Source organism: Pseudoduganella sp. R-34 (assembly GCF_049904655.1).
Classification (GTDB): domain Bacteria; phylum Pseudomonadota; class Gammaproteobacteria; order Burkholderiales; family Burkholderiaceae_D; genus Rugamonas.
In genome coordinates, this window is record NZ_CP184572.1 from 2540130 (window position 1) to 2596188 (window position 56059).

The 56059-nt window shown below is 61.3% G+C and carries 52 protein-coding genes, 1 other RNA gene and 1 riboswitch (1 of these 54 running past the window's edge); of the genes, 34 read left to right on the plus strand and 19 right to left on the minus strand.

All coding sequences use genetic code 11. From position 1 onward, the window contains the following. The 6 genes from tolB to ACN9MW_RS11695 form a co-directional block, all read right to left on the minus strand. Window positions 1–608, minus strand: partial view of a Tol-Pal system beta propeller repeat protein TolB gene (gene tolB, locus ACN9MW_RS11670; protein ID WP_426170870.1) — the beginning only. 655 nt of this gene lie to the left of the window's left edge; only the first 608 of its 1263 coding nucleotides appear in the window; the start codon lies at window positions 606–608; its stop codon lies beyond the left edge, outside the window. Next, a complete protein-coding gene (locus tag ACN9MW_RS11675) occupies window positions 608–1462 on the minus strand; it encodes an energy transducer TonB (protein ID WP_426170872.1) in 855 nt (284 codons plus the stop codon). The genes tolB and ACN9MW_RS11675 overlap by 1 nt, the downstream gene beginning before the upstream one ends. Before the next feature lie 3 nt (window positions 1463–1465). Next, window positions 1466–1906: a biopolymer transporter ExbD gene (locus ACN9MW_RS11680; RefSeq protein WP_426170874.1), complete on the minus strand. Its 441-nt coding sequence runs from the start codon at window positions 1904–1906 to the stop codon at window positions 1466–1468. 15 nt (window positions 1907–1921) lie between these two features. Continuing rightward, complete coding sequence (gene tolQ, locus ACN9MW_RS11685) at window positions 1922–2611, minus strand: protein TolQ (RefSeq protein WP_426170875.1); 690 nt, start codon at window positions 2609–2611, stop codon at window positions 1922–1924. A gap of 18 nt (window positions 2612–2629) precedes the next feature. Beyond that, window positions 2630–3028, minus strand: coding sequence for a tol-pal system-associated acyl-CoA thioesterase (gene ybgC, locus ACN9MW_RS11690; protein ID WP_426170877.1), 399 nt, complete (start codon window positions 3026–3028; stop codon window positions 2630–2632). Between the two features lie 119 nt (window positions 3029–3147). After that, window positions 3148–3891, minus strand: coding sequence for an SDR family NAD(P)-dependent oxidoreductase (locus ACN9MW_RS11695; protein WP_426170879.1), 744 nt, complete (start codon window positions 3889–3891; stop codon window positions 3148–3150). A gap of 235 nt (window positions 3892–4126) precedes the next feature. Continuing rightward, a riboswitch (ZMP/ZTP riboswitch) is annotated at window positions 4127–4237 on the plus strand. A gap of 81 nt (window positions 4238–4318) precedes the next feature. Here ACN9MW_RS11695 and glyA point away from each other — a divergent pair. The 9 genes from glyA to ACN9MW_RS11740 all read left to right on the plus strand — a co-directional run bounded on the left by glyA (window position 4319) and on the right by ACN9MW_RS11740 (window position 10965). Then, window positions 4319–5563 (plus strand): serine hydroxymethyltransferase, encoded by a 1245-nt coding sequence (gene glyA, locus ACN9MW_RS11700; protein WP_426170880.1) that lies wholly within the window; start codon window positions 4319–4321, stop codon window positions 5561–5563. 78 nt (window positions 5564–5641) lie between these two features. Beyond that, window positions 5642–6115 (plus strand): transcriptional regulator NrdR, encoded by a 474-nt coding sequence (gene nrdR, locus ACN9MW_RS11705; protein ID WP_090443505.1) that lies wholly within the window; start codon window positions 5642–5644, stop codon window positions 6113–6115. A 60-nt stretch (window positions 6116–6175) separates the two neighbouring features. Continuing rightward, on the plus strand, window positions 6176–6799 hold the full coding sequence (pilV, locus tag ACN9MW_RS11710; protein ID WP_426170881.1) for a type IV pilus modification protein PilV: 624 nt from the start codon (window positions 6176–6178) through the stop codon (window positions 6797–6799). Continuing rightward, window positions 6796–7671, plus strand: a complete 876-nt coding sequence (locus ACN9MW_RS11715; protein ID WP_426170883.1) for a PilW family protein — start codon at window positions 6796–6798, stop codon at window positions 7669–7671. Before pilV ends, ACN9MW_RS11715 begins: the two co-directional genes overlap by 4 nt. 10 nt (window positions 7672–7681) lie before the next feature. Further along, window positions 7682–8254, plus strand: coding sequence for a pilus assembly PilX family protein (locus tag ACN9MW_RS11720; protein WP_426170884.1), 573 nt, complete (start codon window positions 7682–7684; stop codon window positions 8252–8254). Beyond that, the gene (locus ACN9MW_RS11725; protein ID WP_426170885.1) at window positions 8251–8694 is read left to right on the plus strand and encodes a type IV pilin protein; all 444 of its coding nucleotides are present in this window, start codon (window positions 8251–8253) and stop codon (window positions 8692–8694) included. The genes ACN9MW_RS11720 and ACN9MW_RS11725 overlap by 4 nt, the downstream gene beginning before the upstream one ends. Next, window positions 8622–9248 (plus strand): GspH/FimT family pseudopilin, encoded by a 627-nt coding sequence (locus ACN9MW_RS11730; RefSeq protein WP_426170887.1) that lies wholly within the window; start codon window positions 8622–8624, stop codon window positions 9246–9248. The genes ACN9MW_RS11725 and ACN9MW_RS11730 overlap by 73 nt, the downstream gene beginning before the upstream one ends. Beyond that, window positions 9245–10342, plus strand: coding sequence for a bifunctional diaminohydroxyphosphoribosylaminopyrimidine deaminase/5-amino-6-(5-phosphoribosylamino)uracil reductase RibD (gene ribD / locus ACN9MW_RS11735; RefSeq protein WP_426172175.1), 1098 nt, complete (start codon window positions 9245–9247; stop codon window positions 10340–10342). The genes ACN9MW_RS11730 and ribD overlap by 4 nt, the downstream gene beginning before the upstream one ends. A gap of 8 nt (window positions 10343–10350) precedes the next feature. Then, on the plus strand, window positions 10351–10965 hold the full coding sequence (locus ACN9MW_RS11740) for a riboflavin synthase (protein WP_426170888.1): 615 nt from the start codon (window positions 10351–10353) through the stop codon (window positions 10963–10965). A 225-nt stretch (window positions 10966–11190) separates the two neighbouring features. Here ACN9MW_RS11740 and ACN9MW_RS11745 read toward each other — a convergent pair whose 3' ends face one another. Further along, window positions 11191–11340: a hypothetical protein gene (locus ACN9MW_RS11745; protein ID WP_426170889.1), complete on the minus strand. Its 150-nt coding sequence runs from the start codon at window positions 11338–11340 to the stop codon at window positions 11191–11193. Between the two features lie 131 nt (window positions 11341–11471). On the opposite strand from ACN9MW_RS11745, the gene ACN9MW_RS11750 reads away from it, so the two are divergent. After that, window positions 11472–14411, plus strand: coding sequence for a sensor histidine kinase (locus tag ACN9MW_RS11750; protein ID WP_426170890.1), 2940 nt, complete (start codon window positions 11472–11474; stop codon window positions 14409–14411). Window positions 14412–14619: 208 nt separating this feature from the next. On the opposite strand, the gene ACN9MW_RS11755 is transcribed toward ACN9MW_RS11750, so the two are convergent. The 3 genes from ACN9MW_RS11755 to ACN9MW_RS11765 form a co-directional block, all read right to left on the minus strand. Further along, window positions 14620–14949 carry a type II toxin-antitoxin system RelE/ParE family toxin gene (locus ACN9MW_RS11755; protein WP_426170892.1) on the minus strand — a complete coding sequence of 110 codons (330 nt, stop codon included), beginning with the start codon at window positions 14947–14949 and terminating at the stop codon, window positions 14620–14622. Window positions 14950–14980: 31 nt separating this feature from the next. Further along, window positions 14981–15694, minus strand: a complete 714-nt coding sequence (locus ACN9MW_RS11760) for an SDR family oxidoreductase (RefSeq protein ID WP_426170894.1) — start codon at window positions 15692–15694, stop codon at window positions 14981–14983. A gap of 151 nt (window positions 15695–15845) precedes the next feature. Then, the gene (locus ACN9MW_RS11765; RefSeq protein ID WP_426170896.1) at window positions 15846–16268 is read right to left on the minus strand and encodes an OsmC family protein; all 423 of its coding nucleotides are present in this window, start codon (window positions 16266–16268) and stop codon (window positions 15846–15848) included. A gap of 144 nt (window positions 16269–16412) precedes the next feature. Here ACN9MW_RS11765 and ribBA point away from each other — a divergent pair, with 144 nt between their 5' ends. Genes ribBA through nusB form a run of 3 tightly spaced genes read left to right on the plus strand, consistent with a single transcriptional unit; the run spans window position 16413 to window position 18539 of the window. After that, the gene (gene ribBA, locus ACN9MW_RS11770; protein ID WP_426170898.1) at window positions 16413–17522 is read left to right on the plus strand and encodes a bifunctional 3,4-dihydroxy-2-butanone-4-phosphate synthase/GTP cyclohydrolase II; all 1110 of its coding nucleotides are present in this window, start codon (window positions 16413–16415) and stop codon (window positions 17520–17522) included. A 37-nt stretch (window positions 17523–17559) separates the two neighbouring features. Next, window positions 17560–18048, plus strand: coding sequence for a 6,7-dimethyl-8-ribityllumazine synthase (gene ribH, locus ACN9MW_RS11775; RefSeq protein ID WP_057263414.1), 489 nt, complete (start codon window positions 17560–17562; stop codon window positions 18046–18048). A 20-nt stretch (window positions 18049–18068) separates the two neighbouring features. Then, window positions 18069–18539, plus strand: coding sequence for a transcription antitermination factor NusB (gene nusB, locus ACN9MW_RS11780; RefSeq protein WP_426170900.1), 471 nt, complete (start codon window positions 18069–18071; stop codon window positions 18537–18539). Here nusB and ACN9MW_RS11785 read toward each other — a convergent pair. Next, complete coding sequence (locus tag ACN9MW_RS11785) at window positions 18536–19246, minus strand: hypothetical protein (protein ID WP_426170901.1); 711 nt, start codon at window positions 19244–19246, stop codon at window positions 18536–18538. The two genes, nusB and ACN9MW_RS11785, sit on opposite strands and share 4 nt — an antisense overlap. A 69-nt stretch (window positions 19247–19315) precedes the next feature. Further along, on the minus strand, window positions 19316–20245 hold the full coding sequence (locus ACN9MW_RS11790; RefSeq protein ID WP_426170902.1) for a transglycosylase SLT domain-containing protein: 930 nt from the start codon (window positions 20243–20245) through the stop codon (window positions 19316–19318). Between the two features lie 477 nt (window positions 20246–20722). Between ACN9MW_RS11790 and ubiD the strand changes: the two genes are divergently transcribed. Both ubiD and ffs read left to right on the plus strand, forming a co-directional pair. Next, window positions 20723–22207 carry a 4-hydroxy-3-polyprenylbenzoate decarboxylase gene (gene ubiD, locus ACN9MW_RS11795; protein WP_426170903.1) on the plus strand — a complete coding sequence of 495 codons (1485 nt, stop codon included), beginning with the start codon at window positions 20723–20725 and terminating at the stop codon, window positions 22205–22207. Window positions 22208–22223: 16 nt separating this feature from the next. Continuing rightward, an RNA gene (gene ffs, locus ACN9MW_RS11800) (signal recognition particle sRNA small type) lies at window positions 22224–22322 on the plus strand. On the opposite strand, the gene ACN9MW_RS11805 is transcribed toward ffs, so the two are convergent. Then, entirely contained in the window at window positions 22309–22452 is a 144-nt protein-coding gene (locus tag ACN9MW_RS11805) for a hypothetical protein (RefSeq protein ID WP_426170905.1), read from the minus strand. The two genes, ffs and ACN9MW_RS11805, sit on opposite strands and share 14 nt — an antisense overlap. Window positions 22453–22548: 96 nt before the next feature. Here ACN9MW_RS11805 and dnaX point away from each other — a divergent pair, with 96 nt between their 5' ends. The 4 genes from dnaX to recR are packed head-to-tail and all read left to right on the plus strand — an operon-like array spanning window position 22549 to window position 26309. Beyond that, a complete protein-coding gene (gene dnaX / locus ACN9MW_RS11810; protein WP_426170906.1) occupies window positions 22549–25050 on the plus strand; it encodes a DNA polymerase III subunit gamma/tau in 2502 nt (833 codons plus the stop codon). 37 nt (window positions 25051–25087) lie between these two features. Next, window positions 25088–25414, plus strand: coding sequence for a YbaB/EbfC family nucleoid-associated protein (locus ACN9MW_RS11815; protein WP_130313213.1), 327 nt, complete (start codon window positions 25088–25090; stop codon window positions 25412–25414). A 9-nt stretch (window positions 25415–25423) separates the two neighbouring features. Beyond that, window positions 25424–25714: a YciI family protein gene (locus ACN9MW_RS11820; RefSeq protein WP_426170909.1), complete on the plus strand. Its 291-nt coding sequence runs from the start codon at window positions 25424–25426 to the stop codon at window positions 25712–25714. A 4-nt stretch (window positions 25715–25718) separates the two neighbouring features. Next, entirely contained in the window at window positions 25719–26309 is a 591-nt protein-coding gene (gene recR, locus ACN9MW_RS11825; protein ID WP_426170911.1) for a recombination mediator RecR, read from the plus strand. Between the two features lie 9 nt (window positions 26310–26318). Here the strand turns inward: recR and ACN9MW_RS11830 are convergent, their stop codons facing one another. The 4 genes from ACN9MW_RS11830 to ACN9MW_RS11845 all read right to left on the minus strand — a co-directional run bounded on the left by ACN9MW_RS11830 (window position 26319) and on the right by ACN9MW_RS11845 (window position 33709). Beyond that, window positions 26319–28406: a putative bifunctional diguanylate cyclase/phosphodiesterase gene (locus ACN9MW_RS11830; protein WP_426170913.1), complete on the minus strand. Its 2088-nt coding sequence runs from the start codon at window positions 28404–28406 to the stop codon at window positions 26319–26321. A gap of 4 nt (window positions 28407–28410) precedes the next feature. Further along, complete coding sequence (locus ACN9MW_RS11835; protein WP_426170915.1) at window positions 28411–31359, minus strand: response regulator; 2949 nt, start codon at window positions 31357–31359, stop codon at window positions 28411–28413. An 84-nt stretch (window positions 31360–31443) separates the two neighbouring features. After that, entirely contained in the window at window positions 31444–31644 is a 201-nt protein-coding gene (locus tag ACN9MW_RS11840; RefSeq protein ID WP_130313223.1) for a YbdD/YjiX family protein, read from the minus strand. A gap of 4 nt (window positions 31645–31648) precedes the next feature. Beyond that, the gene (locus ACN9MW_RS11845) at window positions 31649–33709 is read right to left on the minus strand and encodes a carbon starvation CstA family protein (RefSeq protein ID WP_426170917.1); all 2061 of its coding nucleotides are present in this window, start codon (window positions 33707–33709) and stop codon (window positions 31649–31651) included. Window positions 33710–33838: 129 nt separating this feature from the next. On the opposite strand from ACN9MW_RS11845, the gene ACN9MW_RS11850 reads away from it, so the two are divergent. The 15 genes from ACN9MW_RS11850 (at window position 33839) to ACN9MW_RS11920 (ending at window position 53542) form a co-directional block, all read left to right on the plus strand. Continuing rightward, window positions 33839–35200, plus strand: coding sequence for a cache domain-containing protein (locus ACN9MW_RS11850; RefSeq protein ID WP_426170919.1), 1362 nt, complete (start codon window positions 33839–33841; stop codon window positions 35198–35200). Then, window positions 35197–35826 carry a response regulator gene (locus ACN9MW_RS11855; RefSeq protein WP_426170921.1) on the plus strand — a complete coding sequence of 210 codons (630 nt, stop codon included), beginning with the start codon at window positions 35197–35199 and terminating at the stop codon, window positions 35824–35826. Before ACN9MW_RS11850 ends, ACN9MW_RS11855 begins: the two co-directional genes overlap by 4 nt. Window positions 35827–36119: 293 nt before the next feature. Then, window positions 36120–37058, plus strand: coding sequence for an HDOD domain-containing protein (locus tag ACN9MW_RS11860; RefSeq protein WP_426170923.1), 939 nt, complete (start codon window positions 36120–36122; stop codon window positions 37056–37058). Window positions 37059–37060: 2 nt separating this feature from the next. Beyond that, entirely contained in the window at window positions 37061–39118 is a 2058-nt protein-coding gene (locus ACN9MW_RS11865) for a putative bifunctional diguanylate cyclase/phosphodiesterase (RefSeq protein WP_426170924.1), read from the plus strand. A 2-nt stretch (window positions 39119–39120) separates the two neighbouring features. Then, window positions 39121–39918: a substrate-binding periplasmic protein gene (locus tag ACN9MW_RS11870; protein ID WP_426170926.1), complete on the plus strand. Its 798-nt coding sequence runs from the start codon at window positions 39121–39123 to the stop codon at window positions 39916–39918. 122 nt (window positions 39919–40040) lie between these two features. Beyond that, window positions 40041–41435, plus strand: coding sequence for a DUF6861 domain-containing protein (locus tag ACN9MW_RS11875; protein WP_426170927.1), 1395 nt, complete (start codon window positions 40041–40043; stop codon window positions 41433–41435). Between the two features lie 11 nt (window positions 41436–41446). Continuing rightward, window positions 41447–42073, plus strand: coding sequence for a GAD-like domain-containing protein (locus ACN9MW_RS11880; RefSeq protein ID WP_426170928.1), 627 nt, complete (start codon window positions 41447–41449; stop codon window positions 42071–42073). Window positions 42074–42077: 4 nt separating this feature from the next. Next, the gene (locus ACN9MW_RS11885; protein ID WP_426172177.1) at window positions 42078–42689 is read left to right on the plus strand and encodes a GAD-like domain-containing protein; all 612 of its coding nucleotides are present in this window, start codon (window positions 42078–42080) and stop codon (window positions 42687–42689) included. Between the two features lie 34 nt (window positions 42690–42723). Then, window positions 42724–43335 carry a GAD-like domain-containing protein gene (locus tag ACN9MW_RS11890; RefSeq protein ID WP_426170929.1) on the plus strand — a complete coding sequence of 204 codons (612 nt, stop codon included), beginning with the start codon at window positions 42724–42726 and terminating at the stop codon, window positions 43333–43335. Between the two features lie 15 nt (window positions 43336–43350). Next, on the plus strand, window positions 43351–43977 hold the full coding sequence (locus ACN9MW_RS11895) for a GAD-like domain-containing protein (protein ID WP_426170931.1): 627 nt from the start codon (window positions 43351–43353) through the stop codon (window positions 43975–43977). A 1-nt stretch (window position 43978) separates the two neighbouring features. Beyond that, on the plus strand, window positions 43979–44587 hold the full coding sequence (locus ACN9MW_RS11900) for a GAD-like domain-containing protein (protein WP_426170932.1): 609 nt from the start codon (window positions 43979–43981) through the stop codon (window positions 44585–44587). After that, window positions 44584–45198 carry a GAD-like domain-containing protein gene (locus ACN9MW_RS11905; RefSeq protein ID WP_426170933.1) on the plus strand — a complete coding sequence of 205 codons (615 nt, stop codon included), beginning with the start codon at window positions 44584–44586 and terminating at the stop codon, window positions 45196–45198. Before ACN9MW_RS11900 ends, ACN9MW_RS11905 begins: the two co-directional genes overlap by 4 nt. 103 nt (window positions 45199–45301) lie before the next feature. Next, window positions 45302–47479, plus strand: a complete 2178-nt coding sequence (locus ACN9MW_RS11910) for a WD40/YVTN/BNR-like repeat-containing protein (protein ID WP_426170934.1) — start codon at window positions 45302–45304, stop codon at window positions 47477–47479. A gap of 166 nt (window positions 47480–47645) precedes the next feature. Then, window positions 47646–50657, plus strand: a complete 3012-nt coding sequence (locus ACN9MW_RS11915; RefSeq protein ID WP_426170936.1) for a TonB-dependent receptor — start codon at window positions 47646–47648, stop codon at window positions 50655–50657. Window positions 50658–50671: 14 nt separating this feature from the next. Beyond that, a complete protein-coding gene (locus ACN9MW_RS11920; protein WP_426170938.1) occupies window positions 50672–53542 on the plus strand; it encodes a TIM-barrel domain-containing protein in 2871 nt (956 codons plus the stop codon). A gap of 19 nt (window positions 53543–53561) precedes the next feature. Here the strand turns inward: ACN9MW_RS11920 and ACN9MW_RS11925 are convergent, their stop codons facing one another. Next, window positions 53562–55184, minus strand: coding sequence for an alpha/beta hydrolase (locus tag ACN9MW_RS11925; RefSeq protein WP_426170940.1), 1623 nt, complete (start codon window positions 55182–55184; stop codon window positions 53562–53564). A gap of 261 nt (window positions 55185–55445) precedes the next feature. Continuing rightward, a complete protein-coding gene (locus ACN9MW_RS11930) occupies window positions 55446–56036 on the minus strand; it encodes an addiction module antidote protein (RefSeq protein WP_426170942.1) in 591 nt (196 codons plus the stop codon). Window positions 56037–56059: the final 23 nt, after the last annotated feature.

The following is a 56059-nucleotide window of genomic DNA, read 5'->3' on the forward strand; positions in this document are numbered from 1 at the left end:
GCGACCTTGGTGCCGTCAGGCGACCACGATGGCGAGATGATTGGTTCGCTCGAGGTCAGGGCCGGGATCACGTTCTCGCCGTCGGCGTCAGCCACTTCCAGGCGGTACTGGCGGCCTTGCTGGACCACGTAGGCGATGCGGGTCGAGAACACGCCCTTGAAGCCGGTCAGCTTTTCATAGATGTCGTCCGCCAGCTTGTGCGCTGCCAGGCGGCCATACTGGTTCGGTACCTGTGTTCTCAGGGCCGACAGGTCCTTGCCCAGGGTGGAGATCAGGCGGTACTGCACTTCGAACGAACCATTCCCGGCTGGCTGCACGGCGCAAGCGGCCAGTGCGTCGACGCCGAGCGACTTCAAGCCGGTGGCATCGACCTGCATCAGGTTAGTGGTCGGCGTAACGTCGATGACCTTGAACATGCCGCTGCGGATCAGGTCAGCCTTGATAATTTCCGAGATCTGGGCCGGTGCCGCTGCTTCATTGGCGCATGGGCCGATGGCAACCGGGATCTGGTTGCTGCCGACACCGGAAATTTCGACGCGCAGTTGCGCCTGGGCCGACAGCGCAAACGCCGCGCCGGCCGCTACGAACATCAATTTAGCTTTGTTCATCAAGGTACGTCCTTCAAATTGAACACGAGTTCAAGCTCGCGCGCCACCGTGCCGTCATCGCGTTTCGGCAGGGGCGAGGCCTTATAAATCGCATTCTCCACCGCAGTGTCATACGCAGCTACACCGCTGCTTTTCGTTTTCTTCACGGACATGACTTCGCCGCTAGGAAGCTGGCTGACCATGAACCTTGCCTCGATATCCTGCTTGGCGCCAGGATAGTCGATGCGGCCCATGATCTTGGTGCGCAGCTTTGCGACATAGCCCTTGTCCAGGTTAGGCGCGGTTGAACGTGCCGCCGTTCCGGTGGAGCCTGCAGCTGCCGAACCCATGATGCGCTGCATTTCTGCAGCACGGGCTTTGGCAGCTTTTTCCTTCTCTTTCAGTTCCGCCAGTTTTTTGGCTTTTTCTTTTTCCAGCTTATCCAGCTTGTCTTGCTTGTCCTGCTGCTCGGCCAGACGCTTTTTCTCATCTTCGAGCTTTTTCTTTTGCTCGGCGATCTTCTGTTCGAGCTCTTTCTTCTCTTTTTCTTTCTTCTTCTGCAGCGCGATCTCAGGATCAGGCTGCACTGGCTTCACCACTTCCGGTGGCGGAGGCGGCGTCGGCTCAGGCTCGCGCGCAGGCGGCTCTGGTTCAGGCTGCGGCTCCGGTTCAGGCGCTTTAGGTGCGGCCATCTGCGTGGTCATGTCCCAGATTTCGGCGTCGACGCCGACCGGGTCGTTGTTCCACCGAATACCGACCCACAGGAACGCAAACAGCACGCAGTGCATCGCCAGCGCGAGCGCAAACGCGCGCGTGCCGCCGTGCCGCTTCGGCACGCGATACGGTCCGCCTGCATTTGCCATCGTCATTGCCATGCCTTACTTCGTTGCCAAGCCAACGCGGTTAATCCCCATCTTCTTCGCTTCGGAAATCAATTGGATCACATCGTTGTACTTGCTTTCCTTGTCGCCGGCGATCAGCACCGGATACTCGGGATATTTTTCGTGCAGGGTGCGCAGCTTGCGCACCAGCGCATCGCGGTTCGGTTCGGTTTCCGGCGCCTCGGCCGACTTGCCGGCAACGCCGATCGACAGCGAGCCGTTCGGTTTCACTTGCACCTGGATAAAGGCGTCCGGCGGGCGTGATGCTTTTTCAGCGCTCGGCAGGTCGATTGAGCTTGGGTTGTTCGAGGTCGGCATCACCATGAAGATGATCAGCAGGCAGAGCATCACGTCGATATAAGGCACGACGTTGATCTCGGACTTCAGCTTGCGGCCGCCGCGGCTGCCGCGCATGCTGCTGGAGAAGGAAGAAGCCATCTTCAGTTTCGCCTTTCAACGGGACTGGCGCTGCAGGATGTTCGAGAATTCTTCAACGAAGCTCTCGAAGCGGATCGCCAGGCGGTCAATATCGTGCGAGAAGCGGTTGTACGCCACCACGGCTGGAATAGCTGCGAACAGGCCGATAGCAGTGGCGATCAGCGCTTCGGCAATGCCGGGCGCCACAGCCGACAACGTCGCCTGCTGCACGTTGGCCAGGCCGCGGAAGGCGTTCATGATGCCCCACACGGTACCGAGCAGGCCGATGTAAGGGGAAACGGAACCGACCGAAGCCAGGAAGGCCAGGTGCGCTTCCAGTGCATCCATCTCACGCTGGAAAGCAGCGCGCATGGCGCGGCGCGCGCCGTCCAGCACGTCGCCCATATTCATGTCGCGGCTGGAAGCTGCAGCCTGTTTGCCCTTGATGAATTCACCCATGCCTGCCTCGAAGATGCGGGCCAGTGCGCCGCTGTTGGCGCGGTTGCTGCCTGCGCTGGCATGCAGGGCGTGCAGGTTGCCGCCGGCCCAGAAGGTTTTCTCGAATTCGATGGTCTGATTGCGCGCACCGCGCACATCAAACAGCTTCTTGAAGATATAGGTCCAGCTGATAACGGAAACCGCAAGCAGCAGCGCCATGATCAACTGAACGATCAGGTGTGCGTTGGTGATGAGGGCGATGAAGGAAAGGTCTTGGGTGACGTTCATTGTTTCTCAATCTAATTATTATGCGCGCATGCGGGCCGCAACGGCATCAGGCACGGCGCGTGGGCGCAGGGCCGAGTCGACGCAGCCTACTTTTACGTGGGCAGTATTTAAGAGGCGGTCGCCGCACCACGCCTCCTGTACAAACTGGATCGAAGCGCGGCCCAGTTTATCAATACGAAGCGTCAATTTTATTACATCGTCTAGTCGCGCTGGCGCGTGGTAGTCCGCGCTGACATTTTTGACAACAAACATGGCGTCGTGCTCACGCAGGAGGATATCCTGGTTAACGCCGAGGGAGCGCAACCACTCAGTGCGTGCGCGCTCGAAGAACTTCAAATAGTTCGCGTAATAGACAATTCCGCCGGCGTCCGTGTCTTCGTAATAAACACGGACATCCCAGGTGAACTCAGACGACATAGATAGAAGAGCTACTAAGTGAGAATCGGCAACATTTTACGCCAAATGAATCAGCGACAAGGCATTTTGCACAATCTCGTAACAATTGCTTACGGTTTTCCCTTATATGGGGCGGCATTTTAGCCGCGTTTGATCGCGAATGGCGAGAATCCTTGGCAGGTTGGCATCAATTCGATGGAATTTACATTAATGTGTTGCGGCAATGTTGCAATCCAGAAAGCCGTGTTGGCGATATCGTCGGCGGTCAGCGGGGTGGTGCCTTCGTAAACCTTGGCTGCGGCAGCGTCGTCTTTCAGGCGCACGTTAGAAAATTCGGTGCCGCCGCACAGGCCGGGGGCGATATTGGTAGCGCGCACACCGGTGCCGATCAGGTCGGCGCGCAGGTTCAGCGTGAATTGTTCGACGAAGGCCTTGGTGGCGCCGTACACATTGCCGCCGGGATAAGGGTAGGCGCCAGCGACGGAGCCGAGGTTGATGATGGTGCCGCGGCCGCGTTCGACCATGCCTGGCAGCAGGGCACGCGTGATGGTGACCAGGCCGGTGCAGTTGGTGGCAATCATGGTTTCCCAGTCTTCCAGGTCGGCTTCGTGGGCGCCTTTGATGCCGAGGGCGAGGCCGGCGTTATTAATCAGGACGTCGACTTCTTTCCAGTCGGCGGGCAAGGACGCCAGGGCTGCGTGGATCGCGCCTTTGTCGGTGACGTCGAGCTTGACCGGCAGCAGGTTCGGGCCGAGTTCGGCGGCCAGGGCTTCCAGGCGCTCGGCGCGGCGGCCGGCGGCGATGACCTTGTGGCCGTTCTTCACGAAAACACGCGCCATCGCGGCGCCAAAACCAGCGGTTGCGCCGGTAACTAACACGATCATGGTCGAACTCCCAATGTTAACTTGGGGGATTCTAACGCCAAACCGGTAAGGCGGGGTCAGACCCGCAGGGTCAGACCCCTGTGCGCCGAAGCCCCACGCCGTAGAGCAGAGGGTGCCTGACCCTGCGGGTCAGGCACCGGTTTACCGGTTTTAGGCCGAATAACCCCCGAAATCCGCCGAATCCGGCCAAACGATTGCCGGATCTGGCCACTTAATCTACAATCTTGGCTCCATTACTGTCTCACGTAACTGGCGAAAAACTAGCTGGCGCTTGCGCTGCTGGTGAGAGGTGGGCAACCACCGGGGAACGTGAGATCTCAAACAGCCGTTCGCCTGGGCAGCCACGATGGAAACGTGCGTTTCGGCTGCCCTGTCACTTTTTGGCTCCCGATTCGATCCAATCTGCCTTAAAAACTGGAGTAATTTCATGTTCGCAAAAGATCACACCCTCGCCAACGTTGACGCGGAGCTGTTTGCCGCTATCCAGAACGAGAACAAGCGCCAGCACGACCACATCGAGCTGATCGCTTCTGAGAACTACACCTCGCCAGCCGTAATGGAAGCCCAGGGCTCGCAGCTCACCAATAAATACGCCGAAGGCTATCCTGGCAAGCGCTACTACGGTGGCTGCGAGTACGTGGACGTCGTCGAGCAACTGGCAATCGACCGCGTGAAGCAGCTGTTCGGCGCCGAAGCAGCCAACGTGCAGCCTAACTCCGGTTCCCAGGCTAACCAGGGCGTGTTCTTCGCTGTCCTGAAACCAGGCGACACCATCATGGGCATGTCGCTGGCGGAAGGCGGCCACCTGACCCACGGCATGGCGCTGAACATGTCCGGCAAATGGTTCAACGTCGTTTCCTACGGCCTGACCGCTGAAGAAGACATCGACTACGACGCAATGGAAGCCCTGGCCAAGGAACACAAGCCTAAGCTGATCATCGCCGGCGCGTCCGCCTTCTCCAAGAAGATCGACTTCGAGCGCTTCGCCAAAGTCGCCAAGGCCGTTGGCGCCTACTTCATGGTCGACATGGCCCACTACGCCGGCCTGATCGCCGCTGGCCTGTATCCGAACCCGGTTCCGCACGCCGACTTCGTGACCTCCACCACCCACAAGTCCCTGCGCGGCCCACGTGGCGGCATCATCCTGATGAAAGCCGAACACGAAAAGATCATCAACTCCGCGATCTTCCCTGGCATCCAGGGCGGCCCGCTGATGCACGTGATCGCCGGCAAGGCAGTGGCCTTCAAGGAAGCCCTGTCCCCTGAATTCAAGGCCTACCAGCAGCAAGTGGTGAAGAACGCCGACGTGCTGGCCAAGACCCTGATCAAGCGCGGCCTGCGCATCGTTTCCGGCGGCACCGAGTCGCACGTGTTCCTGGTCGACCTGCGCGCCAAGAACCTGACCGGCAAGGAAGCGGAAGCGATCCTGGGCCAGGCGCACATGACCTGCAACAAGAACGGCATCCCGAACGACCCGCAGAAGCCATTCGTGACTTCGGGCATCCGCCTGGGTTCGCCAGCCTTCACCACCCGCGGTTTCAAGGAAGCCGAAGCGGAAGAAGTGGGCAACCTGATCGCCGACGTGCTGGATAACCCGCACGATGCAGCAACCATCGAGCGCGTGAAAGCCGCTGTGAAGGTGCTGGCTGACAAATTCCCTGTTTACGCCTAAGCAAGCGGTTGGTACTATCGAGGCGCCGGATCGTAAGGTCCGGCGCTTTTTCATTCAATAATAAGAGACGCTCAATCCATGAAATGCCCGTTCTGCCAGCACGATGATATCCAGGTCCTCGACACCCGCGTGTCGGAGGAAGGGGACGCCATCAAGCGGCGCCGGCGCTGCGTGAACTGCGACAAGCGCTTCACCACCTGGGAGCGGATCGAACTGACCATGCCTTATGTGGTCAAGAAGAACGGCAGCCGCACCGAGTATTCGGCCGACAAGCTGCGCGCCAGCCTGATGCTGGCCTTGCGCAAGCGCCCTGTTGCCGCCGAGTCCGTTGACAAGGCGGTTTCCTCGATCGAAGAAAAGCTGCTGACCAGCGGCCAGCGTGAAGTCGATTCGGTCTTCGTCGGCGAACTCGTCATGGCCGAGCTCAAGCGCCTGGACAAAGTGGCGTATATCCGCTTCGCATCCGTCTACAAGAACTTCGAAGACCTGGCCGAATTCCAGGACGCGATCGAAGAAGTTGGTGACGGTCAAGAGCTCTCTCCCAAGGCTTGATATTTCTCAAACCCGCGAGTCCTCTGCTGACTAATTTGATCAGCAGGGGAGGGCTGTGCCATGCATCGTCCATTTGCTGGGTTCACCATGGTGGAAGTGTTGGTTGCCGTGCTGCTGCTCGCCGTCGGCCTGGTCGGCGCGCTGGCGATGCAGGCCCACGCCATGCGCACTCGACAGGAGTCGAGCCTGCAGACCGAAGCCCTGCAGGCTGCCGCCACGCTTGCTGACCACATCCGCGCGAACGCCGCGCAGTCCTCCGCTTACCTGGGATTCGAATTCGACGCCAGCGATGCCAGCGGCGTTTCCGGCGCACCGGCTTCCTGTGCCGGCGCGCCCTGCGATTCCGGCGCCATGGCGCGGCAAGAGCTGGAAGAGTTCCGCCGTCACCTTGCGGCTGTGCTGCCGCAAGCCCGCGCCGTCATCTGCCGCGACGCCGACACGGCGCCGGGCGGCCAGTTGCAATGGCCATGCTCCGGTGGCGCCGATGCGCCCGTCGTCATCAAGATAGGCTGGCGCTTCCGGCGGCCAGATGGGGCTGCTGCCGGTTTGGCCACCGTTCCAGGCGTTGCTTTGCCCATCGCGCTGGCCGATCCGCCACCCTTGCCCGGCCCACCGCCAGCGGCGCCCGCCCAGCCGGCTCCAAACGATCCGGTTGATCCGCCAGCCGCAGGAGACATGCAATGACAGCACGCCAGCATGGCCTGGCCATGGCCGAAGTCCTCGTCGCGATGGCGCTCAGCCTGTTGGTAGCGTTGGCGGCCGCCTCCCTCCTGCACGCGTCCGATAGCGACTTCCTGCATAACGGCGCCAATACCCGCATTGACGATAGTGGCCGCTTCGCACTGGCAATCATCGGCCAATCCCTGCGGCAGGCGGGCTATCCCGGCGAGCCAGGCGCGGAGGTCGCCGCCGCGCCAACGTCGCCCATGGCCATCGAAGGCCGCGACGCCGCAAGTGTGGCAACCAACGCCGACGGCCTCGGCCCAGCGCTGCCAGCTGTCAACGGCAGCGACGTACTCGCCATTCGCTATGCACCTGCAGCAATCGCCGGCGCGGAGGGCGGCGGCGCCATGCTCAATTGCGCCGGTTTCCCGGCCGACCCAGGCGAATGGGCCTGGAGCATTTTCTACATTGCCCAAGCTGGAGACGGCGTTGCTGAACTTCGCTGCAAATACAAGGGGGAAAACGGTTGGGGCTCGGACGCCGTGGTGCGTGGGGTGGATGCCTTCCACGTGCTATATGGCGTCGATACGGATAGCCCGCGCGACAGTATCCCCAACCTTTACCTGACCGCCAGCGGCATCGATGCCCTCGATGCCGCGCTTCCCGTATCCGAGCGTGCGCTGCGTCCTCATTGGCGCCGCGTCACCAGCGTTCGCATTGCCTTGCTGCTGCACGGTGAGCGCGGTTCGCGTGCGGGCGGCCGGCTTGGCAGCTACGATTTGCTGCCGGGCCTTGACCCGGGCGCACGTATCGACGAAGCCGGTTTGCCGCAGCCGATGCAGCGTCGCGCGCGCCGGCTGTTCACGGCGACGGTCGCCTTGCGCAACCATTAAGGAGAGCACCATGCATGAATACCAGCGTGGCGTCACTCTTCCGGTAACGATGCTGTTGCTGTTCGCCGCCCTGACGATCGGCGCATCGGCCGCACAAATGGCGATGCTGGGCGAGAAGGCCGCCCGCGCTGAACGGGACCGCCTGCTTGCCTTCCAGTCTGCGGAGGATGGATTGATGGATGCAGAACGCGATATCAATGCCGGCCTTGGCCAGCCGCTCGACGTGCCCGCCACGCCGGCGCAGCCCGGGAGCGCGGCTCCCGCCTGGCAAACCGTTGACCTTGCAGGTATCGGAGGTACGGAATACGGCGCGCTGACCGGCGCCGCAATGGAGACAGGGCAGGGCGTGCTGCCATTTCGACGCCCGCGCTACCTCGTGGAGCGCGTCGGGTACACGCCAGCCGGAGCGCCGCCGTCCCACTATTACCGCGTGACGGTAATCGGCTTCGGCACGCGCCCCGGCGCCGAGACCGTGATGCAGGCCAGCTACACGCCCCCGGTACCGGTGCGACGCCACAGCTGGCGTGAAATCATGGATTGGCAGGCGCTGCACGATGCCGCCAGCCGCGAGGAGGAACAATGACCGCGCGCCCATCCGCCGGCGGCACCTTGCTCGGCATGCTGACCACCCTGATCATCATCGGCATTCTCTCGGCCGTGGCGATACCGGTCTGGAGCGAAGCGGTCATCCGCATGCGCCGCAGCGAAGCGCAGGCCGCACTACAAGAGCTGATGCAGCAGCAGGAGCGCCACTTCACGCGGTTTAATAGCTACGCCGCGTTTTCGGCGAATACCGTGAGCGACTTCCGGTGGTGGTCGGGCCGGAACGCCAGGTCCAGCGCTTACGAGCTTGAAGGCAAGGCCTGCGATGGCCAGCAAATCCGCGACTGCATCCAGCTTGTTGCCACGCCCGGCACGCCCAATGTCGACAGCCGATTCAGGGACCCGCAATGCGAACGCCTCATACTCACCAGCAGCGGGCTTCATCTCGCCACCGGGCCTTCCCGCAGCTGCTGGCGCTGAAGTGGGCGACGCGCCAGCAAGCGGGAAGGCGTCCCGGCTTTACGCTGCTGGAGCTGATGATCGTCCTTGCCATCCTCTCCATCCTGTTTGCCACCGCGCTGCCGAACCTGAGCAATATGCTTGCCGGACGCCAGCTGCGCACCGCTTCGGCCGACCTGCTGGCGGCAATCAACGACACCCGTGCCCAGGCCATCGCCCGCCGCCGCGTGGTCACCCTGCTGGCAGAAAGCGGCAATTGGCAACAAGGTTGGCTGATTGTCATCGACGCCAACGCCAACCGCAGCCTGGACGAAGGAGAGGCAATCCTGTCCCGCCACAGAGCCGCGCCCGAGCGCCTGCAGGTAAGGGCCAGGTTCACCGACAACACAGCCCCGGCCTATATTTCATATAATGCAGCAGGACGCAGCTGCCGCGCCGCCCACCCGAATGCCTCCAACTTTGGCACCATCACGCTTGAACTGGCCGGCGCGCAGCGCAATATCAAGATCAATATGCAGGGCAGGGCGCGCTTATGCGATCCCGCCCTGGAACCGGCAACCTGCGCAAGCATATGAATATCAACAGCGACCTCGAAGGCATGCGACTGGCCCTGCAATGGGCAGAAAAAGGGCTGTTCACCACTTCCCCGAACCCGCGCATCGGCTGCGTGATCGTGCGCGACGGCGTCGTGATCGGTGAGGGCGTGACGCAAGCCGCCGGCCAGGACCACGCCGAAGTGCAGGCCCTGAAAGACGCCAAACGCCGCGGCCACGACGTGCGCGGCGCCACCGCCTACGTCACGCTGGAGCCGTGCAGTCACCATGGCCGCACGCCGCCCTGCGCCGACGCGCTGGTGCGCGAAGGACTGGGCCGCGTTGTCGCGGCGATGGAAGACCCTAATCCGCTGGTTGCAGGAAATGGCATGGCGCGACTCTCCGCCGCCGGGATCGAGGTCGCCAGCGGCCTGCTGGCCGACCAGGCCTATGAAATGAACATTGGCTTCTTCCACCGCATGCGCCACGGCCTGCCGTGGGTGCGCATGAAGACCGCTGCCAGCCTGGATGGCATGACCGCCTTGCACAACGGCCAAAGCCAATGGATCACCGGTCCCGAGGCACGCGGCGACGGCCATGCCTGGCGTGCCCGCGCCTGCGCCATCCTGACCGGCATCGGCACGGTGAAAGCCGACGACCCGCAACTGAATGTGCGCGCAGTCGAAACGCCGCGCCAGCCGCGCCGCATCGTGGTCGACAGCAAACTGGAAATCAGCCCGCAAGCGCGCGTGCTGCAAGGCGGCGGAACCTGGATCGTCGCCGCCGGCCATCACCCGGAAAAGGAAGCAATCTTGCGCGACCAAGGCGCCGAGATCATTGTGCTGCCCAACGCGCATGGCAAAGTCGACTTGCCGGAGCTGATGCGCGAGCTTGGCCGCCGGCAGATCAACGAACTGCACGTCGAAGCAGGCGGCAAACTGAATGGCTCCATGATCCGCGAAGGCTGCGTGGACGAACTGCTGGTCTACCTTGCGCCAACCCTGCTGGGCGATGCGCAAGGCATGTTCGCCCTGCCTGCGCTGACTGAGCTCAGCGGCAAGCACAGCCTGAAATTCCACGAGGTTAAGCAAGTCGGCGCCGATTTGCGTATCCTTGCCCGATTCAACCCTCATTAAAGATCACTATGTTTACTGGAATCGTTGCCGCAGTCGGCAAAATCAAAACCGTAACCCCGCTGGAAGGCGGCGCTGATGCAGGCGTGCGCCTGGACGTGGATGCCGGCGGCCTGCCGATGGCCGATGTCGGCCTGGGCGACTCGATCGCCCTGAACGGCGCCTGCATGACCGTGGTGGAAAAGACCGCGACCGGCTTCACCGTCGACGTCTCGCGCGAGAGCCTGAACAAGACCGTCGGCCTGGACACCACCACCGACGTGAACCTGGAAAAAGCCCTGACCCTGGCTGAGCGCCTGGGCGGGCACCTGGTCTCCGGCCACGTCGATGGCCTTGGCGTGGTGCGCAAGTTCGAGCCGGTCGGCGAATCGCACGAACTGGTGATCGAAGCCCCGCGCGACCTGGCGAAATACCTGGCCTACAAAGGTTCGGTGGTGGTGAACGGCGTTTCGCTGACCGTCAACCGCGTTGAAGACAGCGCATCCGGCTGCTCGTTCTCGATCAACCTGATCCCTCACACCATCCAGGTCACCACATTGAAGCACTTGAAGGCCGGCTCCAAGGTCAATCTCGAGATCGACCTGATTGCCCGCTATGTGGAGCGCATGCTGTCGTTGAAATCCTAAATGGATATATCGATTTCATTCGCCAGCCGACCAACAACAGCTCTTGCCGAGCTCTGAGTTGGACCGCTAACGGCCAAAAGCTGCCTGCGGCGAGTGCGTAAATTTTTGGAGCTTTCATGGGGCCGCATCGGGTCAACATCATTAACCTTTTGGACCTTAGCGCATCGCGCAGCGAGCAGCTTGAATACCAAGGATCAGCGCCAGTGAGGCGTTCATAAAGAGCCACTACAGCTCTGTGGGCAGCGTGACCTCATCGGACGCATGATTGTCGATGATCGGCAGGGCGGCGATGAGCATCGAGCTTAGTCGCTGCTGTGCCTTGCCGGCCCGCACCTTGCTGCGCAGGAATCGCGATATTGAACCTGCCTTCGCCATAAGGAACTCCGCAAGAATGGGGGGGCACCGCGGAATGCTACCTTGGGGCGGCCGTTCGCAAAGTTCGTTAAGCCGCGCAATCGCGCTGCACCACGTAAAATGGCGGGTTCGTTACCTGAATTCACCCCCCAATGCGGATATTGCATCTTATTCGGAATGGCCTCATTCTGTTTCTGCTGACTTCGCCGCTGCACTCCGGCGCAGCCACGGCAGGTTTTAGTCCGATTAATCTGCACCATAGGAGCTGGACGGCCAAGGACGGTTCGCCTTCGTCGATTATCGGAATTGCACAAACACCCGACAGGTGGATGTGGGTCGCGTCATTGGGCGGTTTATACCGCTTTGATGGCATCGAGTTCGAACGCTTCACTTCGGGAGGCGGCGCGGGCCCGAGAAGCGATATCTGGGGAATCAGGGTCCTGGAGAACGGCGACCTATGGATAGGGTACCGTTTTGGCGGAGCAAGCGTTTGGCGCGATGGGCGCCTGCGAACCTTTGGCGCCGCAGAGGGGTTTTCCGGAACAAGTGTCTTGGACTTTGCGCAGGATGCGCGTGGACGCGTATGGGCATCCACGGCGCGCGGCTTTCGCGTCTTCGATGGGGAGCATTGGACTTCTGCGGATGAAAGCGAATCAGGCCGCACCGGTTCATGTTTCCTGGCCAAGGACTCCAGCGGCACTATTTGGGCTCGATGTGAAACGGGGGTGTACGCGCTGGCAAAGGGCGCTGATTCGTTTGGCGCGAGAATTCGTCATCTGAGTTTCGGCCGCTTGGCCCTGGCTCCCGACGGAACGCTTTGGGCAACCGGAGGCTCGGCAAATGAACTGATCCCGCTGGGCGGGCCCGGAAAAGACAAGCCTGTTCCGGATTGGCCGCGTCCAAGAGGTGGCAATGGCCCCATGCTGTTTGAACGCGACGGAAAGCATGTCTGGTCTTCTCAGCCAGTTGGAGTAATCCGTCACGGGCCAACCGAAAAAGGCGAACCGTTTGGCGTGGCGAACGGACTGAGTGGAAGCCTGGCCAACTGTTTCTATCAGGATGACGAAGGAAACATCTGGGTCGGCACTGAAAACGGCCTGGACCGCTTCAGGAGAACTGTATTGTCAGGAGTGGCCTTGCCGCCGGCCTATTGGGATGCGGAAGCCATTGTTCCAGGAGAGGACGGAGCCCTGTGGGTCGGCGGCGTGGAGGTGAAGTCGCCCGGTGTTCGCACATTGGGCGCACTCCCGACTCAGAATTCGGCGACCGCAGTGAGTGTCGTCTACAAGGATGGCGCAGATGTCTGGACGGGTGGGCGCGATGGCGTCTGGCACTATGCCGCTGGTATCCGGACGCGTGTTCCTTTGCCCGATTACGTTAACGTGATGCAGTTCCATGCAATCGCCCGGGATACGGAGGGCGGCTTGTGGGTTTCGGCTCGTGGGGCCGGCGTCATACGCTTGAAAGATGGTGCCTGGCAGCGTGGCGGCGGATATCGGGAACTGGAAACGTATGCGAGTTCGATTTCGCGCGATCGTCATGGAAAGATGTGGTTCGGATACCCGAATAATGGCATCCGCATGCTCGACAAGAACACCGTTCGATCGTACGGGGAGGAAGACGGTTTGGCGCTTGGGGCCACCCTGCAAATACTTGACGATGGAAAGCGCGCGTGGGTTGGCGGCTCAGACGGCTTCAATTACTTCGATGGCACCAGGTTCCACCGGCTTGTCGGCGAAGGGGATGATCAGTTCCTCGGAGTGTCGGGAATCGTTGAATATGGCGGATCGCTTTGGCTCAATGGGGCGGCAGGTATCACCGTCATTGCTAACGCTGAACTGGAACGTGCCGCGTCAAACGTGAAGCACCGCATAAGATTCAGGCGCGTCAACCATCTTGATGGCTTGCGCGGTGCGGCAACAAATTCGTTCCCGATACCGACTGCGGTCGCCGGCACTGATGGCAAGCTGTGGTTTTCCACTGCAGCGGGCATCTTCTGGCTGGATGCTAAAAGGCCGATGACAAACAAGATGCCACCGGGAGTTCATGTCAGGGCCATCAACGTGGACGGCGCCAACTTCAAGTGGTCGAAGGATACGGTGACGCCCATCCCGCCGAACCCGGGCCGGTTGCGCATCGACTACACAGCCCTCAGCTTCAGCATGCCGGAGCGCGTGCGATTCCAGTATCGCATAGAGGGTATCGACCGTGACTGGCAAGACGGTGCGGCCGTGCACAGTGCAACGTACACCGGACTCGCTCCCGGGAAGTATCGGTTTCGCGTGCGAGCGGCCAACAATGATGGCGTGCGGAGTGAGGCAGATGCAGTAGCCGACTTCGAGGTACCCCCGGCCTATTACCAATCCATTTGGTTTCGTACTTTAGTCGTGTGCCTGCTGGCGCTTGCCCTATTGGGGATATACAAGCTTCGTGTTACATATGTGGCGCGGCGTGCGGTCGAGGGTTACGCAATCCAGGCGGCTGAAAGGACGCGCATTGCGCGCGACCTGCATGACACTTTGCTGCAAAGCGTGCATGTGCTATCTCTGCGGCTGGCGAAGGTGCTCGATCGCCTGCCAGCGGAGAGCTACGGGCGGGATGAAATTGAACGCTCGCTGTGCCTGGTTGAGGCAGCGCTGCAGGAAGGGCAGGATAAGTTGCATGGATTGCGGCGCGGGCCGGCGTCGGACCTGTTAGGCGAGCTAAGCAGTTCCTTTGCGGCCGAATATCCGCTGTTGCCGTTGAAGTTGTCATGTACTGGCGACGTAAAAGAATTCCAGCCTCCTGTCCGTGAAGAGCTCCGGGCGGTAGCCTTCGAAGCGCTTCGCAACGCCGCGCGGCATTCCGGAGCTTCACAGATTCGTTTTGGCATGGAGTTCGACAACCACGAATTTCGAATGTCGATCATCGACAACGGCAAGGGCCTGCCTGAAGAAGTCGCGTTAGCTGGTTTCAGCAATGGCCGCTGGGGCCTGGTTGGTATGCGTGAGCGCATCGATCAGCTTGGCGCGCAATTGATCGTTGAGAGCATTCCCGGGGAGGGAACGATGATCAAAATCTCGGTAACCGCGACCCGGGCATACGTGGGCTGATCTGTACTGGCGATCAGGCTGATTTTGTAGACGCTGACGGGGGGGGGTTGCGGCGACAGGAGGAAGGCCAGTGCGCAGGTCAGAATGGCAACCAGGAGCGATTCGAACATGCGTGGCAATTTGCCCACGTAAGGGCGAGCCACCTTGACCAGGCGACAGATGGCGACGACAAGACCGGCGGCAATTAGCGCGGCCAACGAAATCTCCCTCATTCCCCGAGCATTGCTAATCGCTCCAACTGGGCCAGGCTTTGGCGATGGAAGGTATCGGCAATTGATTTTGCTGCGATACCACTGCGTCGGGGAAGAAATATGACTGTCGAGCTGTGCCGCTTTGCGACTAAGGTGCGAAGTGCACCGCGTTTGCCATGGCCATGAGTTGCGATGTGCTTCTTGCACAAACCAGGACCGAGGTCGGCTTCGTAAAGGCCGGCCTCGATTTCACAGGCAGCGATGCAAAGCAGGACATCGCCAACTACTTTCCTGGCCCAGCGGTCGAAAGTCTTCGTCTTGAAAACTCTTTTGCAGTCCCTGGGCAAGGGTAGCGCGCAGTGCTACACCTTGTCGCAATCAAGCGGCTGCGCGTGAGGCGGCGATGTAGGCCGGCAGTTCAGCGTTGATGCCCAACTTGACCTGGCGGGTCAGGTCGTCCGCCAGTACTTCTTCCTTGCCTTCGGCCAGAGCGGCAAAGATTTGCGCTGCCACTTCTTCCGGCTTGATCTTCGCGACTTCGTAGCCGGCGGTCATGTCGGTATCCATATAGCCCATGTGGGCGCCGACCACCTGCGTACCTTGTGCGGCCAGTTCGATGCGCAGGCCGTTGGTCAGTGCCCAGGCGGCCGACTTCGACATGCTGTAGGTATTGGTCGGGCCCTGGCTGTACCAGGCCAGCACGGACAGGATGTTGACGATGGCGCCGCCGCCGTTGGCTTTCAGCGTTGGGGCGAAGCCTTTGCTCAGCAGCATAGGGCCGATTACGTTGGTTTCCATTTCGGCGCGGGCCTGTTCGAGGGAGTTGTCGGCCAGGATGCCGCCGGCGCGGACGATGCCGGCGTTATTGATCAGCACACTCACATCTTTGTATTCACGGGTGACGGCGGCGATTTCGTCGTGGTTGGTCACGTCGAGCTGGACCGGGGTGACGCCGGGCAGGGTGACCGATTTCGGGTCGCGGGCGGCGCCGTAGACTTTCTTAGCGCCTGCGGCGAGGGCGGCTTTCGCCAGTTGCTGGCCGAGGCCACGGTTGGCGCCAGTGATGAATACGACGGAATCTTTGATGTTCATGGTGGTTTCCTTGAAGGTTAATGATGACGGTCGTCATCGAATGACTTAATAATAGTGATCGCAATTAAAAAGTTCAAGGGAAATTTTTGGAAACCGGTAAACCAGGGTCAGACCCGAAGGGTCTGACCCTCGCTAAGCGACGGGCGCGGGATTACAGGAGGGTGGTGGTGAGGGTGATGTTCGCTTTGAAGAGCTTGGAGACGGGGCAGCCAAGCTTTGCTTTATTGGCAAGTTCTTCGAACTTGGCCTTGTCGGCTCCGGGGATCTTCGCCTGCAGGTCGAGGTGGATGGCGGAAATCGAGAAGCCGTCGGGCACTTTATCCAGAGTCACTTCGGCCTTGGTTTCCATCTTTTCGGCCGTCAGCCCGGCCTCGCCCAGGATCAGCGACAGGGCCATTGTGAAGCAGCCGGCATGCGCCGCGCCGATCAATTCTTCGGGGTTGGTGCCCGGTTTCCCTTCGAAACGGCTGGAAAAGCCGTATGGCGCCGCCTGCAGTGCGCCGCTTGCCGTGCTGATCGCTCCACGTCCATCCTTGATGCCGCCAGTCCAGACGGCCGAACCGCTAGTCTTCATCACTGCCTCCTTCAGGGTTGAAAAGCAATTCAGTCTAGGCCAAAACTCCTAATGGCGGCGCTCGAGGGGGCGGAAGTGCGCCAAATCCTTTAAAATAGCGGGTTAACAAAGAAACGCTCTGTGCCTCACATCAAAGGAAAAAATATGTCCATTTCCAGCACCGAAGAAATCGTCGCCGAACTGCGCGCCGGTCGTATGGTGATCCTGGTCGATGAAGAAGACCGTGAAAACGAAGGCGACCTGGTGCTGGCCGCCGAGCACGTCACGCCGGAAGCAATCAATTTCATGATCAAGCACGCGCGCGGCCTGGTGTGCCTGACTCTGACCGAAGAGCATTGCAACCAGCTCGACCTGACCATGATGACGGCCAAGAACGGCACTTCGTTCGGCACCAACTTCACCGTGTCGATCGAAGCGGCGGAAGGCGTCACCACCGGTATCTCGGCAGCGGACCGCGCCAAGACCATCCAGGTGGCCGTGGCCAAGGGCGCCAAGCCAAGCGACATCGTGCAGCCGGGCCACATCTTCCCGCTGCGCGCGGTGCCGGGCGGCGTGCTGATGCGCGCTGGACATACCGAAGCCGGCTGCGACCTGACCGCGATGGCTGGCCTGATGCCGGCTTCCGTGATCTGCGAGATCATCAAGGATGATGGCACCATGGCGCGCCTGCCGGAACTGCTGGAATTCGCCAAGGAACATGGCCTGAAGATCGGCACCATCGCCGACCTGATCCACTATCGCAGCCAGAATGAATGCATGGTGGAGCGCATTGCCGAACGTCCGCTGCGCACTGCGCACGGCGACTTCCGCATGATCGCTTTCCGCGACAAACCGAGCGGCTCGGCCCACCTGGCGCTGGTGCATGGCGATATGGCGCCTGGCAAGGAATCGCTGGTGCGCGTGCACCAGCCGGTATCGATCCTGGACCTGCTGGAAACCGAAGCCACCACGCACTCCTGGAACGTGTCGTCCTCGATGAAGGCGATCAAGGCGGCGGAGCAGGGGGTGATGGTGCTGCTGAACTGCGGCGAGACTGCGGAGCAACTGTTCGGCCAGCTGGAAGCGCTGGACAAGAACGTGCGCCCAACCGGCCGCGCCGCCAGCATGGACCTGCGCAGCTACGGCATTGGCGCGCAAATCCTGCGCGATGTAGGCGTGCACAAGATGCAGTTGCTGGCCAGCCCGCGCAAGATGCCTTCGATGACCGGCTTTAACCTTGAAGTCACCGGCTACATGGCCAAACCTGCCGCCTGAAGCGCGGCTTAACCGAAATCCAGAAAAGAGGACCACCATGACCGTAGCAACCTACGAAACCAACCTGTCCGGCGAAAACCTGCGCATCGGCATCGTGCAAGCGCGCTTCAACGAAGACGTTTGCCATGGCCTGCTGTCCGCTTGCCTGCAGGAGCTGAAGAACCTGGGCGTGGAAGATGAAGACATCCTGCACGTGACTGTTCCGGGCGCGCTGGAAATCCCGCTGGTGCTGCAGAAGATGGCCGAATCCAATCAGTTCGACGCCCTGATCGCGCTGGGCGCCGTCATCCGCGGCGAAACCTACCATTTCGAACTGGTGTCCAATGAGTCCGGCGCAGGCGTGACCCGCGTGGGCCTGGACTACAGCATCCCAATCGCCAACGCCATCCTGACCACCGAGAATGACGAGCAGGCGGAAGTCCGCATGGCTGTCAAAGGCGCCGAGGCTGCCCGCTGTGCCGTCGAAATGGCCAACCTGTCGATCGCCCTGGAAGAACTGCACCAGGACCTGGGCGACGACGAGTAATTCAACAAGAAGGTAAGAACATGACTGACAAAATGACGCACGCCAACCCGAGCAAGAACCGCACGCCGCGCCATCGCGCGCGCGAGTTCGCGCTGCAGGGCCTGTACCAGTGGCTGCTGAACAACGAAGACGCGACCAAGGTCGTCAACAACATCCGCGGCGCCCATGGCTTCGACAAGGCGGACGGCGAGTACTTTGCCGACCTGCTGCGCGGCACCATCAAGCAATCGGTCGAGCTGCGTGAAGTGTTCACGCCGCTGGTCGATCGCGGCATTGGCGAACTGTCCCCGATCGAGCACGCGGTGCTGTTGATTGGCGCATATGAGCTGAAGAACCACGTTGAGATTCCATATCGCGTCGTGATCAACGAAGCGGTGGAGCTGACCAAGTCCTTTGGCGGTATCGATGGCCATAAATACGTGAACGGCGTGCTGGACAAGCTGGCGGCCCAACTGCGCGGCGACGAAGTCGCGGCAGACAAGAAGCGTTAATCCCTTCCCCCGGTGCCCGCGGCAGTGGCCGCGGGCCCGTCTTTCAGCACCAGTTGTCCCTTCACCAGCCATGCGGCCGAAAAGGCCATGACCGCAAGAGTCTCCGGCCAGAAGATCGATTGCTGCTGCCCGTTCAGTTCCAGGATCGCTATCCACGCGAATGCCACCGCCATCAGGGCGCCGCAGGCAATGTAGACCTTGTTGCGCGTGCATTTCTGTTGCGTCGGCAGGGAAGGTGTATTGGCGCGGAAGCGGAACGTCACCAGGTAAAACGTCAGTACGAAAAAGGCGGCAACGAAAATGAAGTGGTAGCCCAGCGGGCCATGCGGGGCGTGCAGCAGGGCTGCCACCAGCTTGCTCTCGTCGTCGGGCAGGATGGTGCCGGGTGACCTGAGGACGCCGATCGAGATTTTCATGGGGAAAAGGGCGATGCCGATGGCCGACGCTCCGGCCAGGATGGAAAACCAGCGGTCGCGCCGGTGGCCGGTATCGAAGAACGCCATGACCACTCCGCCCACCACCAGGGCGCCGACGAAGATGTCGCGCGCACTGCTGTAGTAATAGGCACTGATGGAGTTGGTGGTCCAGACCTGGTCCGGCGAGAGGAAGGCGAGCAGGCGCACGCTGACCGGCATCAGGAAGGCGATCCAGCCCACGGTTTGCTGCAAGGCCCGCTCGGAGATGAGCAAGTGGTTTGCGGTCGACATGCCTCCATTCTGCGCCGCGCATAATAAAAAAGCCACCCGAGGGTGGCTTCGTGCGCGGCAGGTGGTCGATTACAGGCCGGCCAGCTGGTCTGCGCTGATCGGCTTGTCAGCCTGGGCCACGGTGGTCGGGGCTTCTTTCGGCTTTGCCGGGGCAGGGGCGGAGGACGCGACCTGCTGCGGCGGGGTAATGTAAGGCACTTTCTTGCCGGCGGAGACTTGCTTCAGGCGCGAGTATTCCGCCAGCACGCGCGAACCATAGCCGTCATCGGTTTCGAAGGCGGCTGCGCCGACGTAGGATTTCAGGCCCGCTTCAACGGAACCGCCCTTGGCCACGTAATCCTTCAGGATCAGGGCGCCGACGCGGATGTTGGCGACCGGGTTCAGCGCAGCCTGCACGCCGCCCATGTCCTGGAATTTGTCGGTGTGGACCTTGGACATCACCTGCATCAGGCCTTGCGCCCCCATCGGGCTTTCCGCGAACGGATTCAGGCCCGACTCGATTGCCATCACGGCCAGGATCAGCAGCGGATCCAGCTTGATTTCGCGAGCGGTAAGGTAGGCGGTAGAGACCAGCATATTGGTCGCATCGCCAGCCACGCGGTAACGCTTGGAGAGCCAGTTGGTAACGGCATCCTGCTGCTTCTTGGAGCCCACCAGGTCTTTGTCCTCGGCGGCAAGCTGCGCTTCGGCAGTGGCGATGACCAGGCCGGCCGGACGCACTGCAGGCGCTTCCATCAGTTCGGACAGCGGAGGCGCCACGACGACTTGTTGAGGCGCTGGCGGCGCGCCGCGCAGGGCCTGGGCCAGATCGGTCGCCAGTTCAGGACGGGCAACCATGGCGCAAGCCATGACCAATGCAGCGATACCCAGGAGGCTCAGCAGAGACTGAGCGGCGGTCAGCAGACCGCGTGCCGAAATGCTCTGCGTGGAAATCCACGCGGCGGGCTGGCGAGCCCACAGGCGGGCGCTATCAAGCAACCCATTGAATCGATTGTTCATTCAGAACTCCCCTGAAATGTAAGAGTCAAAACGCGTCCCCGCCGCGCTAAAACGCGGTCAATTCGACGTGCCATAGTCGTTACATCAGTGTTATCTTCGTCCACCGCCGCACAGGTCGCACGGGACTGGACGCCATCATTGTTTGCTAAAGCTGGCGGGTCTATGGGGCCAGTTGCAACACAACTTTTTCCGGGAGGGAGGCAGACGCCTCGTGAAAAACACTCCTTAAAATGTCTGTGGAGCCCGGATACTCCGTGAATGTAATGAGTGACAACTTAGTTGGCATAAAGGCCATGTCCTCATCAGGTAGGTCAAATTGTAGGAGGGGTATTATATCTAGTCAATACTAACACCGTCGTTCTTTATTACTTTTGAGTATGATTTTCTCGTGAACACATTGACAAAAACCAATAAAATCAACGGCTTGACCAAAAGTGCTCAGACGGCCCGTCGGGAGCAAAAAAATCGTAAAAAAGTATGAAATATCGCGATCTCCGGGATTTTATTTCCCAACTGCAAGCAATGGGCGAACTTAAGCGCACAAGCTTGCCTGTTTCGCCACACCTCGAGATGACGGAAATTTGCGACCGCACCCTGCGTGCCGGCGGACCGGCCATCCTGTTCGAGAAACCGGCCGGTTTCGACATGCCGGTGCTGGGCAACCTGTTCGGCACCCCGCGCCGCGTGGCCCTGGGCATGGGAGCGGACGAAGTCGGCGAACTGCGCAAGATCGGGCATGTGCTGGCACAGTTGAAAGAACCCGAGCCGCCAAAGGGCTTCAAGGACTTGATGGGCCTGGGCTCGCTGGTAAAAGCAGTATGGGACATGTCGCCGAAGGAAATGCGCGGTGCGCCATGCCAGGAGATTGTCTGGGAAGGCAATGACGTAGACCTGGCCCGCCTGCCGATCCAGCATTGCTGGCCAGGCGACGTGGCGCCCCTTATTACATGGGGCCTTGTGATTACCAAGGGGCCGAACAAGAAGCGCCAGAACCTCGGCATCTACCGCCAGCAGGTCTTGGGGCGTAACAAGGTCATCATGCGCTGGCTGGCGCATCGCGGCGGCGCGCTGGACTTTCGCGAGCACTGCATCAAGCATCCGGGCCAGCCATATCCGGTCTGCGTGGCGTTGGGCGCCGATCCTGCAACCATCCTCGGCGCCGTCACGCCAGTGCCGGACAGCTTGTCGGAATATCAGTTTGCGGGCTTGCTGCGCGGCAGCCGCACCGAACTGGTAAAGGCGATCGGCAGCGAGTTGCGCGTGCCTGCTTCGGCCGAGATCGTGCTGGAAGGGCATATCTACCCGGACGAGAAGCATCCGTCGGGCTTCGAGCATGGCCTGGAAGGCCCGTATGGCGACCACACCGGCTATTACAACGAGCAGGACTGGTTCCCGGTCTTTACCATCGACCGCATCACCATGCGGCGCGACCCGATCTACCACTCCACTTATACAGGCAAGCCGCCGGACGAACCGGCTGTGCTGGGCGTGGCGCTGAACGAAGTGTTCGTGCCGTTGCTGCAGAAGCAGTTCAGCGAGATCACCGACTTTTACTTGCCTCCGGAAGGCTGCAGCTACCGCATGGCGGTGGTGCAGATCCGCAAACAGTACGCGGGCCACGCCAAGCGAGTCATGTTCGGCGTGTGGAGCTTCCTGCGCCAGTTCATGTATACCAAGTTCATTATCGTGGTGGACGAGGACGTGAACATCCGCGACTGGAAGGAAGTGATCTGGGCGATAACAACCCGCGTTGACCCGACCCGCGACACCACGCTGGTCGACAATACGCCGATCGATTACCTGGACTTTGCCTCGCCGGTCAGTGGCCTGGGCAGCAAGATGGGCATCGACGCTACCAATAAATGGCCGGGGGAAACCAGCCGGGAATGGGGCACCACGATCGCCATGACGCCCGATGTGAAAGCCCGTGTGGATGATATTTGGCAGCAGCTAGGTTTATAGCCTATAATTGCCGCCGGGCGGGCCCCTGCGCATTGTGGCACGGTTAACCTGGTCAGGTCGGGAACGAAGCAGCCAAAGCTGTTCACCGCAAGTGCCGCAGATCAGGCTCGCCTCCTTGAATTCTTAAAAAGCTGCCAATGGCAGCTTTTTTCATTCTGATTTTCCTTCAGCAGCACAGACTTCAGCGTCGGCGCGTGGGCGGTGCCGGTGCAGGCCAGCAGGGCAGTCAGCAGCAGCTTTCTCATGGTGGTGAGGTTGTAAAAAAGACAAAGTCCGGGCGAAGCCTGGCCAAACGTCTAATGTTGTCCGCAGTGCTTGCTATCTACGGTAAAATTCCGTTCATGTCCTATCAAGTCCTCGCTCGCAAATACCGTCCCCGGAACTTTGAAACGCTCGTCGGCCAGGAGCACGTTGTCCGTGCACTGACCCACGCGTTGCATACCGGTCGCCTGCACCACGCCTACCTGTTTACCGGGACGCGCGGTGTCGGCAAGACGACGCTGTCCCGTATCCTGGCCAAGTCGCTCAATTGCGTCGGCCCGGACGGCAATGGCGGGATCACGGCTACCCCGTGCGGCGTGTGCGAGGCTTGTACCGCGATCGACGGCGGACGCTTTGTCGACTACGTCGAGATGGATGCAGCATCCAACCGCGGCGTCGATGAAATGGCGCAGTTGCTGGAGCAGGCGGTGTACGCGCCGTCCAATGCACGCTTCAAGGTCTATATGATCGACGAGGTGCACATGCTGACCAACCACGCTTTCAATGCGATGCTGAAGACGTTGGAGGAACCGCCTGAGCACATCAAGTTCATCCTGGCGACCACCGATCCGCAAAAGATTCCTGTCACCGTGCTGTCGCGCTGCCTGCAGTTCAATCTGAAGCAGATGCCGCCGGGGCATATCGTCGGCCACCTGGAAAATATCCTGGGCCAGGAAAATGTGGTGTTCGAACAGCCGGCCTTGCGCTTGCTGGCGCAGGGCGCGCACGGCTCGATGCGCGATGCCTTGTCGCTGACCGACCAGGCGATTGCCTACGCCGCCGGCGCTGTCACGCTGGATGCGGTGCAGGGCATGCTGGGCGCTTTGGACCAGTCCTATCTGGTGCGCCTGCTGGACGCACTGGCCAATAAGGATGGCGCGGATTTGATGGCGGTGGCCGACGAGATGGCGACGCGTTCGCTGTCATACAACGGCGCCTTGCAGGACCTGGGCACTTTGCTGCACCGCATTGCGCTGGCGCAGACCGTGCCTTCCGCCGTGCCGGCGGACCTGCCTGAATATAGCGATATCGTGCGCCTGGCTTCCCTGTTCGATGCGGAGGAAGTGCAGCTGTTTTACCAGATCGCCGTGCACGGGCGGAATGAGTTGGGGCTGGCGCCGGATGAATATGCCGGCTTCTCCATGACCCTGTTACGCATGCTTGCCTTTCGGCCCGGCATCGGCGGGGCAGATGGCCAACCGGGCGGCGCCCCGGTAGCGGCTCGTCCAGCCGGTGCGAATCCGGCCCGTGCGGCTGCTGCAGCCGCCATGGCCGCATCGGCAGCAACGGCGGATCGCATGAGTGTTCCGGTTGGCCAACCCGCACCGGCCAGCGCCGCCCCGGCTGCGGCCGTGCCGCCAGCGCCGCCGGTCCAGCAAGTCGCACCCGCTGCCGCAGCGGCTGCAAACGCTGCCAGTGCCTCGCACCTGAGCAGCGTTCCGGCCAGTGCCCCGGCTGTCGCCGCGCAAGCCGCACCAGCGCAGCCAAGCGGTTCGCAGCTTGCCAACGCATCCGCTCCTGCGCCAGTCGCCACGTCGCAAACTGCTGCCGCTGCAGCCCCTGCGCAGCCCGCGCCAGCAGCCGTGGCAGCACCGCAGCCTGCTGCTGCACCTGCCCAGGCTGCAGCTCCTGTGCCGCAGCCAGCGGCTGCCGCCGGCAGCCGCCCGATGAGCCCAGCCAAGATGGCTATCACGGCGGCATTGGAAGCCGCGCGCGCCGCAGCCGCTGCCCGTACCGGCCAGCGCGCGCCGGCGCCAGCACGTCCGGCAGCGCCGCAAGCCGACGCGCCAGCATCGCCGCCTGCAGCGCCAGCCTCCGCGCCGCGCGCAGCGATGTCGCCGGCACCGGCCGCCCAGCCTCCTGCCGCGCCATCGGCACGCCGGGCACCGGCGCCGTGGGAAGACGCCCCGGCGATGCAAGCCAGCGCTCCTTGGGACGACCACGACGGTGCCGCCGCCGTGATGGAAGCCCCGCAGCAAGTGCAGCAGCGCCGCGCTCCTCCAGTGCAGCAGCCGGCGGATGAAGACGAGCTCCCGCCCTGGGTCACCGACTTCTCCGAAGACTCCGCAGTGCCGGCCGGCGCCGACCACATTTCCGGCATGACGCAGGCAGCGCCGCAGCAACGCGCCGCCGCGCCGGCCCAGGCGCCATATGAATATGTCATCACCCCGGTTCCTGAATTGGGCTGGGACGGCAACTGGCCAGCGCTGGCCGCCCACCTGCCGCTGCGCGGCGTGGCGCAGCAGCTGGCAACCCAGGCCGAACTGGTAAGCTGTGCCTTTGACGGCAATATGGCCGTGTTCCGCATCCGCTGCCCGATCGAAACCTGGGCCACCCCGGCCAACGTGGAAAAACTGACCTCCGCCCTGACCGAACGCTTCGGCCGCGCCGCACGGGTCGAGACCGAAATCGGCAAGGCCTGGTACACCACCAGCGTCGAAGCCCAGGTGCACCGCGACAATTGCCAGCGAGCCGCTGAAGAAGCCGTAGCCGCCGATCCATTTATCAAAGCCATGGTGCGCGACTTCGGCGCCTTCGTCGTCCCCGGCTCGATCGTGGCGCCGATGACGCCAGCGCACTAAACCCAATACTCAACACCGAAATTCGGAGAACCACACCATGATGAAGAACCAACTGGCCGGCCTGATGAAGCAAGCGCAAGCCATGCAGGACAACATGAAGAAGGCGCAAGAAGCGCTGGCCCTGATCGAAGTTGAAGGCCAGGCCGGCGCCGGCATGGTGAAGGTCGTCATGACCTGCAAGAACGACGTGAAGCGCGTGTCGATCGACCCATCGCTGCTGGGCGACGACAAGGACATGCTGGAAGACCTGGTAGCCGCCGCCTTCAACGACGCCGTGCGCAAGGCCGAAGCCACCGCTTCGGAAAAAATGAGCGGCCTGACCGCCGGCCTGCCGCTGCCACCCGGCTTCAAGATGCCTTTCTAAACCAACATCATGTTCATCATCACGCTCACGTACCTTAAACCGGCCGAGGAGATCGACAAGCTCCTCGCCGCGCACAGCGAGTACCTGCGCGAGCAATATGCCAACGGCATGTTCCTGATGTCTGGACGCCTGGTGCCGCGCACGGGCGGCATCATCCTTGCCACGGCAGATAGCCGGGCCGATATCGAAGCGGTGATCGAGCTGGACCCGTTCAACGAAGCGGGAGCAGCCAGCTACACGATCACCGAATTCGTGCCGACCAAGACGGCCGACTTCCTGAGCGCGTTCAAGCAATCCTGATCCAATGGCGAAGTCCTTTGAATTCCTGACGGAGGCGCTGCGCCGCCTGCCTGGTGTCGGCCCCAAGTCGGCCCAGCGCATGGCCTTCCACCTGCTGCAGCACGACCGCGAAGGCGCGGCGATGCTGTCGCGCGCCCTGTACCAGGCGGTGGAGCAGGTGCATCACTGCGCGCTGTGCAATACCTTCACCGAAACCGAGATCTGCGACACCTGCGCCGACGAGTCGCGCGACAAGCGCCAGCTATGCGTGGTCGAAACGCCGGCCGACCAGGCGATGATTGAATCCACGCTGACCTACAAGGGCCTGTACTTTGTCCTGATGGGCCGCCTGTCGCCGCTGGACGGCATCGGCCCGAAGGACATCCACCTCGAAAAGCTGCTGGCGCGCGCCGCCGACGGCGTGGTGGAGGAGGTGGTGCTGGCGACCAACTTCACCAACGAAGGCGAGGCCACCGCCCACTACATCAGCGAAATGCTGAAAGCCCGCGGCCTGGCCGTGACGCGCCTGGCGCGCGGCGTGCCCGTTGGCGGCGAGCTCGAATACGTCGACGCCGGCACCATCGCCCGCGCGATGCTGGACCGCCGCAGTACCTGATCGCCGCTGTCAAGTTGACGCGATGCCCGTCGGGCATGCGCCCAGCATCTGGCTGATGGCTTCCTGCGGGGCGGGGCGGCCGAGCAGGTAACCCTGGGCCATGTCGCAACCGTAGTGCTTCAGCAGGTCGAGCTGTTCGGGCGTTTCGACGCCTTCGGCCACCACGATCATCTTCAGGCCGTGCGCCATGGCGATGATGGCGCGCGTGATGGCGGCGTTTTCGCTGTCCTGCGGCAGTCCGCTGATGAAGCTCTTGTCGATCTTCAGGGCGCGCACGTCGAAACGTTTCAGGTAGCTCATGGACGAATAGCCGGTGCCGAAATCGTCGATCGACAGGAATACGCCGATGCCGCGCAACTGTTCCAGCGTGGCCAGCGTGGCGAGGGCGTTGTCCATCAATGTGCCCTCGGTCAGCTCCAGCTCCAGCAGGCCCGGATCGAGCCCGGTATCCTGCAATACCGCCAGCACGATCTGCGCCAGGTTTTCATCCTTGAACTGGCGCGCGGAGAGGTTGACTGCCATGCGGACAGGACGATCGCATTCGCGCTGCCAGGCGCGGGCCTGCCAGCAGGCTGTGCGCAACACCCATTCGCCGATCGGCACGATCAGGCCAGTCTCCTCCGCAAGCGGAATGAACTCCGTGGGAGGGATGATGCCGTGTTCCGGATGGCGCCAGCGTATCAGCGCTTCCACGCCGACGATGCGCGTGGTGGGCACGTCGACCTGGGGTTGGTACAGCAGGTAAAGCTCGTTGTTCTGCAAGGCCTTGCGCAAGCCCACCTCCAGCTTGACGTGGCTCATGATCTGCATCGTGAGCGAGGAGCTGTATAGCTTGGCGTTGTTCTTGCCGCAGTTCTTGGCGTGGTACATGGCGGTGTCGGCGAACTTGAGCAGCGAGGTGCAGTCTTCGCCGTCTTCCGGGTAGAGCGAAATGCCGATACTGGCGGTGACGAAGATTTCATGGCCGTCCAGGTTGAAGGGGCGGCGCATGGCGTCCTTCACGCGATGGGCGACGGCCAGGGCGTCGTCCACGCGCTCGATATCGGGCAGCAGGATCGTGAATTCATCGCCGCCCAGGCGGGCCAGGCTGCTCAAGTGGTCGCTGGGGCGTATGGTTTCGCGCAGGCGCTCGGTGACGATCTGCAGCAGCAGGTCGCCGACATTATGGCCCAGCGTATCGTTGATGCGCTTGAAGGAGTCCAGGTCCATGAACAGGATGGCGAACTTGCGCTGTTCGCGCTGCGAGCGCTCCAGCTCGCGCTCCAGCGTCTCGAGGAATGCCTGGCGATTCGGGATGCCGGTCAGGCTATCGCAATAGGCCAGCTTGCGGATCTGTTCTTCGGTGCGTTTGCGCTCACTGATGTCGCGCACCAGGCCGAGGACCTCGCCCGAGGCTGTGCCGACCAAACGCGCTTCAAAGTGGTGGCTGACGCCGTCGCGCGTCAATTCGTAATCGACCGAGTGCACGGAAGTGGAATGCAGCACGGCCGACAGTTGATCCAGCATGCGGCTTGCGATCGGGGCGGGCAGCACGTCGCGGATGTGGCGCCCCACGCATTCGCGGCTGGCGAAATCGGCCCCAGGCTCATGGCCTTCTTCGTAATCGAGGTAGTAGCCGTCGGCGCTGAGGCGGAAGAAGGTGTCGGGGATCGCGGCCAGCACGGCGCGGTTGTGGGCGTCGGCAATGCGCAGGCGGGCGATGGCATCGCTGGCGCGCAGCACATAGAGCACGCGGTGCCCGAGGATGGGCCAGTTGATCGGCTTGGAGACGAAGTCGGTGGCGCCGGCTTCATAGGCTTGCGTGACTGCGCCCAGGTCGTCGCCGCCGGTGACCATGATGACGGGAACGTGCGATGAGCTTTCCAGCTTGCGGATGGCGCGGCAGACGGAAAAGCCGTCGAGCAGCGGCATGTCGACGTCGAGCAGCACCAGGTCTGGCGCGTTGTCGCGGAAGCTGGCGATGGCCGCACGGCCATCGCTCGCTTCCACGGCGTCGAGCCCGACCTGGGCCAGCATTTCAAGCATCAACAGGCGCATGACGGGATCGTCGTCCGCCACCAGCACGGTGCCGCGTTTGGGTGAATAGAGCGCTGCCATGATTTCATGCTCCCTTCGGCAGAATGAGGCTGAGCGAATGCCGGACTGACTGGAATTCGCGCTCCAGTTGCGCTATCAGGTCTGCCGCACCATCGGTCTGGCCGGTGCGGGCAAGCTGTTCCAGGTCGCGGAACAGCCGGGCCAGCGTATCGGCGCCGACGTTGGCGCTGCTCGATTTCAGGCTGTGGGCGGTCTTGCGGATGGTGTTTGGGTCGCTTTCTGCGACCGCTTCGTGCAAGGCTGCGAGCTGGCGGGGCGTGTCTTGCAGGAAGGTGGCCAGCACGCGCTGCAGCAATGCCTCTCCTTGCCCTGCGCTGAGGGCGCGGATGGCGTCAAGCGCGAGCGGGTTGATGGCTGCGGGCATGGCTTGCAGGGGGGGGCGCACATGGCCTGCATCGGCTGGCTCGGCTGGGGGCGGGGCGTGCGCCTTGTGGTTGCCGACGGCGCTTGCTGGTGGTGCCTGGCCGGACGCGGCGCGCACTGCGAGAGCTACGGATAGCGCGCTGGCGGAGGCGCGGCTGTCCGGGGCCGTGGCCGGCAATGCGGCAGGCGCCGGGCGGGGCAGGGCGATCCACCGGCCAAGCGTATCGGCCAGGGCCTGTTGCGAGAACGGCTTGCTGATGTAATCGTCCATCCCCGCCGCAAGGCAGCGTTCACGGTCCCCTTGCAGGGCGTTGGCGGTGATGGCGACGATAGGCGTGGCGCGTGCGCGGCCGCGCTGCTGCTCCAGCCGGCGGATTTCGGCGGTGGCGGCCATGCCGTCCATCACCGGCATCATGCAGTCCATCAGCACCAGGTCGTAGTCGCCCGCCCGCACGGCCGCCAGCGCCTCCTCGCCGTTGGCAGCGCAGGCCACTTCCATGCCCAGGCCGCGCAGCATGGCCGACGCCACTTCCACATTGACGGGATTATCTTCCGCCAGCAGGGCGCGCGGGCGTTGGCCGAGGCGAGGACGCAGCGAGGCCTGGGACTGCGATGCGCCGCCGTGCGCAGCAGCGCCCACGCCTTCATTGGCCCGCACCGGCGTCACGATGCAGTCGTACAGGTCCGGCTCGCGCACCGGCTTGATAAGCTGGAACGCCACGCCGGCGGCACGGCGCTGCACCTGGTCCGCTGCATTGCGCTCGGAGGCCAGCAAGATCAGGCGGATGCCCGAAATGTCGGGATCGGCCTTGATCTCGGCCGCCAGCGCCAGCCCGCCGATATCGTCCAGCCCCATGTCAAGCAGCGCCACGTCGTAGGGCGTCCCCCGTGCGGCCGCCGCGTGCAGCTCGCGCAAGGCATCGGCGGCGCTTGGTGCGCAATGCCCCTGCAAGTGCCAGCGGCCCAGCAGGCGCTGGAGCGCCAGCGCGCTCTCGGCCTGGCGATCGACCACCAGCGCGCGCAAGCCCTTGGTCGGTTTTTGCTGGAAGCCTGCATCATCCGCGTCCACGCGCCGCTTGTCGAATTGCACGGTGAACCAGAACACCGAACCGCGTCCCAGCGCGTTGTCGACGCCGATCGAGCCTCCCATCAACTCCACCAGCTGCTTGGAAATCGCCAATCCCAGCCCGGTACCGCCATGCTTGCGGGTAGTCGAGCCATCGCCCTGCGAGAACGAGTCGAAAATGTGGGCCCGCGCCTCGCGTGAAACGCCGATGCCGGTATCTTGCACTTCTATGCGCAGGCGCGCCGATTGCGCGTCTTCCTCCGCCACGCGAACCGCCACCTTGATCCGTCCCTGGTCGGTGAACTTGACCGCGTTGCCCAGCAGGTTGACGATCACCTGCCGCAGCCGGTTTGGGTCGCCGCAGATCGCCAGCGGAATATTGTTCGCCACAGCAAACTCCATCTCGATGCCCTTGGCCTGGGCCTGCGGCGCAAACACGTTCTCGATATCGTCAAGGAGTTCGCGCAGGTTGAAGTTGATGTATTCGACGGTCAGCTTGCCCGCTTCAACCTTGGAAAAGTCGAGGATGTCGTTGATGATCACCAGCAGGTGCTCTCCCGAGCGACGCACCATGCTGGTGTAGTGGCGCTGGGTCTCGGTCAGCTCGGTCGCCGCCAGCAGCTCGGCCATGCCCAGCACCCCGTTCATCGGCGTGCGGATTTCGTGCGACATATTGGCCAGGAACGCGCTCTTGGCCTGGCTGGCCGCTTCCGCCGAATCCTTGGCTTTTTCCAGTTGCGCAGTGCGGATGCTGACCTGGCGTTCCAGTTCGCCGCGGTACTGCGCCAGCTTGGTGTCGCGGCTCTCGATCTGCGCCAGCATGCCGTTGAAGCTGTCGATCAGCGTGCCCAGTTCATCGCTGCGCTGGTGCTGCACCTGGGCGTAGGTCTGGCTGCTGCTCACCTTGTCCGCCGCCGCGATCAGCTGCGCAATGGGCGCCGCAATGCCTTCGCGAAAGCGCGCCGACAGCACCAGGGCCAGCCCGAAGGAGGAAACGGTGGCCGCCGCCGTAATGCCAAGGTTGCGCAGGATGCCAAGCCACAGCGAAGCCTGGCCGGCCTCGATCATCACCGCCCCGATCACATGCTGGCGCACCCGCACCGGCCGGTAAAGCCGCAGCAGCGGCGCCCACGGCGGCCCGTCACGCTCGGCCAGTTCGCCCGACGCCAGTTGCCGCAAGCGCGGCGCATCCAGCGCAATGGGCGCCGGTTCGCGCTGGGCAGGGTAGGAGGCAAACAGCCTGCCGTCCCGGTCGAACAGGGCGGCGCGCGTGATGTCGCTCTTGACCGCCAGCGCGGCCAGGGCCTGTTCGGCAGTCGGCCGGTCGGCATAAAGCAGGGAAGAGACGCTGTTGGCGCCGATGACATCAGCCAGCGAGGTTAGCTGCTTGCGCTCCTCGCTGGTGTGGGAAAGGATGGACGCGACGGCGAATGCCACGAACACCAGCAGCAGGGCGCTGCCGGTGGTGAGCACCGAGATGATGGTCAGTTTCTGGCTTAGGCCGGACCGTTCGAAATTGAGCATTTTCGCCGCCGAAGGACGATTCCATCGGGCAAAGAATAAATGCTAAGAATTTCGACACTTTGATCTGGCTCTAACTTCCAGTTACTAGCAGCAGCCACCCCGCTTGCCGGCGCCGCCGTAGCGCGCTTCCTGGCGTTCGCGGAAGAATTCCTCGTAGCTCATCACGGGCTCACCCGGGTGGGTGGTCTCGCGATGGGCGACGTAGGTGTCGTATTCCGGCAGGCCGCACATCAGCCGCATGCTCTGTCCGAGGTAGCGGCCTGCCTTGACGATTTCGCCGAGCATGGCTTTACTTGGCCGCGGCGGCGTATTGGGCCGGGGCTTCGTTGTGGGTCGGGCGGCTGGCGTTCCAGGCAGCCAGCGCGGTGCGCACGCCAAATACCAGTACGCTGACCACGACGATCATGAAGAAGGCTGCCAGGCCTGCATCGAGGTAGTCGTTGAAGATGACCTGCTGCATCTGCTCGATCGACTTGGCCGGGGCCAGCACTTTGCCGTCCGTCAGGGCCGCCTGGTATTTCGCGGCGTGGGCCATGAAGCCGATCTTCGGATTGGCGTCGAAGATCTTCTGCCAGCCGGCGGTCAGGGTGCACAGCAGCAGCCAGATGGTCGGCAGGATGGTGACCCAGGCGTATTTGGCGCGCTTCATCTTGAACAGCACGCAGGTCGCCAGGATCAGCGCAATCGCGGCCAGCATCTGGTTGGCGATGCCGAACAGCGGCCACAGGGTGTTGATGCCGCCCAGCGGATCGACCACGCCCTGGTACAGGAAGTAACCCCAGGCAGCCACGCACAGGCCGGTGGCCAGCAGGCTGGCGAACACGGAGTCGGTGCGTTTCAGCGACGGTGCGAAGGAGCCCAGCAAATCCTGCAGCATGAAGCGGCCGGCGCGGGTGCCCGCATCGACAGCGGTCAGGATGAACAGGGCTTCGAACAGGATGGCGAAGTGGTACCAGAACGCCATCATGGCCTTGCCGCCCACCACGTTGGACAGGATGTGCGCCATGCCCACCGCCAGGGTCGGTGCGCCGCCGGCGCGGGAGATGATGGTGGATTCGCCCACGTCCTTGGCGGTCTGCGTCAGCATTTCAGGCGTGACGTAGAAGCCCCATTGGGAAATCGCCTGCGCTGCAGATTCGGCGGTGGTGCCGAGCAGTGCGGCCGGGCTGTTCATCGCGAAGTACACGCCTGGCTCGATGGTCGAAGCGGCCACCAGCGCCATGATGGCGACGAAGGATTCCATCAGCATCGCACCGTAGCCGATGAAGCGGGCGTGGGTTTCGTTCTCGATCATCTTCGGCGTGGTGCCGGAGGAGATCAGCGCGTGGAAGCCGGACACGGCGCCGCAGGCGATGGTGATGAACAGGAAGGGGAACAGGTTGCCGGACCATACAGGGCCGGTGCCGTCGATGAACTTGGTGATCGACGGCATCTGCAGCATCGGCGCCACGATCAGGATGCCCAGCGCCAGGCCGACAATGGTGCCAATCTTCAGGAAGGTGGACAGGTAGTCGCGCGGCGCCAGCAGCAGCCACACCGGCAGCACGGAAGCGATGAAGCCATAGCCGATCAGCATCCAGGTCAGTTCAGTGCCGGAGAAGGTGAACATCGGCGCGAGGGCAGGGTTTTCCTGCACCCACTGGCCGCCGAAGATGGCCAGCATCAGCAGCACGAAGCCGATCAGCGACACTTCGCCGACGCGGCCGACGCGGATATAGCGGGAGTAGACGCCCATGAACAGCGCAATCGGGATGGTCGCCATCACGGTGAAGGAGCCCCATGGCGAGTGCGCCAGCGCCTTCACCACGATCAGCGCCAGCACGGCCAGGATGATCACCATGATCATGAAGGTGCCCAGCAGCGCGATATTGCCCGGGATCGGGCCCAGTTCGGACTTGATCAGGTCGCCGAGCGAGCGGCCATCGCGGCGGGTGGAAATGAACAGCACCATGAAGTCCTGCACCGCGCCGGCGAACACCACGCCGGCCAGGATCCACAGCATGCCGGGCAGGTAGCCCATCTGCGCCGCCAGCACGGGGCCGACCAGCGGGCCGGCGCCGGCAATCGCGGCGAAGTGGTGGCCGAACAGAACGTTCTTATTGGTTGGCACGTAGTCCAGGCCATCGTTGTACTTATGGGCCGGGGTCAGGCGGTTGGCCTCCAGGCCCATGACGTTTTTGGCAATAAACAGGCTGTAGAAGCGGTACGCGATCAGGTACACGCAAACGGCTGCAATCACCAGCCAGATGGCGCTGACAGGTTCGCCGCGCTTGAGGGCAATCACGCCCAGGGCGCCGGCACCGAGCACCGACATCGCTGCCCAGCCAAGTTTCTTCATAACGGGATTCATCGGGGTCTCCTCCAAGGATGAATGGCCAGTATTCAGGAATTGAATATCTGTCACAAGCGCACCACTACGCAAACGCCGTCCGTATAACTACGTAGGACAAGCGCCCGGCAGCGGGCTTACAATCGCCGCATGAAGCTGCGGCAAAAGTTCCTGTTCCTGGCCATTGCGCCCCTGATCCTGGCCTTGTGCGCGATCGCCGTCGCGGTGCGCTACCAGGCGACGACGCTCGCCCGCCAGCAGCGCGACACCATCCAGCAGGCCTACCTGGCCAGCAAGGAAGCGGAGCTCAAGCACTACGTCACCCTGGCCAATCACTCGATTGCCCACCTGGTCAAATCCGGGCGCAAGGACCAGGCCACGCTGGACGAAGCGAAACGCATCCTGTCGACCCTGAGCTTCGGTGACGATGGTTATTTCTTCGTCTACGACATGCAGGGCAATTCGCTGATGCATCCGCGCCAGCCGGAGCTGGTGGGCCAGAACCTGTTCATGCTGAAGGACCAGGAAGGCAATCCCACCATCCAGCGCCTGCTGGCACGCGCCCGCGAAGGCGGAGGGCTGGAGCGCTACAACTGGGTCAAGCCCTCCACCCACAAGCCGGCGCCCAAGCTTGGTTACGTGATCCCGCTGCCCGAATGGGGCTGGATGCTGGGCACCGGCATCTATCTCGACGACGTCGATGCAGCGCTGGCCAAGGTTGACGCCCAGCAGCGCGGCAACATCCGCAATACCCTGCTGTGGATGGCGGCGATTGCGGCGCTGGCCCTGGTAGCGGTCGGCGTATCGGGCCTGGCGCTGAATATCCGCGAATACCGCGTCGCCGATGCCAAGCTCAAGGTGCTGGCGCAGCGCGTGGTCGAATCGCAGGAAGAGGAGAGGGCGCGCCTGTCGCGCGACCTGCACGACGGCATCAGCCAGTGGCTGGTGTCGATCAAGCTGCAGATCGAGGCCGGCATCATCCGCCTCGGCAACCCCGCGCAACAGGACAAGGCCAAGGCGGCTTTCGAACACACGGCGGAGCAGTTGAACAATGTGCTGGGAGAGGTGCGCCGCATCTCGCACAACCTGCGTCCCGCCATCCTGGACGACCTGGGCCTGGCCGCCGCGCTCGACCACCTGGCCGCCGAATTTCGCGAGCACATCGGCGTCGACGTGGCCTTCATCGCCAACGGCTGCACCGACCGCCTGCCGGACGTGGCGAACACGGTGCTGTTCCGCATTGCGCAGGAGGCGCTGACCAATATCGAGCGCCATGCTGCGGCGACCAGCATCAATATCGGCCTCGAAGGCGATGCCGAAGGCGTCACGCTGCGCATTGCCGACAATGGCAGCGGCTTCGATGCCGAGGGCATCGCCGGCCATCCGAAGCGCGGCATCGGATTACGGAATATGATGGAGCGCATGGAAGCGATCGGCGGCCAGTTCCGCATCGAGTCCTCGCCAGCCGGCACCACGGTGCTGGCGCGTGTAGACAACAAGGGCAAAAAATGAGTGAGCTGCGGACAAGGATCCTGCTGGTAGACGACCACCCCCTCGTACGCGACGGCCTGCGCGCGCGGCTGGAAGCGATGGCCCAGTTCGAAGTAGTAGGCGAGGCAGGCAGCGCCGCCGAGGCGCTGGAAGCTGCCGGCCTGCACAGCCCCGACCTGGTCCTGATGGACATCAATATGCGCGGCACCAATGGCATCGAAGCGACGGCCCTGTTCAAGCGCCAGTACCCGTCGATTGCAGTGCTGATCCTGTCGATGCACGACAAGCTGGAATACGTGACCCAGGCCATCCAGGCAGGCGCCCGCGGCTACGTGCTGAAAGACGCGCCGGGCAAGGATATCGTGGTCGCCATCGAAACCGTGATGGCCGGCGGCATCTACTACAGCGCCAACCTGGCGCAGCAGCTGGCCAAGCCCATGGCGCAGGACAACCATCTCACCACCCGCGAAGCGGAAGTGCTGCGCCACCTCGCCAATGGAGAATCGAACAAGCATATCGCGCGCGAGCTGGACCTCAGCGTGCGCACGGTGGAAACCCACCGCCTCAATATCAAGCGCAAGCTCGGCATCGAGGGACAGGCAGAATTGATCAAGTTTGCGGTACAACACGCACAATTCGACAAATAGAAATTGCTAAATAGCTCAGGAATGTATCGTTGCAGGTACAATCCGGCAATTCGATTGCTCCCTCTATCCCCAAAAAGCTGACTTTTCAGCAATTTCTGTTATATTCCCGGAGTCTTGTAACACAGGGTGTCAGCGGGCGCTCAATGGTTGCTTTACATCAATAAACCATTTACCATTGTTCGTATTGCCACACCGAGATTCCGATGTCTGCGTCAGATCCGAATTCGTTTCCGCTGGTGGGAATCAAGCCTGTCCTGGATACCCAAAACCACTGGGCAGGACTGGCGTTTCAAATGCCGGCAGCGGCTTCGCTGCCCGCGCTGCAATTGCTCCTTGGCTGTCCTGAATCCGAAGCACTGGGTTCGCTCGATTACTACATTCCCCTCGCCGATCCGCTTGCCATCGAGGCCAGCCGGCTCGATGGCCTGCCGCTCGCACGCATCGTATTCACCGTCTCCGCCGCGCAGATGGCCGACAGCGCAGTGCAGCAGCGTTGCAAGCAACTGGCCGAGCGCGGACTGCGCTTGCTGGCCGATGGTGAAGCGGGCGTCGCACCGGCCCAGGCCTGTCTCCGCAGCGAACTGCCGCGCGCGCAGCAGCATGAAGCGGCGCAAGGCGACGGCACCACCCGCAAACGCTTGCTTGCCCTGCTTGGCCTGCTGGCCCGGGACGCCGATTCGCGCGAGCTGGAAATCCTGCTGAAACAGGACCCGGCGCTGTCCTTCCAGTTGCTCAAGCTGGTCAATTCAGCCGCCTTCGCGCCGAACAGCAACCCTATCCACAATTTCGGGCAGGCCATCAACCTGCTGGGCCGCCGCCAACTGCAACGCTGGCTGCAACTGCTGCTGTACGCGCGCCAGCAAGCGGACGGCCCGGCCAATGCCCTGCTGCCGCTGGCTGCCCTGCGCGCCGCGCAAATGGAAGCCCTGTGCAAGCTGCGCGAAGGCGACCGCGATGAGCAGGACATGGCGTTCCTGGTCGGCGTGTTCTCGCTGCTCGACGTATTGCTGGCAATGCCCATGACCGACATCGTATCGGCACTGAACCTCGACCTGGACGTCGTTGCTGCCCTGCTGGACCGCACTGGCGAACTGGGTGAGATGCTGGCGCTGGTGGAAATGCACGAACCGCAGGCGAGCGCGCTGCGCGACGTCGGCATCGACAATGAGACCTATTGGCGCAGCCTGTTGCAGGCCTACCATTGGGCGCTCCAGGTCAGCAGGAACGTGTGAGCATGCCCGCGCAACCGGTTGCCAATTTCCTCGCCAGCAGCGCCGCCGTGTGCGATGCCGTGCTGCGCCTGCGCGGGCACGCGCTGGTGGAGGAGCTTGGCCGCGTCGCGCGCGAGGTCACCGGCAGCCCGCACGGCCGCTACGTGCCGCGCGACATGACGCCGGCCACCGGCCTGCCGGGATGGGAAAGCGGCTTGTCGCAGCTGATCCAGTTCGACAGCCAGTATTTCGGCCGCTTTGAAGTATCCGGTCTCGCATCCTATACCGACGCCAACCGGCAGAATCTCGCCAGCCTCGCCAGCCTGGCCGCCAGCATACTGCAAGTGCATTCGGTAGCGCAGCGCACCACCCACGCCTATGTGCAGGTGGAAGCGCGCCTGCAGCACCAGACGCAGATCCTGGACCAGATCCACGAGTCGGTACTGACCATGGACCCGAACGGCTTCATCACAAGCTGGAACAAGGGCGCCGAGCGCCTGTTCGGCTATTCGGCGGTGGAAGCGGTCGGCCGCAACATCATCTTCCTCTACGACGACGAAGACGAAGACCTCGGCGATGCATTCCTGGAGCAGGGCGGCCGCCTGATGGAAGTGCGCCGCAAGAAAAAGAACGGCGAAGTATTCTGGGCCAGCCTGTCGCTGTCGCAGCTATGCGATATGGAAGACCGCTCGATCGGCCTGATCGCCTACCTGACCGACATCACGGAGCGCAAGCGGGCGGAGGAGCGCATCCACCACCTCGCATACTACGATGCGCTGACCAACCTGCCGAACCGTTCGCTGCTGACCAAGCTGGTCGACCAGGCCTTGATCGTGGCCCAGCGCAGCAAGGCGCACGGCTGCGTGATGTTCATCGACCTGAACCGCTTCAAGCTGATCAACGACACCCTGGGCCGCGCCGTGGGCGACGCGCTGCTGCGCGAAATTTCGCAGCGCTTCCGCCTGGCCCTGCGCGACCAGGACGTGGTGGCGCGGCTGTCCGGCGACGAATTCGCGGTTGGCCTGTTCGACATCCACCAGCATTACGAAGCAAGCATGGTGGCAAACAAGCTGCTGTCGGCGCTGAACGAGCCTTTCCTGATCGATGGCCATGACTTGCGCGTCAGCGCCTCGATCGGCATCAGCGTCTACCCGCAGGATGGCAACGACGCGGAAACCCTGCTGCGCCTGGCCGATATCGCCATGTATCGCGCCAAGCAGAATGCTTCGACCGACGGCGAGCATATCGCCTTCTACAGCCAGGACATGAACAAGGGCATGCAAGAGCGCATGCGCATCGAATCCGGCTTGCGCCAGGCGCTGGGCAATGGGCAGCTGCTGCTGCACTACCAGCCCAAGTTCGAAATCAGCAGCGGCAAGATCATCGGCGCCGAAGCGCTGGTGCGCTGGAAGCACCCCGAGCGCGGCCTGGTGCCGCCGGCCGAATTCATCCCGCTGGCGGAAGCGACCGGCCTGGTGGTGCAAGTCGGCGAATGGGTGCTGGAAGCTGCTTGCGCGCAGGCGCAGGCATGGAAGGAGAAAGGCTTGCCGCCGATTCGCCTGGCAGTCAATGTCTCTGCGCGCGAGTTCACTTCCGCGTTGCCAGGCCGTGTGATGGAAACGCTGCAGCGCTACGGCCTCGAACCATCCTGGCTGGAACTGGAAATCACCGAATCCACCCTGATGCACAATATCGAGCGCGTGATCGGCATCATGGATCGCCTGACAGCGGCCGGCATCACCTTGTCGCTGGACGACTTCGGCACCGGCTATTCCAGCCTGTCCTACCTGAAGCGATTCCCGATCGATACCTTGAAGATCGACCGCTCCTTCACCACCGGCATTCCGGTCGACACCAACGACTGCGCCATTGCCAGCACCATCATCAGCATTGCCCAGCAACTGAAGCACAAGGTGATTGCCGAGGGTGTGGAAACGCCGGAACAACTGGCCTTCCTCAAGGATTCCGGCTGCGACGAAGTACAGGGCTACCTGTTCTCGCGCCCCCTGCCGGCCGAGGAGTTCGAAGAGGCCCTGGTGCAGAACTGGGCGCCGCCAGAACGTATCGCCGCGGCAGGCTGACCATGTTGCGCGCCGCCCTCCTGGCCATGCTGGTTTCCTGCTCCGCGCAGGCTGCAGAGCCGGCGCGCATCAGGTTCGGCCTGCAGGACGACATTGCCCCCTTTGTCATGCCCGACCGCCACAGCGGCCTGATGGTCGATGTGCTGCGAGACGCCATGGCAACGCAAGGCATCGCAGCGGATTTCCTCTACCTGCCGCAGAAGCGAACCGAGGAAGCCCTGCGCAAGGGCGTAGTCGACGTAACGACCAGTGCCAAGCCAGGGATGACGCTGCCAGGCGTGATGAGCCGCTGGCCGATAACCAGCTTCCACAACCTTGCGATCACCCGGCGCGCCAACTTGCCGCGGCTCGATTCGGTCGCCGACCTGTCGCACTACCGCGTGACCGCCTTCAATGGCGCCAGCCGCATGCTAGGCCAGGCCTACCGCGACGCAGTGCAGGGCAATGCTCGCTACTCAGAACCCTTGACGCTGCAATCACCGCTGCTGGTGCTGAAGCAGGTGGACGTAGTGATCTCGCAGAAGGATATTTTCAACTTCTACCTGGACCGGCAGTCCTACCTGCGCGATGGCGATTTCGACCTGGTGTATCACGACATCCTCGGCAAGCCGAATGAATATTGGTTTGCCTTCCGAACGGTCGAAATGCGTGAAAGCTTCGAGCGCGGCATCGCGGCCCTGTACAAATCCGGCGACATCGACCGTATCTTCAATCGCTATAACAAAGCTTACGGCACCTCGCGTGATTTCTTCCGCCCATTGGACTGCCGCTTCGCTGCCATCAAGCCCCAGGACTGCTAGCTTATCGCGGCAGGAAGTTATTCATTGTGTCGTTCAACCTGCGCACTGCAGAACTTATCGAAAATTTAATTATTTTGCTATCCTACCGGTTTTCCAATTGAGCAACGCCAGAGGGTAGCAATTTGCTTAACCAATCGTCGCGCATATGGTCTGAACTTGAAAAACGGGAGCGCCAGGTCAGCAAGGGGCATGGCACGGGTTCGGTTTTCGACAGCATGGGACGGGCCATCAGCCCCGCGCTCCCATTCGGCATCGGCAATTTCGCAAGCCAGAGCTCACGCGTCGAGCGCGTCCAGCGCGCGCTGGAGCAGTCGGGTGACATGGCCAGAAGGATCATTGTCCAGCAACTGTCGGGCATCGACCTTTCGTCCATCTGGCACGTTCTCATCGAAGTCTGTAAAGACATGGCCCTGTACTATGGCGGCTCGGTTGTCGCCGGCGCCACGGTCGGCGCTGTCGGCGGCGCGTTCTTTGGTGGAGTCGGAGCTTTGCCGGGTGCTGCAGCCGGCGCGGCGGTGGGCTCACAAGTCGGCGCCTGGGTGATGGCGCTCTTGGGACTGAAATCGCTGATTGAAGGCATGGTGACGGCAATTCCCGAAGCCATGGAGCACTATGAACGTGGTTTCCGTGAAGCCTGGGGGCCGCCGCCGCGGGGTGAGCGAACCTGCAGTTACGCGCTAGCCGGGCCGGAACAAGGAAACGTACGCCACGCAGCCTTTGAGTTCGCCAACGGCCACGTGATCATGATCATGGCCATCCTGATGGCGCTGATGGCCTACTTCTCGCGGGGAAAAGGTAACAAAGCCCTGGCGTTGAAAGAAGTCCGTGAGAGCCCGCGCCTGGGACCAAAAGTGGCGCGCTGGATCGAGGAAAATGAAGAGAAGTTGAGCCGGCATCCGGCCTTACAATCACGCCGCAAAAATGCAGCGAGCGCGCTGGAGGAACCTGCACCTGCGCCGCCGAAACGAAAACGTCCAACTGAGGAGCCGGAACCACGGCGCCCGGCAGGTATGCCTCAAAAGAAGGTTCCGTGTTTCAAGCCGAATGACCTGCCGCAAGGAAGCCTTCCCGAATTTGACCGCCAACTGGCGGGGCAGGAAGCGGGTTTGAACGCAATGACTGTCGAGGAATACATGGAAGGCCGCAAGGCGTTCACTGCCAAAGATGCAATTCGTGATCCCAAAGTGGCGAAACAGGCTCGTGAGGGGTACGAAAGGAGACTTGTGGAAGCACTTACCATCCAATTCCGCAAAATTGGATTGTCGGTAGGCGATGCTGAAACTAAGGCCATGCAAGAAGCAGCAACTAGAATGAAGGCGTTGGCAGCCTTACATAACCCCGACATGGTCGTAGCTGGACGGGATGTTATCAGCGATTTCGGTGATCGCAATATTAACTCGCGCATCGGTTCTCAATGGCGAAGCCGAGTTGGAACACTTGATGACGCAGCAAAAGAAGTGCCAATCTCGCAACGCACCGTTGCCAAAATGAATGTAAAGCTCGAACGATGCAAATAAGGGAATAAATTATGGATGAAGACTTTGAGTACTTCCTTGAGAAAATGGGGCCGGTGATGAATAAGCGCCATGTTCCACCATCAAGCATTGCTCGCTTTCGAGGAAAACTCCCTGATCAATTGCTGGCGTATTGGGAAGAACATGGCTGGTGTGGTTATGCAGAGGGTTTATTCTGGACCGTCGATCCGCAAGAGTACGAGCCTGTTCTCGAGGCATGGATCGGTGAAACGCCCCTCATGGAAAGGGATGCGTATCACGTCATTGCGCGGAGCGCCTTCGGTGAGCTCTACTTCTGGGGCGAACAAACGGGCAACACGCTGACGTTATTTGCGCCAGGGTCGTACTGCTTTCCTACCGAACCAGCTTTTCAGGAGCATGAGCTAGAGTTTGGTATGCGAGTTTTTTTCGGCATGCGGAAACGAAAGGACAACGACTTTGCTGAAATGTTCTCGCCAGCGTTGAAGAAATTAGGCCAGTTGAAGCACGATGAAATGTATGGTTTCGTTCCTGCGCTGGCGCTCGGAGGCCCATCGGAACTGCCGCATCTTCAAAAAGTAAAAGCCGTCGAGCACTTGGTTCTTCTTGCTCAACTCGCCCCATTGGAAGTGATGAGATCGCCTACGCTTACTGATTTCTAAAGTGATGGACGAATACTTCGAGTTCTTCTTGAAAAAAATGGGGCCTGCCGTGCACAAGCGTTGCGTCCCAGCGCTGAGCATCGAACGCTTTCGAGGAAAACTCCCTGAACAATTGTTGGCATATTGGGAGGACCATGGATGGTGTGGTTACGCGGATGGTCTCTTCTGGACCGTAGATCCTCAAGAGTACGAGCCCGTACTGGAAGCCTGGATTGGTGACAGCCCATTCATGGAAAAGGACGCTTATCACATTATTGCGCGTGGCGCTTTTGGTGAGCTGTATTTTTGGGGCGAACGTACTTGCGACTCATTGAAAGTCTTTGCGCCGGGCTCCTATTGTTTTCCTCGTGAATCGGCATTCCAGCACGGAGATATGGAACGCGGCATGCGCGTCTTCTTCAGCAAGCGAGATCGTGAAGAAAATGATTTTGCTGACTTATTTGTGCCGGCCTCAGAAAAACTCGGGCCGCTAAAACACGATGAAATGTATGGTTTCGTCCCCGCATTAGCGCTGGGTGGCCCGTCGGAATTGTCGCATCTCCAAAAGGTTAAGGCTGTCGAGCACTTGGTGCTGCTGGCCCAACTCGCGCCATTGGAAGTAATGACCCCACCTTAGCTGATTGCGGGCACAGCGACCGAACAATAAAGTGATGGATGACGACTTTGAATTTTTCCTGGCACAGATGGGACCGGCGATTGAGCGGCGGCGTGTCTCAACAGCGAGCATGGCACGCTTCCGAGGAAAGCTCCCCGAGCAGCTATTGGCCTATTGGGAACAGCATGGCTGGTGTGGATACGCCGACGGATTGTTCTGGACCGTCGACCCCCAAGAGTATGAGCCGGTGTTGGAAGCATGGATCGGCGACACGCCATTTATGGAGAAGGACGCGTATCACATCATCGCGCGCAGTGCGTTTGGGAAGCTGTATTTTTGGGGAGAACGTACCGGAGACTCTCTGAAAGTGATAGCGCCTGGAGCGTATTGTTTCCCTCGTCAATCGCGCTTTCAGAATGGCAGACTCGAACTTGGCCTTCGCATGTTTTTCAGCAAACGGGATCGTGAAGAAAATGATATGGAGGGCCTTTTCTCTCCAGCGAGGGAGAAGCTAGGACAATTGAAGCATGATGAGATGTACGGCTTCGTTCCTGCATTGGCGCTGGGCGGCCCATCGGAACTGTCGCATCTTCAAAAGGTGAAAGCCGTCGAGCACTTGGTCTTACTAGCCCAACTTGCGCTATTAGAAGTAATGACCCCGCCCTAATTGATTGTTGATGCAATGGACGAACATTTCGAATTATTTCTGGAGGAGATGGGGCCGGCGATTGATAAGCGGCCCGTTCCGCCATCGAGCATTGAACGATTCCGCGGTAAGCTCCCCAGCCAGTTGTTGGCTTACTGGGAGGAGCACGGCTGGTGCGGTTATGCAGACGGGCTTTTCTGGACGGTCGATCCCCAAGAGTATGAGCCTGTGCTGGACGCATGGATTGGCGATACCGAGTTCATCGAGAGGGATGCTTATCACATCATTGCGCGAAGCGCCTTCGGTGGGTTGTACTTCTGGGGCGAACGTACCTGCGACTCGCTAACTGTGTTCGCTCCGGGCACTTACTGCTTTCCTCACGAATCAATTTTCCAGAACGGGGATATAAACCTCGGCCTTCGCACGTTCTTCGGCGTGCGTGATCGCAATGAGAACGATTTTGATGACATGTTCTCCGGCGCCCGAAAAAAACTGGGTCAATTGAAGCACGATGAAATGTATGGATTCGTTCCGGCATTGGCGCTCGGCGGTCCTGCACCCTTGTCACACCTCAAGAAGGTTAAAGCGGTTGAGCATTTGGTGTTCCTCGCACAGCTCGCCCCATTGGAAGTGATGACGCCGCATTCGCTTGCTGATTTCTAAAATGACGGACGAACATTTCGAGTTCTTTCTTGAAAAAATGGGACCGGCAGTGCACAAGCGTTGCGTCCCAGCGCAGAGTGTCGAACGCTTTCGAGGAAAACTCCCTGATCAATTGCTGGCGTATTGGGAAGAGCATGGCTGGTGTGGCTATGCTGACGGCTTGTTCTGGACCGTTGATCCGTCTGAGTATCAACCGGTCCTGGAGGCGTGGATCGCCGGTACAGGCTTCATGGCGCAGGATGCGTATCACATCATCGCGCGGAGTGCATTTGGTGAGCTGTACTTTTGGGGCGAGCGTACTGGCGAGTCCCTCCGGTTGTTTGCGCCCGGTTCTTATTGCCTTCCCGTTGATCCGGTCTTTGAAGAGGATGAGCTGGAGCTCGGTGTGCGTGCGTTCTTCAGCGTGCGAGATCGCGAGGAGAATGACTTCGCGGGCATGTTTCTCCACGCATTGGAAAAGTTGGGGCATTTGAACCACGATGAAATGTATGGTTTCTCGCCAGCGTTGGCGCTGGGAGGGGCTTCGATGTTGAAGAATCTAAGGAAGGTAAAGGCTGTCGAGCACTTGGTATTACTTGCGCAGCTCGCCCCTTTGAGGCTGATTTCGTGAATGAAGACTTCGAGTACTTCCTTGAAAATATGGGGCCGGCGATAAGCAAACGCCGTGCTCCGCCATCAAGCCTCGCACGCTTCCAGGGAAAGCTCCCTGACCAACTTTTGGCTTTCTGGGACGAGCATGGCTGGTGTGGTTATGCCGATGGCTTATTCTGGACCGTCGATCCTCAAGAGTACGAGCCGGTGTTGGAAGCATGGATCGGCGACACGCCGTTCATGGAAAGGGATGCGTATCACGTCATCGCTCGAAGCGCTTTCGGGAAGTTGTATTTATGGGGTGAGCGAACCGGAGACTCCTTAAAAGTGATGGCGCCTGGAGCCTATGGTTTTTCACGTGAATCGATTTTCCAGGGTGATAGGTTGGATTTTGCGCTGCGTTTGTTTTTCAGCAATCGAGACCGCGAAGAGAACGATTTTGCAGACCTGTTTTCTCCTGCCTTGCGTAGGCTCGGTCAACTGAAACAAGATGAGATGTACGGGTTCGTTCCGGCATTGGCGCTCGGCGGTTCCGCGGCCTTGACACACCTCAAGAAGGTCAGGGCTGTTGAGCACTTGGTGCTGCTCGCGCAGCTAGCGCCCTTACAGATCATGAACCCCGCAAATTGATCCAGGTTCCGCATTATCGGAATCCGATTTGGTGATTTTCGTAATTGCCGGGTAATCCTGTGCATTGGAGAATGCGCTTCCGATACTCACCGGGAGACGACGCATGGGGTCTTTAATTAACGCTGGCCCGATTGGTGCAGGGATGGCGGCAATCTTCTTATGCGTGGGCGCGGTTGCGGCGCCCCAGGCACCTGGCTATGTGTGGGACAGCGTGGCGATTGGCGGCGGTGGATTTGTGTCCGCCATCATTCCGAGCCGTAGCGAGGCTGGCGTGGTGTATGCCCGAACGGATGTCGGCGGCGCCTACCGCTGGGACAAGGGTGCTGGGCGCTGGATGCCGCTGCTGGACTGGCTGGGCGATGCCGACACCGGCCTGTTAGGCATCGATTCCCTGGCTGTCGATCCGCACAACGCCGCCAAAGTCTACCTGCTCGCAGGCATCAGCTACCTCCAGAATGGCCGTACCGCGATCCTGCGCTCCAGCGATTACGGCAAGACCTGGGCCGTGACGGAAACCACCGGCCAATTCAAAACGCATGGCAACGGCATGGGCCGCAATAACGGCGAGCGGCTGGCTGTCGATCCCGGCAACGGCGACGTGCTCTATGTCGGCACCCGCTGGAATGGCCTGTTCAAGAGCACGGACGCTGGCGCTAGCTGGCGCCATATGGCGAGCCTGGACGTGAAATCCACTCCGAACGGTGCGGGCATCAGCTTTGTACTGCCGGACCCGGCCAGCGTGAAGGACGGCGCAGTGCGACGCCTGTATGTTGGCGTATCGCGCTACGGCTCCGTCGGCCCCAACTTCTATCGCAGCGACGATGGCGGCGCAACATTCACGCCAGTGCAGGGTGCTCCCGCCGCGCTGATGCCGCAACGGGCGGCGCTCGATGGCGCGGGCAAGCTATACATCACGTTTGCGAACGGCGCCGGCCCACATCCGAACGACAGGCAACCCGAGCCCATGAACCGGGGACAGGTCTGGCAGTACGCCATCGATAGCGGCGCATGGCAGGACGTGACGCCAGCCGGTTTTACCTCGCCTTTCAGCGGTATCAGCGTCGATGCGAAGAACCCGCGCCGGCTCGCGGTATCCACCATCAGTACTTACCTGCCGCAGGGCGACGCCAAGGGGGACCGCCTGTTCGTCTCTAACGACGCCGGCAACAGCTGGACCGACGTCATTGCTCGTGGCTTTAAAAAGGACCTGCAAGGCGCGTCCTGGATGGCCGGACATGGCATCCACTGGGCCAGCACGTTCGAATTCGATCCTTTCGATTCAAAGGCAGCCTGGGTTACCTCCGGCAATGGCGTTTTCCATACCGCCGATATCGATGCCAAACCGGCGCGCTGGTTCTTCCACGTGCGCGGCCTGGAGGAAACGGTTCCCCTGAATGCCGTCAGCGTTCCGGGTGGGCCGTTGGTATCTGCACTGGGAGATATCGACGGTTTCCTGCACGCGAATCCCGCCCGCTATTCGCCGATCCACATGCCGCAGATGGGCACGACGTTTGGTCTCGCTGTGGCCAGTGCCAACCCTGGCGTGATGGCCCGGGTCGGCAAGGCGATGTACCTCACCACGGATGGGGGCTCGCACTGGACGCAAACGCGCTCGTTGAAGGGCGAGCAGGGCCAGCTCGCCCTGTCGTCCGATGGTGCCGTAATCCTGCACGCGCCGCGCGGCAGCCGGGAGGTGTATCGCAGCAGCGATGCAGGGACTAGCTGGAGCGTCGTGCGCGGCCTGGCCGGCGCCAATCTGCGTCCGGTCGCCGATTCGGTTGCGTCGGGACTGTTTTATGCCTACGACAACGGGGTGATGCAGGTCAGTACCGACAGCGGCGTTTCATTTGCACCGCGTGCGCGGCTGGCTGCAGGCGGTTCGCGTGTGATCAGGGCTGCACCGGGCAGGGAAGGGGATATCTGGGTTCCGCTATACGGTGGCGGACTGGCGCGCTCCACGGATGCAGGTGCCAGCTTCGCGCCCTTGGCCGGCGTTACCTATTGCGCAGCCGTCGGCTTTGGCAAGGCTGCGCCGGGCGCCGATTATCCGGCGGTCTACATCTGGGGCAGTGTCGGCGGAGTGCGGGGCATCCACCGCTCGCTGGACGGCGGCACGACCTGGCAGCGCATCAACGACGACGCAAACCAGTTCGGCGGACCTGGCGATGGCCAATTCATCGTCGGCGACATGAACCGCTTCGGCGTGGTCTACATGAGCACTGCCGGACGCGGAATCATTTACGGCCTGCCAGCCGCGGGCAAGGGGGACCCGGTGTTGTAGCAAGTAGACACATGCGAGTAGGTCTATGGTTCGGAAATCCGGGCAATTGTTTGAAAACGTTTTCAGCTTTGGTGAATTTCATAATTGCGAACGCAAAAATAGCAAAGCAAACTCCAATCACTCAGTGGAAAACCACGAGATTGATACTAAAAAAGGAGACTACAGCGTGAATCAGACTCACCTCAGGAAGACCGCTATTGCCCTCGCCGCGGCCCAGTTTGCACTGTTTGCCGCCGGTAGTGCCATGGCCCAGATGGCGGGAGACGCTGCCCAGCCTTCGTCCGTCGTGGTGGTGACCGGCCAGCGGGCCGCACTGCAATCGGCACAGAACATCAAGCGCAATTCAGACGAAATCGTCGACTCCATCGTCGCCGAAGACATTGGCAAGCTGCCGGACCGTTCCATCACCGAAGTGCTGCAGCGCGTAGTCGGCGTGGCGATCGACCGCACCATGGCCAAGGGCGACCCGGAACACTATTCGGTGGAGGGCTCCGGCGTGACCGTGCGCGGCCTGACCTATGTGCGCTCTGAACTGAATGGCCGTGATTCCTTCTCCGCCAATGGCGGCCGTTCGCTGAATTTCGAGGACGTTCCACCGGAGCTGATGGCCGGCGTGGACGTGTACAAGAACCCTTCCGCAGAACAGATCGAAGGCTCGATCGGCGGCCTGGTCAACCTGCGCACCGCGCTACCCTTCGATTACAAAGGCTCCAAGGTCTCCCTGAGCGCCGACTACACGTACAATGAGCTGGGCGGCAAGAAGAAGCCGGGCGGCTCGATCCTGGCATCGGATCGCTGGAAAACGCCGATAGGAGAGTTTGGCGCGCTGGTCGACCTGGCATACTCGGAAAGCGCCACCCGCACCGACGCCTTCCAGGTCGAGCCTTATTATCCGCGCACCGACGTCGTCAACGGCAAGACGGTGTGGGTGCCGAAGGGCGCGCAGTGGCGCACCCTGGAATTCGACCGCAAGCGTGAAGGCTATTACGGCGCGCTGCAATGGCAGAAGGACTCCACGCTGAAGTCCCACCTGACCTACTTCAAGTCCAAGTATCAGATGCAGTGGGATGAGCGCGCGATCTTCTCGCAGGCCAGCCCGTACAACATCCGCGTCAGCCCCGATGCCACCTACGGCCCGAACGGCAACCTCCTGACTGGTACCTTGACCGATCCGGCCGATGGCGGCATCAATTTTGGCGGCGACACCCGTACCGCCAACCGCAAGTCCGGCACCACCGATATTGGCTGGAACGTCACGTGGCGCCCGGCCAGCCGCTGGACCGTGAAGTCCGACCTGCAGTACATCAAGGCCAAGACCCGCAGCCTCGACTCCACCGTGGCGACCGGCATCCAGATGGCCAAGGAACAGGTCGACCTGAGCGGCGACGTCCCGCGCCTGATCTTCGACCAGTCCGACCTGGCTCACCTGGCCGACCCCAGGAATTACTACTGGGCCTTCACCATGGAGCACCTGGATCGCTCCAAAGCCACCGGCAAGTCGTGGAAAGGCGATGCCATTTACGACTTCGAAGACCATCCCTACCTGAAGGACATCCGCTTCGGCGTCCGCCTGTCCAACAAGGACTCGGTGACGATGAACTCCAACCCGAGCTACAACTGGTCGCCGATCACCCAGACTTGGCAACTTGGTGGAGACATCAAGCAGCTTGCTTACTTGGGCGACCCACGGTTCAGCGGCAATACCGAGGTGCATGCCTTCAATAACTTCTTCAACAAGAACATGCAGGTGCCATCGCTGGTGTTCCCGGCGGTCTCGCTGGCGAATGGTTATCCGGACAGCTATGCAGCGCTGCACAAATACCACGACATCCTGTGTACCGAAGCGCATAACGGCGACTCTTCCAGCTGCACCCCGTGGAAGGCCGCCACGTTCGGCACCGATCCGGCCGGCACCAACGTGCAGTCGGAAAAGACCAAGGCCTTCTATACCCAGGTGCGCTTCGGCTTCGATGAACTGAAGTACCCGATCGACGGCAACCTTGGCGTGCGCTATGTGAAGACCGACATGACCGCCCAGGGCTACGTCACCTTCAAGCCTGACTACACCATCCCAGCCGGTAACGTTGTGACTGGCCTGCCGTTTGCCCTGATCCCGGCCTACCAGGCAGCCCAGGACTTCGACAACAGCTACCACAACGTGCTACCTAGCCTGAACCTGCGCATGAAGGCCAGCGACAAGCTGCAATTCCGCTTCGGCTTTGCAGGTGCGATGTCGCGGCCGGACTTTGACCAGTTGCAGGCCTACACTTCGCTGTCGCAGAAGCTCGACATCACCAACAACGGCGGCGTCACCACCATCAACAGCGTCAACCAGTCGGGCGAGGCCAAAGGCAACCCGCAACTGAAGCCGATCACCTCCAGGCAGACCGACCTGACAGCCGAATGGTACTTCTCGCCCGTGGGTTCGTTCACGGTGGCCGTGTTCAACAAGCAGCTCAAGGACGTGATCCTCAAGCAGTCCCTGGTCTACCAGATCCCTGACGTATCGGGCAACCTGCAGAACTTTGTCGTGACCGGTCCGGTGAACGGCGCCAAGGGCCACGCGCGCGGCATCGAACTGGCTTACCAGCAGTACTTCGACAAGCTGCCGGGCTGGATGTCCGGCATCGGCATGCAGGCCAACTACACCTACGTGGACAGCAAGCAGAAGCTGTACACCCCGGTGTTCTCGCCGTACTGCAGCGGCAGCAGCCAGGCCGCTGGCCTGAACACCAGCATGAATGGTTGCGACACCAACGGCCAGACCTTCAACGATTTGCCGCTGCCACTGCTGTCGAAGAATGCCTACAACATCGCACTGCTGTACGACAAAGGCCCATGGTCGGCCCGCGTGGCCTACAGCTGGCGTTCCAGGAACCTGCAGGCGATCGACGTGAACGGCACCAACGGCGGCGACGCCACCGACACCAATCCGGCCAGCCCGACTTTCGGCCAGCACGTGCTGCACTGGGCGCTTCCGACCTGGGCCGATTCCTTCGGCCAGCTGGATGCCTCGGTGTTCTACCAGATCAACGACAAGGCAACCATTGGCATTGAAGGCACCAACCTGACCGATGCCAAGTACCGCCAGTTGATGCAGCAGCATACCGGCATGATGGGGCGCGCATGGTTCGTTTCGGGCCCGCGCTACGCCGTCAAGCTGCGTTATTCGTTCTAATCACAGGAGAGAGAATGCGTTTTAAACCGATGCGGGCCGCGCTGTTGTGTGCCCTGGCGGCGGCCGGCAGTGCAGGCGCCGGCACCTTCGAACAAACAGCCCATGGCCTGGTGGTCAAACCGGACCGCGGCGCTGCGAAGGAAGTCCGCCTGGAGCTCATGGACGACAACATCATCCATGTGCTGAAACTGGACCAGGGCGGCAAGGCGCTGACGCCATCGCTGATGACGGTCGCCAAGCCATGCAGCTGCAGTTTCACTGTCCAGCGCAAGGGCGATACGGTGATCCTCCAGGCTAACAAGATTGCTGCTGCCGTGTCGCTGGCGACCGGCAGCGTGCAATTTTCGGATGCGGGAGGCAAGCCGTTCCTGAGCCAGGCATCGGAATCCATTGAACCGATTGAAGTCGGCGGCAAGCCTTTCGTGGCGATCAAGCAGGGCTTCAACTACGGTACGAAAGATGCGTTCTACGGCCTGGGCCAGCACCAGAACGCCCAGATGAACCTGAACGGCGAAGATGTGCTGCTGGCCCAGCACAACATGATCGCCTCCGTGCCCTTCGCGGTCTCGGACAAGAACTACGGCGTCCTGTGGGACAACAACGCCATCTCGCGCTTCGGCAACCCGCATCCTTATGGGCCGTTAAAGCGCGACCTGAAGCTGGTAGATGCGGAAGGCAAAGCGGGTGGACTGACCGCGCGCTACTACGTGGACGGCAAGCTGGCGCTGACCCGCCAGGAACCTGATATCGCCTATCAGTACCTGAAGGACGTTGCGGAAAACTGGCCGAAAGAACTCGGCCCAGTGAAAAACCTGAAGGACGTGAAGGTGGTGTGGGAAGGCACGCTGTCCAGCGACAAGCCGGGCGTCCACAAAATGCAGCTGTACGCATCCGACTATGCCACGCTGACCATCGACGGCAAGCAGGTGCTGGATGTGTGGCGCCAGGGCTGGAATCCGTGGTACCACAACTTCGAGCTCAATATGGCCAAGGACAAGCCGGTCAAGCTGAAACTGGAATGGAAGCCATCCGGCGGCATGGTGGCCATGACGCACAGCGACCCCATGCCGGATCGCGAGCGCCATTCGCTGACGCTGTCCTCGGAAATCGCACAAGGCATCGACTACTACGTGATCCGCGGCACGAACATGGATTCCGTGATCGGCGGCTATCGCCAGTTGACCGGCCAGGCGCCCATGATGCCGAAATGGGCTTATGGCTTCTGGCAATCGCGCCAGCGCTACGAAACCCAACAGCAGCTGCTCGACACCCTGCACGAATATCGCAGGCGCCAATGGCCGCTGGATAATATCGTGCAGGACTGGTTCTACTGGCCGGAAAACGCCTGGGGCTCGCACGACTTCGATAAGACCCGCTTCCCGGACCCGAAGGGCATGGTGGACGAAGTGCACCGCCTGCATGCGCGCATCATGATCTCCATTTGGGGCAAATACTACGACACGACCGACAACTACAAGGAGTTCGCGTCCAAAGGCCATATGTGGACGAAGAACGTGGAGGACGGAGCGCTGGACTGGGTTGGTCCTGGCTACAAGAACAGTCACTACAGCCCCTATGCGCAAGAGGCGCGCGACATCTACTACCGCCAAATGAAGCACAAGCTGGTGGACCTGGGCTTTGACGCCTGGTGGATGGATAATACCGAGCCGGACGTGCTGTCCAACACGCGCCCCGAGGATTTCAAGAAGCTGATCGGCCCGACCATTTACGGCCCGGGCGAGGTCACCTTCAATCCGTATAGCCTGGTGCATACCCAAGGCATGTATGAAGGCTTGAAGCGCGACCAGCCCGACAAGCGCCAGTTCATCTTGTCGCGTTCCGGTTTTGCCGGCATCCAGCGCAATGCCACAGCCGTGTGGAGCGGGGACGTGGCCAGCCGCTGGAATAACCTGTACGACCAGATTGCCTCGGGCGTGAACATGTCGATGTCCGGCATCCCGAACTGGACGCACGACATCGGCGGCTACGCCCAGGAGAACCGCTACCAGTATGGCGACGTGGGTTCGGCGCAGGAGAATCGCGGGACCGGCGGCGGCAAGATCGATCCCGCCGACCTGAAGGAATGGCAAGAGCTGAACCTGCGCTGGTTCCAGTTCGGCGCGTTTTCGCCGCTATTCCGTTCGCACGGCGAAGTGGTCAAGCGCGAGATCTACAATATCGCGCCGGAAGGCTCGGAGATGCGCGACTCGATGGTGTCGTACCTGAAACTGCGCTACCGCCTGATGCCGTATATCTACGCGACCGCGTCGGACACCTATCACAAGTCCGGCACCATCATGCGCGGCATGGTGATGGACTTTCCGTATGACGAGCGTGTGAAAGACATCAAGGACCAATACCTGTTCGGCCACGACATCCTGGTCGCCCCGGTGACCAGCTACGGCGCCCGTGAACGCAGCGTCTACTTGCCCAAGGGGGCGTCGTGGTATGACTTCGACACCGGCGCCGTGCACCAAGGCGGCTCGACAATCACAGCTGCCGCGCCCGCCTCGCGCATCCCGCTGTTCGTGAAAGCTGGCGCGATCATTCCTACGGTGCCGGTGCAGCAGTATGTGGACCAGCAACCGGATGCGCCGGTTACCTTGAAGATCTACACGGGGGCCGACGGGGACTTCTCGCTTTACGAAGACGACGGCGTCAGCAACGGCTATACGCGCGGCGAATACACCCGCATCCCGCTACGTTACGACGCGAAGACCGGTGTCGTAACGATCGGTAAGCGGGAAGGGCAGTATCCAGGCATGGTGGCGGCGCGCAAGTTCAAGGTTCACTTCATCAAGCCGGGCACCTCGACCTCCGGTAGCCTCGATGTTGCCGACAAAGAGGTCACTTACGACGGAAAGGAAGTCGCAATCAAGCCATGATGAGTGCGCGGCCCTGCTTTTAGGGGTTCCCCGGCTTTAATGGGGATTTGGGCCGCGCTACCGAATACATCTCCCAAGTGATCTTCTCCAGCAGGGCGAGTTTGTTCTCGCCCTCTTTGTAGAGGTCAAAATGCGTTTTGCCGGAGACGAAGCGGAAGTCCGATTTTGCGTTCAGGCCTTCCATCACCGCTTGCAGGCGACGGGCCGAACCATCCAGGTAGAAAGTGTCGGCGGTACCCACGATCAGGTGAATCTTTCCATCGAGGTCGGCCTTCAGTGCAGGCCAATCGCGCTTCATGCGGTGGGCAATGTCGAAATTCTCCCGCCAATAAGCGACTACGGCGGGATCGACGTTGCCCGTGTCGCGGTCGAACATGGGCTGCGGCGCTCCGGCATGGCCGCGCGGCGAGAACACCCATTCCATTGAGGCGAGTTGGCCGCCATAGCTGCCCAGCACGCGTTCCAGCTTGGCGAACTGCTCAAACGTGCCAAGGACCTTGTCGTGGTCACGCACCAGCGGATAGGCGCTGCCATCGGTCTTGCGGAAGACATTGGCCTGCGGTGCGTACAAGTCTACACCGGTGAAATCGTGGAAGTCCGACGGGTCCGGCGACGTGGACCAGGTTCCGCCGAACAGTTTTGGATAGCGCGTCTGCAGCCAGAGGGTTGCCCAGCCACCCGACGAGTGGCCGTTCAGAAGGCGTCCATTGGCGTTGGCATCCATGCGGTAGTTTGACTCCAGCTGAGGAATCAGCTCGGACGTCAGCGCCTGGCCCCAAGGGCCATTATTCACAGAGTCTGCAAATTCGTGCGTGCCGGTGGGGCTCGATTCATCCAGCAGCACCCAGATCATGGGCGGCGTTTTCCCGCTTGCCATGCCTTTAAAAATGTCCGCCATGATCGGCACCAGGTAGGCGGCATTGCCGCCAAATCCGTGGGTGAAATAAACCGTAGGATAGGTCTCCTTCGCTTTCGCGTCATAGCCAGGCGGGGTCAGGACCCAGCCATCCATTTTGACAGGGCGGCCCCAGAAAGCGCTCAGGGCAGGGCTGGTGAACGCGATAGGCTGGGCGTGCGGACGGGCTGCATCCAGCGCCGCGCGCTCCTCGGCGGAAGCGGACTCCCGCGTCCACGGATCGGTTGCGGGCAGGGCTCGGGCCAAGTGGATCGTGGGTGCTTCCTTGGTTGGCAAGTGCACCTTGACGACGTCGCTGACCAGATCGCCCGCGCCACGCCCTGTGTAGTTGTAGCTGTGATCCACGTCAAGCACCGCCTGAACGTAATAGTCGCCGGGAGGCAATTGCGAGTATGGATGCGGGAAAGCGATGTCGTCTCCGTCAATGCCTACGCTTTCTCCTGGGTGGAGGCGGCCAACTTCCCGCGCCGTGACAGCAGTTTCAGTTGCAGCAAAGGGATCGGCATCTACTACCGTCACTGCATTGGACTTTTGCTTGGACTTCTCCAGCGCGTTCGCTTCGGCGGATTTGGCCTCTCTCGCAAACACCAGTAGCCGGCCTTGGGTGGCAGGGCTGGCGGCGGCATCCAGTTGGACCTTGATGAACTGCCGGTCTGGCGTGGCGGCGGCCTGCACGTTTGCTGCGCTGGCCAGCATCAGAAGGAGGGAGAGTGTCGAAATCTTCAAGCAGCTATGCATGGCGGCCTTTCAAAGAAATGGAAACACGAGAGTATCAGGATCAGCGGGAAACGCAACGAAGCCATAATTTCGTAGAACGATGCCGCTCCATCTTCCGCATCAACAAACAATGTGATTCCGCCGACATTTTGTGATGCGCGCCAGACGCGCTCCCCGCTGCATGGCGGCAGACTGAAGCCACCCCGTTGGTGGCAAATCGGGCTTGCTCTGTTTCGCAAGCCTTTCTTGAAGCAGGGTGCGATGGTGTTCTTAAGCCTTGCCGTAGGCTTTATGCGGGTGCTGTGCGGGTGTGGGAGCTTTCTTTGCCCCACCTTTCTTTGCAGGTGCATGGGGAGTCTTCTTTGCCGCTGACTTGGCTGGTGCGTTGGCCGGAGTCGCTTCGACCGTCATGGCTTTTGCAGCCGGCATTGAATGCACCGGCGCTCGCTTAGGTGGTGCCTTTCGAGCTGTTGGTGACAGGTGACGCACTTCCACTTTTCGTGAATCTATCTGTTGAGTCGCTTCTGCCTTTGTTAATTCAGCAGGAATTGGCTCGACCACCAAGCGTAACTGCATTGCGCCAAGAACTCGGGCGATAGTTTCCATGCGTGGCTGGCTGTTCTGGCGCAACGCCTTGTACAGCGCCTCCCGGGTAATACCAGCGCTTTTGGCAATTTCAGTCATGCCGCGAGCGCGGGCAATGTCACCGATTGCGGACGCGAGAAACGCTGCATCGCCTGTTGCCAGGGCTTCGTTAATATAAACAGCGGCGGCCTCCTCGCTGGTGAGGTATTCCGCAGGGTCGAAGTCCTCCAGGCCCAGACCGTCAAGGTCGGACACAGTAATATTTTGATCGGACATACATTTCTCCTTGCTTACCTTAT

Excerpts from the sequence above, each read along its gene's own strand:
- ACN9MW_RS11675 (WP_426170872.1), bottom strand. The coding sequence starts at position 1,462 with ATGGCAATGACGATGGCAAATGCAGGCGGACCGTATCGCGTGCCGAAG.
- ACN9MW_RS11680 (WP_426170874.1), bottom strand. The coding sequence starts at position 1,906 with ATGGCTTCTTCCTTCTCCAGCAGCATGCGCGGCAGCCGCGGCGGCCGC.
- tolQ (WP_426170875.1), bottom strand. The coding sequence starts at position 2,611 with ATGAACGTCACCCAAGACCTTTCCTTCATCGCCCTCATCACCAACGCA.
- ybgC (WP_426170877.1), bottom strand. The coding sequence starts at position 3,028 with ATGTCGTCTGAGTTCACCTGGGATGTCCGTGTTTATTACGAAGACACG.
- ACN9MW_RS11695 (WP_426170879.1), bottom strand. The coding sequence starts at position 3,891 with ATGATCGTGTTAGTTACCGGCGCAACCGCTGGTTTTGGCGCCGCGATG.
- glyA (WP_426170880.1), top strand. The coding sequence starts at position 4,319 with ATGTTCGCAAAAGATCACACCCTCGCCAACGTTGACGCGGAGCTGTTT.
- nrdR (WP_090443505.1), top strand. The coding sequence starts at position 5,642 with ATGAAATGCCCGTTCTGCCAGCACGATGATATCCAGGTCCTCGACACC.
- pilV (WP_426170881.1), top strand. The coding sequence starts at position 6,176 with ATGCATCGTCCATTTGCTGGGTTCACCATGGTGGAAGTGTTGGTTGCC.
- ACN9MW_RS11715 (WP_426170883.1), top strand. The coding sequence starts at position 6,796 with ATGACAGCACGCCAGCATGGCCTGGCCATGGCCGAAGTCCTCGTCGCG.
- ACN9MW_RS11720 (WP_426170884.1), top strand. The coding sequence starts at position 7,682 with ATGCATGAATACCAGCGTGGCGTCACTCTTCCGGTAACGATGCTGTTG.
- ACN9MW_RS11725 (WP_426170885.1), top strand. The coding sequence starts at position 8,251 with ATGACCGCGCGCCCATCCGCCGGCGGCACCTTGCTCGGCATGCTGACC.
- ACN9MW_RS11730 (WP_426170887.1), top strand. The coding sequence starts at position 8,622 with ATGCGAACGCCTCATACTCACCAGCAGCGGGCTTCATCTCGCCACCGG.
- ribD (WP_426172175.1), top strand. The coding sequence starts at position 9,245 with ATGAATATCAACAGCGACCTCGAAGGCATGCGACTGGCCCTGCAATGG.
- ACN9MW_RS11740 (WP_426170888.1), top strand. The coding sequence starts at position 10,351 with ATGTTTACTGGAATCGTTGCCGCAGTCGGCAAAATCAAAACCGTAACC.
- ACN9MW_RS11745 (WP_426170889.1), bottom strand. The coding sequence starts at position 11,340 with ATGGCGAAGGCAGGTTCAATATCGCGATTCCTGCGCAGCAAGGTGCGG.
- ACN9MW_RS11750 (WP_426170890.1), top strand. The coding sequence starts at position 11,472 with ATGCGGATATTGCATCTTATTCGGAATGGCCTCATTCTGTTTCTGCTG.
- ACN9MW_RS11760 (WP_426170894.1), bottom strand. The coding sequence starts at position 15,694 with ATGAACATCAAAGATTCCGTCGTATTCATCACTGGCGCCAACCGTGGC.
- ACN9MW_RS11765 (WP_426170896.1), bottom strand. The coding sequence starts at position 16,268 with ATGAAGACTAGCGGTTCGGCCGTCTGGACTGGCGGCATCAAGGATGGA.
- ribBA (WP_426170898.1), top strand. The coding sequence starts at position 16,413 with ATGTCCATTTCCAGCACCGAAGAAATCGTCGCCGAACTGCGCGCCGGT.
- ribH (WP_057263414.1), top strand. The coding sequence starts at position 17,560 with ATGACCGTAGCAACCTACGAAACCAACCTGTCCGGCGAAAACCTGCGC.
- nusB (WP_426170900.1), top strand. The coding sequence starts at position 18,069 with ATGACTGACAAAATGACGCACGCCAACCCGAGCAAGAACCGCACGCCG.
- ACN9MW_RS11785 (WP_426170901.1), bottom strand. The coding sequence starts at position 19,246 with ATGTCGACCGCAAACCACTTGCTCATCTCCGAGCGGGCCTTGCAGCAA.
- ACN9MW_RS11790 (WP_426170902.1), bottom strand. The coding sequence starts at position 20,245 with ATGAACAATCGATTCAATGGGTTGCTTGATAGCGCCCGCCTGTGGGCT.
- ubiD (WP_426170903.1), top strand. The coding sequence starts at position 20,723 with ATGAAATATCGCGATCTCCGGGATTTTATTTCCCAACTGCAAGCAATG.
- ACN9MW_RS11805 (WP_426170905.1), bottom strand. The coding sequence starts at position 22,452 with ATGAGAAAGCTGCTGCTGACTGCCCTGCTGGCCTGCACCGGCACCGCC.
- dnaX (WP_426170906.1), top strand. The coding sequence starts at position 22,549 with ATGTCCTATCAAGTCCTCGCTCGCAAATACCGTCCCCGGAACTTTGAA.
- ACN9MW_RS11815 (WP_130313213.1), top strand. The coding sequence starts at position 25,088 with ATGATGAAGAACCAACTGGCCGGCCTGATGAAGCAAGCGCAAGCCATG.
- ACN9MW_RS11820 (WP_426170909.1), top strand. The coding sequence starts at position 25,424 with ATGTTCATCATCACGCTCACGTACCTTAAACCGGCCGAGGAGATCGAC.
- recR (WP_426170911.1), top strand. The coding sequence starts at position 25,719 with ATGGCGAAGTCCTTTGAATTCCTGACGGAGGCGCTGCGCCGCCTGCCT.
- ACN9MW_RS11830 (WP_426170913.1), bottom strand. The coding sequence starts at position 28,406 with ATGGCAGCGCTCTATTCACCCAAACGCGGCACCGTGCTGGTGGCGGAC.
- ACN9MW_RS11835 (WP_426170915.1), bottom strand. The coding sequence starts at position 31,359 with ATGCTCAATTTCGAACGGTCCGGCCTAAGCCAGAAACTGACCATCATC.
- ACN9MW_RS11840 (WP_130313223.1), bottom strand. The coding sequence starts at position 31,644 with ATGCTCGGCGAAATCGTCAAGGCAGGCCGCTACCTCGGACAGAGCATG.
- ACN9MW_RS11845 (WP_426170917.1), bottom strand. The coding sequence starts at position 33,709 with ATGAATCCCGTTATGAAGAAACTTGGCTGGGCAGCGATGTCGGTGCTC.
- ACN9MW_RS11850 (WP_426170919.1), top strand. The coding sequence starts at position 33,839 with ATGAAGCTGCGGCAAAAGTTCCTGTTCCTGGCCATTGCGCCCCTGATC.
- ACN9MW_RS11855 (WP_426170921.1), top strand. The coding sequence starts at position 35,197 with ATGAGTGAGCTGCGGACAAGGATCCTGCTGGTAGACGACCACCCCCTC.
- ACN9MW_RS11860 (WP_426170923.1), top strand. The coding sequence starts at position 36,120 with ATGCCGGCAGCGGCTTCGCTGCCCGCGCTGCAATTGCTCCTTGGCTGT.
- ACN9MW_RS11865 (WP_426170924.1), top strand. The coding sequence starts at position 37,061 with ATGCCCGCGCAACCGGTTGCCAATTTCCTCGCCAGCAGCGCCGCCGTG.
- ACN9MW_RS11870 (WP_426170926.1), top strand. The coding sequence starts at position 39,121 with ATGTTGCGCGCCGCCCTCCTGGCCATGCTGGTTTCCTGCTCCGCGCAG.
- ACN9MW_RS11880 (WP_426170928.1), top strand. The coding sequence starts at position 41,447 with ATGGATGAAGACTTTGAGTACTTCCTTGAGAAAATGGGGCCGGTGATG.
- ACN9MW_RS11885 (WP_426172177.1), top strand. The coding sequence starts at position 42,078 with ATGGACGAATACTTCGAGTTCTTCTTGAAAAAAATGGGGCCTGCCGTG.
- ACN9MW_RS11890 (WP_426170929.1), top strand. The coding sequence starts at position 42,724 with ATGGATGACGACTTTGAATTTTTCCTGGCACAGATGGGACCGGCGATT.
- ACN9MW_RS11895 (WP_426170931.1), top strand. The coding sequence starts at position 43,351 with ATGGACGAACATTTCGAATTATTTCTGGAGGAGATGGGGCCGGCGATT.
- ACN9MW_RS11900 (WP_426170932.1), top strand. The coding sequence starts at position 43,979 with ATGACGGACGAACATTTCGAGTTCTTTCTTGAAAAAATGGGACCGGCA.
- ACN9MW_RS11910 (WP_426170934.1), top strand. The coding sequence starts at position 45,302 with ATGGGGTCTTTAATTAACGCTGGCCCGATTGGTGCAGGGATGGCGGCA.
- ACN9MW_RS11920 (WP_426170938.1), top strand. The coding sequence starts at position 50,672 with ATGCGTTTTAAACCGATGCGGGCCGCGCTGTTGTGTGCCCTGGCGGCG.
- ACN9MW_RS11930 (WP_426170942.1), bottom strand. The coding sequence starts at position 56,036 with ATGTCCGATCAAAATATTACTGTGTCCGACCTTGACGGTCTGGGCCTG.